We start from the raw sequence: 57,448 nt of genomic DNA, 5'->3' as shown, positions 1-57,448 counted from the left end.
TGCATGATGGTCATGCCGCGTGCCTGCACGAGGTAGACCGGAAACCACGTAAGAAAGAAATACGTGAGTACGCTGATCGAAAACTGCCCGAGGTAAATGCCGAGCAGCATGCGGTTCGACAGCAGTTGACGCGCGCATGCCCATCCACCGAGCCGCATGAGCGCATCGACGGCTTCTTCGCGCCGCTCAGCCGTTGCGCTTTGGCCGATGTAATCGAGTTCGGCCTGATTCACGTGCGGATGGTCATGCGGCTCTTTCATCGCACGCATCCAGACGAAGGCCATCGTCACGCCGAGCACGCCCATCGTCACATAGACGTATTGCCAGCCGAACGTGTGCGTAATCCACGCCATCAGCGGCGTGAAGACAACAGCAGAGAAGTACTGCGCGGAATTGAATACCGCCGACGCCATGCCGCGCTCCGTGGCCGGGAACCAGGTCGAAACAATTTTCGCGTTGGCGGGAAACGCGGGCGCTTCGGCGATACCCATAAAAAAGCGCAAAGCGAACAGGACGACGAGAATCGAAGCCGTCGCCAGCTCCAGACTCGCCACGCCTTGCAGCAGCGTGAAGCACGACCAGAAAAGAATACTGCCGCCATAAACACGTCGCGCGCCGAAGCGGTCGAGCAACCAGCCGCTCGGCAATTGCGAAAGCGTATAGGCCCAGCTGAATGCGGAAAACAGATAACCCATCTGCACTGCATTCAAACCGAGTTCGCCTTTCATCGCGGACGCCGTGATCGAAAGCGTCGCGCGGTCTCCGTAATTCAAGGCCGTGATCATGAAGATCATCGCGAGCACGACGTAGCGCACCTTGCTGCGCGACGCCTCTCTCGCGATGCACGCTATCGAATCGCGTTGCATGCCTGCTCCTGTTCCTGTTCCGGTAGTGCCCGGATGTCTCCGTTATTCATCGCCTGGCGTTTCATCCGCCCATCAACTGCACACGCTTTACGCGCGCTGCGGCACGCCGTCCACCCTGCGCCACAACGCCAGCGGATTGCTGTTTTTTAGCGCGTCGTGTTGCAGCGTGTCGGGCAGATCCTGGTAACAGACTGGCCGCAGAAAACGATCGATCGCCGATGCGCCGACCGAGGTGTACATCGCATTCGACGTCGACGGGAATGGACCGCCGTGCACCATCGCGTGACTCACTTCGACGCCCGTGGGAAAACCGTTGACGAGAATACGGCCGGCCTTGCGTTCGAGCACCGTGAGGAGCGTGCGTGCGTCGACGTGATCGGCATCATCGAGTTGCAGTGTTGCAGTCAACTGCCCTTCGAAGCGCTCAGCGATTTCCAGCAGTTCGTTCAGGTCTTTCGCACGCACAAGCACGGAAGCGGGGCCGAACACTTCGTCCTGAAGCGCTGCATCGGCCAGGAAGCGCTTTGCATCCGTCACATAGAGCGCGGCTTGTGCCGCATTGCATTGCGCTTCGACGGCCGCGCCTTGAGCGATCTTTTGCACGCCGTCCAGCGCATCGAGCGCACGCGTGCCGTCCTGCCAGGCCGCGTGAATGCCCTGTGTGAGCATCGTCTGCGGCTGCTTTGCGGAAAGCGCCAGTGACGCCGCAATCAGGAAGCGTTGCAGGTCGGGCCCGTCAATGGCGAGCACGAGACCGGGATTGGTGCAGAACTGTCCCGCGCCAAGCGTGAGCGAATCGGCAAAATCGCGGCCAATCGTTTCAGCGCGATGACGCAATGCGTCGGGCAACAGGAATACCGGATTGATACTGCTCATTTCCGCGTAGACGGGAATCGGCTCAGGACGCGCGTTGGCGATACGCAGCAGCGCAAGGCCGCCCTGACGCGAACCCGTGAAGCCCACCGCCTTGATGGCGGGATGCGCGACCAGCGCCTCGCCGATCTTGCGTCCCGCGCCGAACAGCAGCGAGAAGGTGCCATCCGGCATGCCGGTTTCCTTCGCAGCCGCCTGAATCGCGCGACCCGCGAGTTCCGAAGTACCCAGATGTGCGCCGTGCGCCTTCACGATCACCGGCGCACCCGCCGCGAGCGCCGATGCCGTATCGCCGCCCGCCACCGAAAACGCGAGCGGAAAATTGCTCGCGCCGAATACGGCCACGGGGCCGAGCGGCAGCTTCATCAAGCGCAGATCGGCGCGCGGCAGCGGCGTGCGTTCCGGCAGCGCTGAATCGATCGTGGCACGCAAAAAATGGCCTTCGCGCACTTCATTGGCGAAGAGGCGCAACTGCCCCACTGTGCGCCCGAGTTCGCCTTGCAGGCGCGCACGCGGCAGACCCGTTTCCGCGTGAGCACGCGCGATCAACGCGTCGCCGCTCTCCAGCAGATGGCTGGCAATCGCTTCCAAAAATGCCGCGCGACGCGCGAGCGGCAGCGTGCGATAGGCGTCAAAGGCGCGCGCCGCGAGCGTCGCCGCGCGTTCCACTTCTGCTTCGTCGCCGAGGCCGAAGACGGGTTCGGCGATCTCCGCGTTCGCTGCGGGATCGAATGCGCGCTGCTCGCCCGCCTGCCCGCGCACCGCCGAGAAACCGATGAGCATTTCGCCCGTCAATGCAGTCATGTGTTTGCTCCTGAAAATATCGTCGTCACCATCGGATTGCGCGGACCGGTTTCAGCGGCCATTACGTGCGCGCCACACGGCGAACTTCTCGCGCGTCTCTTCGCGCGTCGCCGGATACAGGCCGATGATGGTGTTGCCTTCGCGCACTTCTTCCATCACGAAGTCTTCGAAGGCCGTCATTTCCGTGGCCTCGGCGGTGATTTCTTCGACCAGATGCGCCGGAATGACGATCACACCGTCGTTGTCGCCGACCACCACGTCGCCCGGAAACACGGCAGCCTGGCCGCAACCGACCGGCACGTTGATATCGAGCGCTTCATGCAACGTGAGGTTGGTCGGCGCGGAAGGACGCGTGTGGAATGCGGGCATGTCGATCTGCGCGATGTCGTCGGCGTCGCGGAAACCGCCGTCGGTCACGACGCCTGCCACGCCGCGTTTCATCAGGCGCGTGACGAGAATGCCGCCCGCCGATGCCGCACGCGGGTCGTTGCGGCTATCCATCACGAGCACGGCGCCCGGCGGGCAGATTTCCACGGCCTTGCGCTGCAGATGATCGGGATTCCGAAATACCTCAAGACCGTTCCGGTCTTCGCGCGCCGGAATGTAGCGCAGCGTGAACGCTTCGCCCACCATGCTTTTCGTGAGCCGCTTGAGCGGCGTGACACCCTGAATCACCTGCTGACGCAGGCCGCGCTTATAAAGCGCGGTGGCTAGCGTGGCGGTGCTGATCTTTTCCAGTTGAGCGCGCAATTCGGCGGTAAGGACGGTCATACGAGTAGCCTTCTAAAATGAGAGATCGATAACGGGATTCAATGCGCGGGGATTCAATGCGATTCACGCACGACGGCATCGGCGCGCAGCTTCACTTCCGGCCGCAGCGCCGTGCCGAGTCCCGGCACAACGGGCGCCTGTACCATGCCGCGCTCGATAACGGGCAGTTCGGTCACGAGATCGCGATACCAGGTCGAAAGCGTGGCGCGCACGACTTCCTGATAGATCGCCGTGGACGCATGCAAGGCAAGATGAAGCCCGGCCATCAAGGTGATCGGTCCCGTGCAGTCGTGTGGCGCGAGCGCGCGGCGATGCGACTCGGCGATGGCGGCGATCTTGCGTGCCTCCGTGAGGCCGCCGCACCAGGCGATGTCGACCATCACGACGTCCACCGCGTCGGCGGCCATCAACTCGCGGAACTGCGTGCTGCCCGAGAGCGTTTCGCTGCCGCAGATCGGCACACGCACCCGCGAGCGCAGATTGGCGAGCGCTTCGATGTCGTGCATCTTGTTGATGGGGTCTTCGGCCCAGAACACGCCGTAGTCTTCGAGTGCGCGGCAGATACGCTCGGCAGGCAATGCGCCCCACAAGCTGTGCATTTCGCACATCACTTCGATGTCGTCACCCACGGCCGCGCGAATCTTCCTGAACGGCTCCAGCCCCTTCTTGAGATCGGCGAGAGAAATCGTCTGGCCGCCGGTCGCCGCCGCGAAGACGTCGAACGGCCAGATCTTCATTGCGCGATAACCTTCTTCGAGCAGACTTTGCGCGAGACGGCCCGCATCCTGATTGAACGCGACCTGATCGTCATAGGGGCCTTGCGCGGCATCGTTTTGCGAAATCACGCGGCGCGCCGTCTGATTGCTGTTATAGGCATAACCCGCGCACGTGTTGTACGCCTGGATCGTCAGGCGGTTTGCACCGCCCAGTGCTTCATGCACCGGAATGCCGTGACGTTTTCCAGCGATGTCCCACAACGCGATATCGACCGCGCTGGCCGCACGGATTTCCGCACTTGCGCCTTGAAAGCCCACATACGGCGTATGCAACTGGCGCGAGATTGCGTCGATGCGGCGCGAGTCCTGCCCGATCAACAGCGGCGCGACCTGTTCGTGCAGCACGGCCTCGACGGCCTGCGCGCCACGAAACGTTTCACCCAGCCCGAGGAGCCCATCGTCGGTTTCGAGTTCGACCCAGATGAGATTGGGCCGCTCGGCGATACGGATAGTGCGAAGCTTCGTAATACTGGACATGGTTGCGTGCAAGTGAAGTTGAACGATGTGCTCATGCTCACAACCGGCCACGCGACCGTCAACAAATGGACGAGGCTGTATTACAGGTTTAAGATGCGCCCCACGATTACTTCGAGTCGCGTTCATGTCCATTTCTCCGCTGACCGACCTTGCGTATCAAGGCATCCTCGCCTTCATCGATCGCCATCGACTGGGCGGCGACGACAAACTGCCTGGGGAAAACACCATGGCCGAATTACTCGGCGTTTCACGCCCTGTCGTGCGTCAGGCGCTCGCGCAATTACGTTCGGAAGGCTGGATCGTGTCGCGCAAAGGTTCGGGCAATTACGTGGGCCGTCCGCAATTGCGCAGCATGCCGTTCGGGCCCATCGAAAACGTCGAAGAGGTGCGTGCATTTCTGGAGTTTCGCTGCGTAATCGAAGGAGAATGTGCGGCATGGGCCGCCACGCATGCGCAGCCCGATTTACTGCGTGAAATCAGCGCGCGCCGACGCCTGCTCGAAGTAGCCATTCATCGCGGCACCGAAAGCATCGAAGAAGACATCGCTTTTCACGAAGCGATCGCGCAGGCAAGCGGCAACAAGTTCTATGGCATGACGATGGCGGCCATTCGCGACCATCGCCGCATTGCCACGCGCATGATCCGCGAACTCTCGAATCAGCCGCGTCTGCGCCGCGTGCGCGATATCCGCGACGAACATCTACGTATCGACGAAGCGATTGCACGCGGCGATAGCGACGGCGCACGTCAGGCCATGGTCGAGCACATCCGCAGCGGCATTGCTCGCCTCTTTGGCTGAACGCCTCCCGCAAGCGTACAAAGCTTCGCCCCGACTGACACGCGCTCATTTGAATCGATCGATTCAAAATGTCGATTGCCTCGCGGTCGGGCTGAAACTATCCTTCGGCATCTCTCCCGTGTGACCAATTGGCGCAGGCCGGCAACTTGATTGCCCGACCCGCCACGCACTGGAAATCACAACCAGAACGGAAAGCGTGCCGACCGCGAGTCGATTGCACGCTGCATTGTTTCGCCCCAAAAGAATTCGATGAAAAGACAGAGCCCTCTAATCTTGACCGCCGCCGCGTTGACATTTGCAGCGTGTCAGGCCAAAGCCCAAAGCAGCGTGACGCTTTATGGACGGCTCGATATGGGTTTCGATTACCTCTCGAATACGCGAGGCGGCGGCGCCGATTACCGCATGCAAAGCGCAAACTGGGGCGCCAGCTATTTTGGCTTTCGCGGCAAGGAAGATCTGGGCGGGCATACGCACGCGATCTTCAACCTCGAAGCCGGCATCGATATGGCGAGCGGCGAACAGGCTGATTCCGCGCGCTATTTCAACCGTATCGCAACCGTCGGCATCAGCGACGACGATTGGGGCACGCTGACGCTCGGGCGCACGCTCGGGCTCTCGAATTATCAGTGGGATTTCGATCCGTTCCAGCAGGAGCTGACCTCCTCGCAATCGCTCTCGCGCGGGAGGCTGGGGCCGGTCACGAGCAACACCGTGTCGTACATCTCGCCCAGTTATCGCGGTTTGTCGATGCAGGCGCAATACGCCTTCGGCAACGCATCGAGCGGATTCAATAACGGGCTAAGCGGCGACTACGGCCGCAGCGGCGGCGTGCAGATCAATTACGCGAGCGGGCCGTTCCGCGCAATGGGCATGTATGAAGAATTGCGCGATTCGAACGGTCGTTTCTCGAATGTGTTCGTGTCGTCGCGCGAGTGGTTCGGCGGTCTCTCGCTGCGCACGGGAAAGATGCTCTGGCAAGGCGCCGCGCTCCATCTGAGCGCGCCCGATACGCCAGCCGGGCTCGCGAGTTCGGCGAATGAATACTGGTTCGGCGGCAAATACACGCTCTCGCCCGCGCTCGAAATCGATGCGGCCGTGTTTCATGTCGACGTCGGTTCCGGCGCGGGCGACGCGACTCACGATGCAGTCGGCCACGCGACGATGTTCACGCTCGGCACGCTCTACCAACTCTCCAAACGCACCGTGCTTTACACCACGCTCGCGCACGTTCGCAACGGCGCGCACAGCAATTTCAGCGTGAACGCGAATAACCCCGGCAGCGACAACAGCAACAGCACCAATCCCGCGTTCGGTGCGTCGCAAACGGGCGCGTATTGCGGCGTGATTCATTACTTCTGATTGGCCGATTGACGATGAAGAATTCCCCCGAATACGGGCCGCGCGATCGCGTGACGGCGACCACATCCTGCGGCGCGCCCGATGGCGCGCGCCGCGTTTTCCTTGCGCAAGGGGGCGTGATGTTGAGCGCGCTCGCCATGTTTCCCGCACTCGCGATTGCACCAGCACACGCTGAGCCCGGCGCGCCGGTTGCCGCGATTTCGCAGCAGGACTTTCACCAGCTTGCGCAATTCCTCACGGGTAAAACGCTCGACGGCGCATTGGCGGTTCGCGCGCTCGACGCGCTCCTGAAAGTCGATGCGCAATTCGGCGCAAAGGCGGCCGCCATTTCGCGTTACATCGCAACGCATTCCCTTGCGGATGTCGACGCATTCAGTCAATACGCCGCGCTGCCCGCGACGATCAAGGCCGACGCGCTCGCCATCATTTCGAGTTTCTATCTCGGCTACGCAGGCACCGCAAAGAGCGGCGCGGCACACGACAACACGCAATTCGTCACCTATACGCAGGCGCTGATGTACCGGCTGACCGAGCGCTATACGCCGATTCCCTCGTATTCGCGTTGGGGCACCGGCTATTGGACGACCGTGCCGACGTAACAAGGCGCATTAGTCCGTCCGCTTCAGTCAGGGACATTCAGCAACTCATATCGCAGGGCAATACAGGCATGGCAACAGAATTCGATGCTGACGTGATCGTCGTCGGCTCAGGCGCGGTCGGCAGCAATATGGCCAACGAACTCGCAAAGCACGGCAAGTCCGTCATCATGCTCGAAGCCGGACGCAAGGTGCCGCGCTGGAAGCTGGTCGAGAACTTCCGCAATTCGCCGCGCAAATACGACTTCAACGAACCGTTTCCGAACTCGCCGTGGGCACATACGTCCTACGCTGAAGGCTACATCGAAAACACGGGTTCGTTTCGCATGCTGCCCGGCATGCTCAAGCTCGTAGGCGGCACGACATGGCATTGGGGCGGCGCAACGTGGCGCTATCTGCCCAACGACATGAAGCTCAAGACGCTCTATGGCGTGGGGCGCGACTGGCCGATCGAATATAGCGACCTGGAGCCGTACTATCACCGCGCCGAAGTCGAACTCGGCGTTTCGGGCAGCGATACCGACGACCAGAGCGGCCAGGGCGGCTCGGCTTTTCCGCCGCGCTCCGCACCCTATCCCGTCACACCCGAGCCGGAACTGTATCTGTATTCGCACTTCCGCAAAAAGCTCGAACCGCACGGCTATCGTTTCGCGCACGAACCGAACGTGCGTACGCACGTGCCTTACGACGAGCGTCCGGCTTGCCAGGGCAATAACAACTGCGCCCCCGTGTGCCCGATCGGCGCGCTCTATAACGGCAGCATTCACGCGGAGCGAGCGGAACGCCGCGGAGTCAAGCTGATCACCGACGCCACCGCGTACAAGATCGAAAAAGGCGAGAAGAACCGCATCGTCGCCGTTCACTATCGTTCGTCGACGGGCGAAGACGTGCGGCTTACCGCACGCTATTTCGTCATTGCCGCGCATTCGTTCGAAACGTCGAAGCTGCTGCTGCTTTCCGACGTGGCGAATTCATCGGATCAGGTGGGCCGCAATCTGATGGATCACATTGGCGTGAATATGCATTTTCTCGCCGAAGAACCCGTGTGGATGGGGCGAGGTCCTGTGCAGCAAGGCGGTATTTTCAACTGGCGTGACGGTGATTTCCGCAAGCAGCATTCCGCACTCAAGCACACGATCACCAATCTGAATCCGCAATTGAGCCTCACGCAGCGCTTTCTTGGTGAAGGCATGATGGGCAAGCAGCTCGACGCGAACATCATGAAATACAGTGCGCGCTGGCTGGAGATCTCGACGTTCTTCGAGTCGCTGCCCTCGCCCACCAATCGCGTGCAGCCCAGCCGCACGCGCAAGGACGCGCTCGGCATTCCGATGATCGACGTGCATTTCGATGTCGACGATTACGTCAAAGCAGGTTATCGCGCGGCACAGGATCATTACAAGGACATCGTCGCGAAGATGAACGGCACCTATATCGACACCACCGGCTTCCAGAATCACGATCACCTGATGGGCACGATGATCATGGGCGCGAACCCGAAAGATTCGGTGGTGGATGGCGATTGCCGAACGCACGATCACGAGAATCTGTTTATCGCCTCGGTGGGTGTGATTCCGGCCGCTGGCGTGGTCAATCCAACGCTCACTGCGATCGCACTGTCGATCCGTTCGGCGGACATCATTGCGCGCGAGGTCTGATGTGAAGGTAATAACCACGACTTCCGCAACATTGCTTTCACGCTTCATCGGCACGCTCGTTTTTTCGGCGGCTTGCAGCATCGCCGCACACGCCGCATCGGCACAGACCGATGCCGATGCCGCTTCGATCCAGCACGGACAATACCTCGCTATCGCGAGCGACTGTATTGCGTGTCACACAGCCAAGGATCACGGCAAGCCCTTCGCGGGCGGTTATCGTTTCGATACGCCGATGGGCACCATCGTGTCGAGCAATATCACGCCTTCTAAAACGGCGGGTATCGGCAATTACAGCGAAGCGGATTTCGCGCGTGCCGTGCGCGAAGGCAAGCGCCCGGACGGCTCGAATCTGTATCCCGCGATGCCCTACACCGAATATGCGCTGATGACCGACGACGACGTCAAGTCGCTCTACGCGTATTTCATGCAAGGCGTCGCGCCTGTGGACGAGGCACCCGCAGAAAAGACGGCGCTCAAGTTTCCATTCGGTCTGCCCGGCGTGATGTCGATCTGGAACGCGCTCTATCTGAACCACGACCGCTTCAAGCCGGATGCGAATGTTTCGCTGCTCGTCAATCGCGGGCACTATCTGGTCGATGGACTCGCACATTGCACGACCTGCCACACGGGCCGCAATACGATGATGGCGCTCGACCAGAGCGCGTACCTGGGCGGCGCGGTGGTGGGCGGCTGGTACGCACCGAACATCACGTCGGACAAGGTTAGCGGCATTGGTGGATGGTCCGACGCGCAATTGACCGCGTATCTGCGCACGGGTCATGTTCGCGGCCTCGCGCAAGCAGGCGGCGGCATGGCTGAAGCGATCGAAAACAGCTTCCGCAAGCTCGACGACCACGACATCGACGCCATCGTCGCTTATCTGCGTACCGTCGCGCCGATCCGCACGCCGGGCCAGACGACGCCGTCTTATGCGGCCGATCCGAAGCGCGATGTCGCGTGGACCGACTTCGAGAAGCCGATTCCCGGCAACGATTCGGCGGAACGCTTCGCGACCACGGAATCGAACGGCGCGGCGCTCTATAGTGCTGCGTGCGCGGCCTGCCATGGCGTGCACGGTCACGGCACCGAGGACAGCACGTTCCCGCCGCTCACTCACAACAGCGCCGTGGGCGCGCTGGAGCCGAACAATGTCGTGATGGCGATTGCGCAAGGCGTCCATCGCAAGGGCGCAGACGGCGAAGTGTCGATGCCCGCCTTCTCCGCTGAAGACGAGCGCATCACGGATTCGTTGAGCGACGATCAGATCGCCGCCGTGACGAACTACGTGACGGAGCAGTTCGGGCGCGGCAACGCGCAACTCACGGGCGCAGACGTCAAGCTGATTCGCGAAGGCGGCCGTCCGTCGTTCCTGATTCGCAATGCGTCGACGCTTGCATTTGGCGGCATAATTGCAGGCGCGTTCGTTATCGTGCTCGCGGCGTGCGTCTTGCGTCGACGACGCAGCAAGACCCGCGTGTAACGGGGCAGCCGCGCGCGCTGCAAGGCGCGCGGCTTCCACCGTGCTCGCGTGCGGGGCACCTGCCCATTCACGATAAGATGGGCGCAAACTCCCGGTTCGTTTCTGTGCCATGACTGGCAGACGATCGCCACGCGAGGAATTCCGATGAAGTCTCCTGCCCGTCCGCGTCGTGTCCGTTTCGAAGATATCGCCGCATTGGCGGGCGTGAGCGTATCGACGGTCAACCGCGCAATCAATGAAATCGGCAGCGTTTCCGATCGCGCGAAAAAGAAAGTGCTCGACGCCGCACGCCAGCTGGAAATCAACCGGATTCTGCCCGACGAACGCACACCGATACTCCATTTCGATGTGCTATTGCCCGTACACGCCAGCCCTCTGTTGCGCGGCATGGAACAGGCATTCGACTTCCTCAACCGCTCGCTAGGCACGAGCGTTCATATTCATCGCAAGTTCTTTTCCTGGGATGACGAGCGCTCATTTGCATCGGCAACGCGCAATCCGCGTTATCGGCGCTCGGGGCTCATCGTATTCGCGCCGGACCGCCCGCTGGTGCGGGAAGCGCTGCATGCCGTCATCGGTGCAGGTGAGCCCGTTGCGATGCTCATCTGCGATTTCGACAATCTGCCGCCGCACTACTATTGCGGCATCGATCATGTCACTGCGGGTCGGACGGCCGGATACTGGATGAGCCGGCTTGGCCCGCAAACGGGGCGTGTCCTCGTCGCGCTCGGGCTGACCCATAACTCTTGCCACGACCTGCGTGCAGAAGGGTTCGAAGCGGCGCTCAAGGAGTTCGCACCGAACCTTGTTGCCGAGCGTCTTCCGCGCCACACCCAGGACAAGAACGACCTCGCGCGTCGCATGGTCAACGACGCGCTCAAGAAGGGACCCATCGCCGGCATCTACGACACCGGTTATTCGACAGACGGCATCGCGACCGCCCTCGCGAAAGCAGGCGAGCAACACGTGGTGTGGATCGCGCACGAAATGCTCGATGAGCATAAGCAACTGCTCGAAAGCGGCCGCATCGACCTCGTCATCGATCAAGACCCTTCGGCGCAGGTGCTGACGGCACTGCGGCAACTGCTGCGCTTCAATGGGCGCGAAACACAGCTCACGCCCATTCCGCCGATTGAGTTTCGTTTGTATTCCGCGCCGAATGCGCCACGTTCAGCCTATCTTGAGCGATATCTGAAGTTTCCTGGCGAACTGATGGAGACGCAGTTGAAACGACGGCGTCTAGCTCCTTAATCGAGTCCAAGGTTCCGGTGACATCCGGTACCTGATACTTCGAGTCTGAACCTCTGGGTCGCCCCCGCTGCGGCCAGTCCGATCCAGGCAGGAAAGAGTTCGAATCCACTGCTGAAACCGTTCTTTCTCCCCGACCGGAAAGACTCGGGCATGCACGCCGCAAGCTAAGCGTCAGCTAAGCTTCGAAGCGTAGGCTTTATGTAAACGAAGCAGCCCGATTCTCTTTCCCCTTCGTCGTGGAGACGGATATGACATCCGCGTATTCAACGCTTTCCGTGAATAACCCGAACAAGGTGCCGGAAATCACACTCTCGTTCTGGGTCATCAAAATACTGTCGACGACCGTCGGCGAAACCGGCGCGGATTATCTGGCGGTCAATGCCGGATGGGGACAAGGCGTGACGCGCGCGGTCATGTGCACACTGCTCTGCGCGATTCTCGCGCTTCAAATGGGATCGCGCCGTTTCCGGCCGTGGCTTTATTGGCTTGCGGTCGTCCTGGTCAGCATTGTCGGCACGCAGATCACCGATCTCCTGACCGACAAATTAGATGTCAGCCTTTATCTCAGCACGGCGATCTTTTTCGCCGCGCTCGTCGCAATCTTCGCGATCTGGTACGCGAGCGAACGCACGCTTTCGATTCACACGATCGTAACGCGCCGACGCGAAGGATTTTATTGGGCCGCCATTCTCTGCACCTTCGCATTGGGAACGGCGGCAGGCGATCTCGCGACGGAAGCCACGGGACTCGGCTTTGCGCGCGGCGTGCTGATTTTCGGCGCGTTGATTGCCGCGATCTGGCTGCACTTTCGCGCAGGCGCCAATGCCGTCGCGACCTTCTGGATCGCGTATGTGCTCACACGGCCATTCGGCGCCGCGCTCGGCGACCTGCTGACACAAGCACGCACTTACGGCGGCCTTGGCTTCGGCGCGCAATGGACGAGCGCCCTCTTTCTGGCCGCGATTATCGGTCTGGTTGCGATGGTGGAATTCAACGCGCGCTCGCGTCGTGCGGAATCGCCGACGCATTGACGCGCATTGACACGCATTGACATACACGCACATCTTTCCCTGAGGAGCCGTCATGATCATTCGTTCTGCTACGCGGGTATCCGCCTGCGCCGCGCTCACGTTCGCGCTCATACTCGCGACGAGCGCTTGTTCGCGATCCGCCGATTCGACCGCCGCTAACTCGGCCAGTGACACCGCCGTTCAGGCCGCTGCGCCAACGCCTGCCAGCGCATCGTCGGCGCTCGGCGATCTGGCGGCGTTTCGCGCCATCGCTACCGACGTCGCCGCGAAAGTCGAAAGCGGCGATCTACCCGCCGCCAAAGCGCGTATCAAGGATCTGGAAATTGCGTGGGATGAAGCCGAGGCCGGCATCAAGCCGCGTGCGCCGGCCGACTGGCATCGTCTCGACAAGGCCATCGACCGCGCACTGGACGCGCTGCGCGCGGCCACGCCTCAGCCGGCGGACTGCAAGGATGCGATGCACGCGCTGCTGAACACATTCGATAGTTTGCAGCACAGCGCGTAATACGGCCGACGTGAATGCGCGACGGCGCGATGTCGTCGCGCGCGGTTTCGCCTTTAGTGCCGCTTGATGGCGAATTCGCGTATCGCTTCGCAAAGGGCCGCGACCGCTTCCCCGGTGACTGCGTTATAAAGCGACGCGCGAATGCCGCCGAGCGAACGATGGCCTTCCAGCCCCGTCATGTGCCGCTCACCCGCAAACTCGACGAAAGCGCGATCGAGCCGCTCGTCACCGAACGAAAACGCCACGTTCATGTGCGAGCGCCACGGCGCTTTTGCGTGAATACGCACGGCGTCGCCCAACGATTCGAACGTGCCGTAAATCATGGCCGATTTCTGCTCGTTGATGGCGCGCATGGCGTGCAAGCCGCCGATTTCGTCGCGTAACCAACGCGAAACGAGCGTCAGCACATAAATGGCGAATACCGGCGGCGTATTGTAATTCGAGCGATGCGTGATATGCGTTCGATAATCGAGTATCGCAGGAAGACCGTCGGGAATGCGTTCGAGCAACGCACGCTTCACCAGCGCAACCGTCACGCCCGAAGGGCCGAGGTTTTTCTGCGCGTGCGCGTAGATCATCGAATAGCGTTCGGTGTCGACGGGAGCCGAGAGAAAGTCCGACGACATATCGGCAATCAGCGCCACATTCGACGGGGCTTCCTGCGCGCCGAATTGCAGCCCTTCCACGGTTTCGTTCGAGACGTAATGCAAATAGGCCGCGCGCGGGTCGATATCGAGTTTCGCGAGATCGGGCAATTCGCTATAGCGCGTACGCTCGCCGTCCCACGCCACGCCGCATCGATAAACCCGTTGCGCTTCCGCGGTCGCGCGGCGGCTCCAGTAGCCGGAACTGATGTATTGCGGCGGCGCCCAGCGCGCGCCCGCGAAATTCATCGGAATGGTCGCGAACTGCAGACTGCTGCCGCCCTGCATAAAGGCGATTTCGTAATCGTCGGAGAGGCCCAGCAAAGCCCGCAAATTCTGTGACGCTTCCTCGACCAGCGACAAAAACCATTCCGAACGATGGCTCATTCCAAGTACCGATAGCCCCGTCTCAGGCAGTGCCTCGATCGCATGCTGAGTTTGCAGGAGCACCGATGCGGGCAGCGCTCCGGGACCGCCCGAAAAATTAAGCTCGTTGCAGCGTGTGGTCATCGTGTTCTCGTTTCGTTGTTGCCTTGCGTACGACCATTGCGCAGAACGCGTCGAAAAAGCGCTGCATACGGGCCGGTTTATACGGAAACGCCTGTGGGTCGTCCATGTCGTGCACCACCATCGCGGTGGCGATTTCGAAAATCACGAGGCGTCCGTCCGCCGTTTCCGCGCAATCGAGCCCGACATAATCGAGCCCGGTGAGCTTCGCGACCGTCGCTAGTGCGTCTCGATGGCGCTGCGCGAAATCCGCATCGAATGTCGCCATGAAACGCGCCTCTTCGTCGCGACGCTCCGGGTGCGCGAGCATTTCCTCATACGGGTAATGCACCATCCAGTGGGCCGAAATCCCCATATGCGAGATATACGGCACGCCGTCGATTAGCGCGATCCGGTATTTTCTGAACAGCCCATCGGCACTGCGGTAATCGATATAGGACGCAATATAGAATTCATTGCGATCCGACTGGTTCACGTAATTCGTCAGTTCGTCCATCGTCAGGACGCGCGCGAGACCTTGCCCGGCGTGCGATCCCACCGGGCGAATAATCATCGGAAACGCCACGCCAAGGACATCGTCGCTGCGCTCTGTGGCGTTGATTCGCGCCACCAGCGCCGCGCGCCCGACGCGCACCGTGCGCGCCATGCAAATACCCGCTTCGCCACCGAGCAGATTCCACGCGCCATCGCGCGTCGTGCACGGAATGCGGTCCGGCCGATTGATAATGGGCGCAGGCGTGTGTTCGAGCAATGCCGCGATGCGCGCCAGGGCCAGACGGTTTCCATCCAGCGCACAAGGGCCGACGAGAATGACATCGTGCTCGGGCAGACGAAAATCCGCTTCGAGTGCCTCATTCACATACAGCACGTCGATCTGGAAATCCGCATGCGCGACGAGACATTCGAACGGCGTATTCGTCATGAGATCGCCCGCCGCCTTGAAAACCAGCAGTTTTACGGGCTCGCGCGAAGCGGCATGGCGAATGCGGTAAAGGCGCTGCATGCCGATCGCGAGTTGCTGGACCGACAGCGCCGAATCGCGCTCGAACTTCAATTCAAGCACCCATGCAAGATCCAGCAACGCCTGCGGGTCGTCGTGCGTCTGGTTATATTCGAGCAGTGTCGCGCCCAGTTGCGCAATATCGCCTCCCGTTGCCGCCAAACGTAGCAATGCGGAAAGACCTCGCGCTTGATAAGGCGCTTCCGATTGCGATTGCGATTGCGAATTCGCCATGTCAGTGGACCTCATCTTTCAACGCTCTATGGAGTGCGGGCGATTCGCCGATATAACCGACTTCATCCTCGAATACCGGCACCTGGACGGCGGATTTCGATTCCCGGTTGTGCTCTTGCGCGACCGATTCCTGCCTGGTGGCAGTGCAGTCGATCAGCACGAACGGATTTGCCTTGCGTGGCAGCTTGTTCACAGTGCGTCCTTCGGATTTCGGTGCGATTTCGCACCGGTTCATCTGAAATGAACCGAACGGAACACAAGGCCGAACGGAACGGCACGGAGCCTAAGACAAGCCTGCTTATGAAATCCTTAACGCCGGGAAATACCCGGAAAGAACTGGATAGCCATCATTTTTTATTTAACCGGATTGTCACAATCGGTTGCATAGCCAACGAATCGATCGTCTATCTCATTCCAGCCAATTGCACGAACGAATTTGCGGAAGATGATTTCCCATCTAACCTTCTCTTAAGGAGCGTCGGTGCAAAATCGCGTGCGCGGGGTGAATTCCTTCGTGATCTGTCGAGATCGAACTCACGCCCTTTCCACCGTTCATCTTTCATCTCTCCGCTCATGACCATTATTCAGCGCAGCGTTGTCGCAGCAATCAGTTTGCTCATCGGTGTTTCCGTTTGCGCGAAAACGCCGCAGCCCGAGGAAACGCTCGCCATTCCCGGTGCGCCGCTCGCAAGCTTCGATATCGGCTATGCAAGCCACGGTCTCTATGCGCTCGCGGACCGATCGAATGCGTCCATCGATCTGTTCGACACCCATACGCTTCGCTACACAGGCCGGCTGACCGGATTCTCCGGCGCGAAAGCGACCGACATGGGCGGGCCGAATGGCATCGTGATCGTCGGCAAGCAAATTTGGGCAGGCGACGGCAATAGCGACGTCAAGGTCATCGATATCGCGTCGAAGAAGACGCTCGCGACGGTCTCGACCGGCGGCAGCAAGCGGGTCGACGAGTTGGCCTATGATCCGCAAGACCAGTTGATCGCCGCCGCCAATAACGCCGACGACCCGCCTTTTGTTTCGCTGATTTCCACGCACGCGCCCTACGAAGTGAAGGCAAAACTCGTGCTGCCCCAGGCGACAGACGGCATCGAGCAGCCGGTTTGGGAGCCGACAACGAAGAAGCTGTTTCTTGCCGTACCCGTACTCGACGGACACAAGGAAGATGGCGGCATCGCGGTGATCGACCCGCGCAGCGCGAAACTGGAGCGCATGATTCACGTCTCGCGTTGCATGCCCGCGGGGCTCGCCGCTGGCCCCGATGGACAGATCCTGGTCGGTTGCAGCAACGATGCCGTCGAAGCCGGATTTGCCGCGAAGTCGTTGTTGATCGATTCGCGCACCGGCGCGGAAACCGCTTCGTTCGACCAGGTGGGCGGTTCGGATGAAGTCTGGTACGACGCCGCTTCCGGGCGCTATGGTCTTGCCGCAGTCGCCAATCCCGGTGGCCCGGTGATCGGATTCATCGACGCGCACAGCAAGCGCTGGCTGCGCAATGTGCCGACGGGTAAAGCGGCGCACTCGATTGCGGCCGATGGCAATGCGTTTTTTGCACCGATTGCAGCAGGCGATGCGCATTGCGCCAATGGGTGCGTGAAGGTGCTGCGCTGAGGGGTGGATGACTTGAGTTCACGGTCCGCGCGTGACGAGTTGCTCACCTCGATCCGCGCGGCCGTCACTTACGCTACGAGATGACTGATAACTAACCTGATTCCGCACAATCTGTTCGATCGGATGCACGCCTAATTGGACCCGAAAAAGAATAGCGGAGGCGTAATCCTCCGGGTTTCATTATTTCTATTTAATGCGCATGGAAAATATAAACCGGAATTGTTCGACGCTTGAATTGATCAGGCAAATCGCCTATCAATAAGACAGCATTTCGTCCGCTCCCGCAGCAGACGCGCTTTCCCAGCCGTTCGAAACCGGATGTTTTGATACGTGCAGACCGTATCCGTCATGCGACGCGCCGTTGCGCGCGCCGCGTTGCTTCCGCATGCCTGGAACTCACCGGAATGCCCGCGCGAAATGGCTACATTCGATTGCAACGCGATCCACCGCCAGTTAATCGCGCCCTTTAGCGACGTGTTATCAAACGGCGCACTCGATTTCGTATGGGCACTCCATGATTCATTCGGCGCACGGCGCAATGCGCTGCTGGCCGAACGCGAGACGTTATCGCAATCCACCAGCCGCGAATCATTCGACTTTCTCGCCGACACGGCAGGCATCCGCAACGACAACAGCTGGCGCGTTCCGCCCCCGCCCCCGGATCTCGTCGATCGCCGGGTGGAAATCGCGAGTCCCGCCGAGAACCGCAAGGTCGTCATCAACGCGCTCAACGCGGGCGCCCAGGTATGGATCGCGGACCTCGAAGACGCCATGTCGCCGACCTGGCACAACGCGATGATCAGCCAGCGCAATCTGCGCGAGGCCGTGGAAGGCACGATCGAATATCACGACGTGTCGGGGCGCGATTATCGAATCGGCGCGGCGAAAACGGCCATCGTCGTGCGGCCGCGCGGCTGGCATCTTCCCGAGTGCCATTTGCGCATCGCGAATGCGCCGGCCTGCGCCAGCCTCGTCGACTTCGGCCTGTATTTTTATCACTGCGCGCAGACACTGATCGCGCGCGGCAGCGGACCCTATTTCTATCTCCCCAAAATCGAGCGTGCCGCCGAAGCCAGGCTCTGGCACGACGTCTTCGAATTCGCGGAGAAGGCGCTGCCTGTACCACGCGGCAGCATTCGCGCGACCGCGATCATCGAGCATATTGGCGCGGCCTGGCAGATGGATGAAATCCTGCATGCGCTCGGTCCCTATGCAAGCGGACTCTCCGCAGGTCGCTGGGACTATTTATTTAGCATTGCCAAGGTGTTCAAGGAACGCGAGGCATGCGTCTTTCCCGATCGCTCGCAACTGAGCGCGTCGCAGCGCTTCTTGCGCGCTTATGCGGAGCGTCTGGTGCAGACCTGCCATCGGCGAAAGGCACATGCACTGGGCGGCGTGTCCACGCAGATTCCCGACCGCCACGACCCCGTCGCGCGCGCGCGTGCGATCGATGCCGTGCGGCGCGACAAGGAGAGCGAGGCCGACGAGGGCTTCGACGGCACGTGGGTCGTTCATCCTGATCTCGTGCCGGTTTGTCATGTCGCGTTCGGGCGCGTACTCGAAGGGCGGCCGAATCAGATCGACCGGCCGTTGGGCGAAGCCACGATGCCGGCACAAACGCTCGTCGCCGTGGAGCGGCTGGGCACGGGCGTCACCGAGGCGGGTCTGCGGGCGAATATCGCGGTCGCGATCCGTTATCTGGACGCGTGGCTGCGCGGACGCGGCTCCGTGCGGCTGTTCGGTTTGATGGAGGGCGCGGCGACGGTCGAAATTGCGCGCATGCAGGTCTGGCAGTGGCTGCATCACGGCACCCCGCTTGTCGATGGACGCACGATCACTCACGCCCTCGTCGCGGCATTGCTCGACGATGAAATCGCGCAATACCGCGCGCAATCTTGCGCATCATCGAACACAGCAACGGGCACGCCGCTCGACCCGCGCAACCTCGCACGCGCGCGCGTGCTATTCGAGGATGTCACGATGCGCGCGTCGTGCCCGGCATTCATGACCTTGCGCGGTTACGCGATGCTGACCGAGCCCACCAATCCTGCGCCGTCGGGCACCTCGGCTGCAAGCGGCGCGCAACACCTAATGCAACCCGTTACGCAGCACACCGCGCCGCGCCGCCTCACGACATTACGGCTCACCAGCAGCAGCGGCATGTTCACGCATCTGCAACTCAAGCCGCGCGCGGCATTCTCGTTCGCCTTCATGGGTTGGTCGGCGTGGCTGATCGAACACGCCGTCGCGCATGCCGCGATGATCCGCGACCATGCAACCGGCTTCGTGCCGATCGCGCTCGACATCGACTACCTCGAACCCGCCACGTTTTTCGATTGCGAACAACTCGATGTCGTCACCGAGGTGCGGACGTGGAATCCGCGGCGCTTTCACACGCTTCAGGACGTCGACGTCGAGATCGCGTCGAGCCGGGGCCAGCGCATCGCGCGCATCCGGCTTCAGGAAGTGTGCGTGCGCATCGAATCGCCCGACACGCTGGCTGCGGAACCGGGGCGCATTCCCGAGAGCCTCGCGAGCCTGCTCGATACGCACGACGACATCGACGAGCGCCCCGTCTTGCGCAATCGCGATCTCTCGCAAAGCGATAACGATCACGCCGAAGAAGCCCTCGCGCAAGCCCGCCATCCGTTCACCGTTCATCGGCACGCTTGCGAGCTGGCCGATCAGTGGTATTCGGAGCACGTCTGCGATTTCGTCGGCGACAGTCGCGAAGCGCTGGTCTTCGCGCGCCTCGCCGAACATCCGGCGCTGCTCGCGGGCCTCGCGCAGCGCGTCGAGCGGATTCACATCGGCCTGCGCCGTCCCTACATGCTGTTCGATCGCGGCGAAGTGCTCACGCGCGCGCGCCGGCAAGGCGACGCGCTTCAGTTCGTGCACCGTCTGCTCACGGCATCCGGCGAAAACGCGGGCGACGCCATCGAAACGTTCTACCCGGAAGGCGGTCGCGCAAGCGCGTCGCCGCCCGGCTGGAGGCCGCAATGAATTTCGTGTTTTCGGGCACGCTGCTGCGCTATGTTCAATACCGCCGCGATATCGGCTACGACGGCGGCACGCTCGCGCAGGCGCTGCGTTTCCTGTTCGACGACTACCCGGAACTGGAGCCTCTGTTGATGGACACGCCCGGGGCGCTGCGGCGCACCGTGCGGATCGCGGTCAATAACGAAGTCGTTCGCAGCGATCTGTCGCGGCCGCTCGCTTCGGGCGACGCCGTCCAGATCATGACAGCCATTTCGGGCGGCTAGCCCGGCGCGCCGCCTCATCACGCTGGAGCCTGACATGTCACTCGAAGCCCGTCTGCGGCCCGTGTTCAACACCGTGCTCGAACTCGACGCATCGCAGCCCGACGAGACGTTGCGCTACCAGGAAACGCCGGGCTGGGATTCGCTCGGCGCGGTGCTGCTGGTCACCGCGATCGAAGACGAATTCAGTGTGGAGATCGACTCCTCGCGCGCGCTGAAGATGGACAGCTTCGCGGCGGCCGTGTCCACGCTGCGCGAACTCGGCGTCGCGGGATGAATCGCGCCCGCTCCACCGCCTCTGCCTCACTGCCGACGCGCTGATGCATTCGCCCATGAATCCGCCAGCCAACGTGCAACGCGAAGCCGCGTTGCTCGCGCAGTTGATCGAGCTGATCGCGCATCATCGCGGCGCGTGCGCGGGCTACGCGCGCGTGCTCGATGCGATCGGTCACACGGCGTCGCGGCGCTACGAGCGGCTGGCCGACCTGCCGTGGCTGCCGGTGCGCCTCTTCAAGACGCACCGGCTGAGCGCCAGCGGCGCGCAAACGGTCGCCACGCTCACGTCGTCGGGGACGACGGGCACGGGCGCGAGCCAGATCGCGCTCGATCGCGCCGCGATGGAACGTCAGCGGCACTTGCTCGCGCAGACGCTCGAAAACCTGATCGGTCCACGGCGGCTGCCGATGCTGATCGTCGATACGCCCGCCTCGGTGCGCAGCGAACGCGCGTCGATTCGCGGCGCCACCGTGCTCGGCGTGATGCAGGCCGGGCGCGATCACGTGTTCGCGCTCGATGCCGACCAGAACGTCGACGCCGACGCGCTCGACCGCTTCCTCGCCCGGCACGCTCACGCGCCGTTCCTGATCTTCGGCTTCACAGGGCCGGTCTGGACGCGGCTCTACGCGCACGCTGCGCGCCGCGCGCTCGATCTGTCGAACGGCGTGCTGCTGCACACGGGCGGATGGAAAAAGCTCGCCAGCCAGGCGGTCTCGCCCGAGCGGTTTCGCGCGGATTTTCGCGCGGCATGCGGGCTCGCGCGCTGCCACAACTTCTACGGCATGGTCGAGCAAGGCGGCACCATTCACGTCGAATCGGCCTCGGGCGACGGCCTCTATTCGCCGCCGTTCGCCGACGTCATCGTGCGCGATCCGCAGACCTGGCGCGAGGCCGCGATCGGCGTACCCGGCGTACTCGAAGTCCTGAGCACCGCGCCGCGCACGCATCCCGGCCACATCCTGCTCACCGAGGATCTCGGCGTGATTCACGGCATCGACGACGGCGAATGGCCCGGCAAGCGCTTTTCGGTGCTCGGTCGGCTGCCGAAAGCCGAAGCGCGCGGCTGCTCCGACACGGCGCCGGACGCGCCCGCCAGCGCGGCGCGCGCGCCATGAGCGGGCTGCTCGACGGCAAGTGCGTGCTGATCACCGGCGTGATCAACCATGCCTCGATCGCGTTCGGCGTCGCGCAGCGCGCCCAGCACGAGGGCGCGCGGATCGTGCTCACCGGACACGGACGGCTGCACATGGTCGAACACGTTGCGCAGCGTCTGCCGAACCCGCCGCCCGTCATCGAACTCGACGTGACCGACGCCGCGCAACTCGCCTCGCTCGCCGAGCGCACGCGCGAGTTCGTGCCGCGCGTGGACGGCATCGTCCATTCGATCGCGTGGGCGCCGCCGGGCGCGATCGGCGCGGACTTCGTCGCGGCGAACTGGGACGACGCGGCGCGCACCCTGCAGGTGTCGACATGGTCGCTGCCGGCGCTCGCGCATGCGCTCTCGCCGCTGATGCCGCCCGGCAGCGCCATCGTCGGGATCGATTTCGACGCCTCCGTGGCCTGGCCGGGCTACGACTGGATGGGCGTGGCGAAGGCCGGCCTCGAAGGCGCGGCGCGCTATCTCGCCTGCGCACTCGGACCACGCGGCATCCGCGTGAACCTCGTGGCGTCGGGGCCGCTGCGGACCGCCGCCGCGCGCGGCGAGCCGCGCTTCGACGAGATCGCCGCCGCGTGGCAGGCGCGCGCGCCGCTGGGCTGGGACACCGCCGATACCGGCAAGGTGGCGCGCACCTGCGTCGCGCTGCTGTCCGACTGGCTGCCCGCCACCACCGGCGAAATCGTGCATGCGGACGGCGGATTTCATGTGACCGGCCTCTGACTTCGGCCCCCACGCTGTGAGCGCCGCGCGCCAACCTCGGGAGCACCCCGCACCATGACCGGATCGAACGACTCATCGCCGCAACCGCAACCGCAGCCCCAACCTTCAAGCCGCGCCGAACGCGTCGCGCTGGTGATCGGCGGCACGCGCGGCATCGGCCTTGCGACCGCGCGCGAACTGGCCGCGGGCGGCGCGACCGTCGTGCTGACGGGCACGCGGCAGCAAGCCGCCGAGACCCAGGCGCGACGCATCGCCGACGATTATGGCGTGCTAGCCGAAGGCATCGAACTCGACCTGCGCGACCTCGCCTCGGTGGGACCGGCCGTGCGCGCGGTGGCGACGCGGCACGGCGGCCTCGACGCACTCGTGATCAGCGCGGGCGTCATGAAAAGCACGCCGCTCGGCTTGATCGACGCGCCGGTTGCGCGCGAGATCGTCGATATCAATCTGCTCGGCGCTGTCGAAGCGCTTCAGGCGGCCGCGAAGGTCATGATGCGCCGCCGCCGTGGCGCGATGGTCCTGCTCGCCTCGCTCGTCGGCGAATGCGGCGCGGCCGGGCAAAGCGTCTACGCGGCCACCAAGGCGGCAATGGGCGCGCTCGCGCGCAGCGCCGCACGCGAACTGGGCCCGCTGGGCATCCGCGTGAACGCGGTCGCGCCCGGGCTGATCGACACCGACCTGATCGCCGACCTGCCGCCCGCGCTGATCGAGGCTCGCTGCGCGCAGACGGCCTTGCGGCGCGTCGGCAGCGCCGCCGAAGTCGCGGCCGTGATCGCCTTCCTGCTCGGCGATCAGGCGTCGTTCGTCACGGGCCAGGTGCTCGGCATCGATGGAGGACTCGTCCTATGAACCCGTTCGGCGCCCAAGCCTGCCTGATCGACACCGCGAGCGGCGCGACCCTGCGCGGCGGCGACCTCGATGCGCGCATCGAGGCCATGAGCCGCGAGCTGCGCGGCTTTTCAGCGGGGCTGCTGCTGTTGCCCGTGGGATGGGACATCGACAGCGTCTGCCGCTACCTCGCCGCGCTGCACGCGCATCGGCCCGTCGCCTTGCTCGCCCCCGACGCGGATTCGGACACGCTTGCCGAGTTGTGCGAGCGCTTCCAGCCCGCCGGCGTCTGGCAAGACCATGCGCCGCCCGATCGCCTGCCCATCGGCTACGAACGCACGCAGCACGGCCTGCGCCGCATCGAACGCGCCGCGCCGACACACCCCGAGCTGGCCTTGCTGATGACCACCTCGGGCTCGACCGGCGCCGCGCGCATGGTGCGCCTCTCGCGTGCGGGCGTGCTCGCCAACGCCCATGCGATCGTCGCCGCGCTCGACATCGGCGCGCACGACGTGGCGCCGACGAGCCTGCCGTTTCATCTCGGCTACGGGCTCTCGGTGCTGAACAGCCATCTCGCCGCTGGCGCCACGGTGCTGGTGACGGCGGAGCCTGTCATCAGCCCGGGATTCTGGAGCGCCGTCGACCGCCATCGAGCCACCTCTTTCGCCGCCGTGCCGCACACCTACGAGCTGCTGGCCCGCCTTCACTGGCGCCCCGGCGCGCACCCGTCGCTGCGCGTGCTCACGCAGTCGGGCAGCCGCATGCGCGCGGAACTCGCCGAACTCGTGGCGGGCGACATGGAGCGCGTCGGCGGCCGATTCCATCTGATGTACGGGCAGACCGAGGCGACCGCGCGCATGGCGGTGCTGCCCGCCGACCAGTTGCACGCGCGCAGCGCGTCGGTGGGACTGGCCGTGCCGGGCGCGCGTCTGACGATCCGCACCGAGGACGGCGTCGATACGCAAGCGCCCGACATCAGCGGCGAAGTGATTTTTCACGGGCCCAGCGTGATGATGGGCTACGCGGACGACGCCGCCGCACTCTCGCTCGGCGACGAGCACCACGGCGTGCTGCAGACCGGCGACATTGGCCATTTCGACACGCATGGCTATCTGTTTCTCGAAGGCCGCCTCAAGCGGATGGCCAAGATCTTCGGCCTGCGCATCAATCTCGACGCGGTCGAGCGCTTCGCCTCGGAAGCGGGCGCGCCGGGCGCGAGCGCGGCGGTGTCGCGCGACGACGACGCCATCGTGCTGTGGTGCGAAGGCGAGCCGGACCCGGCGCGGCTCGATCGCCTCGCGCGCAGCGTGGCCGAGCGGCTGCGTCTGAATCGCCGTGGCGTGGAAGCGCGCGCGATCGAGCATCTGCCGGTGCTGAGCAACGGCAAGGTCGATTACCGGATGCTCGCGGCGGCCGCGCATGCCGCGTTGGACACCGCTGTGCACCCCGCTGTTGCCCCACGCAGCATCGACGGGACGGCCGCATGATCTCCGTGCTGTTCCCCTTCTCGCACGCGTGCGACGCCGACGCATTGCTCGCGCCGCTGCTGCGCGAGCGCGCCGCGCCGCCGCTCGCGACCGGCGACGCGCGCGTGCTCGATTTCCTCGATGAAGTCGGCCAGCGCCTGCGCCAGCCCGCGCTCGCGCGCGCGTTTCCCGAACTCGCGCCGCTGGGCGCGTTCCTGCGGCGCAAGCGCCTTGAAACGGAACTGGCGCGGCTCGAATCGGGACCACGCCAGTTGCGTTTTCCGCGCGGCCTGCTGTTTCATGTCGCGCCCGGGAACGCCGACACCGTCTTCATGTACTCGTGGGCGCTGGCCGCGCTCGCGGGCAACTGCAACGTCGTGCGGATCTCCACGCGCGGCGGCGCGGTGCTCCAGCCCGTGCTCGACATCTTGAACGATGCCGCGCGCGACGCCGCGCCCGTCATCGCCGCGACACAGCGCATCGCCAGCTACGATCGCACCGACGAGGCGACGACCGCCGCGCTGTCGTCGGCCTGCGATCTGCGCGTGCTCTGGGGCGGCGACGCGGCGATCCAGCAGATCCGCCGTGCACCGATCGCACCTCACGCGCGCGATCTGACGTTCCCCAACCGCAGCTCCTTCGCCGTGATCGACGCAGCCGCCTATCTCGCCGACGACGCGCCCGCCCAACGCCGCGCCGCCGAATTTTTTCATACGGATGCCTATCTATTTGGCCAGGCGGCCTGTGCATCGCCGGGCACGATCTTCTGGATCGGCGCCGCGCCCGAGGTCGCGCGTGCGCAACACGCGTTTTTCGCCGCGCTCACCGAAGTCATCGAGGCGCGCGGCCCGCAACTCGACGCCGCCATGGCCATCGAAAAGCAGGTCGCGACCTACGGCCTGGCCGTCGACGCGCAAGTGGATGCGATCCGTTTCTGCGGCAACGCCATTGCGCAAGTCGATCTCGCGCCCGGCGCCGCGCCGCCGCGCCGCTGGCTCGGCACAGGCAGCTTCGCGCAGCGCCGGCTTGACTCGCTCGACGAACTGGCCGCGCTGCTGCTGCGCCAGGACCAGACCTTGAGCTACTACGGCTTCACGGCGGCACGCATGAGCGACTTCGCGAAGCGGCTGGGCGGACGCGCGCTCGACCGCATCGTGCCGCTCGGCGGCGCGCTCGCCTTCGATCCGGTCTGGGACGGCTACGATCTGCTGCGCGAATTCACCCGACTCGTGAGCGTTGCCTGACCCCGACACAGGCGGCGCACGGAGGCACACCATGCAGACCCCGATCGACGAATTGCTTCCCCAGGAAGCGCACGCGCGCCAGCAAACCGGCGCGATCCTGATCGACGTGCGCGAGAGCGGCGAGCGCGCGGCGGGCATGGCCGAGGGCGCCATCGGCGTCAGCCGCGCCGAACTCGAAGCCGCGCCCGCGCAATGGCTCGCCGATCTCCACGCGCCCGTCATGCTGATTTGCGCGAGCGGCGTGCGCTCGCGTCAATGCACCGAGGCGCTGCAACGATGCGGCTACACGCGGCTCGCATCGGTACGGGGCGGCACGCAGGCCTGGCAGGCGGCGCAACTGCCGATGAGCGCCGCGGCGGCCGACCCCGAATTTCTGGAGCGCTATGCGCGGCACCTGCGCTTGCCGGAAATCGGACTCGAAGGCCAGCGCGCGCTCGGCGCGGCGCGAGTCGCCCTGATTGGCGCGGGCGGACTCGGATCGCCCGCGGCGCTCTACCTCGCCGCCGCCGGTGTCGGCCACATCACGCTGATCGACGACGACGTGGTCGAGCGCAGCAACCTCCAGCGCCAGATCCTGCATCGGGACGCCGACATCGGCGTGCCGAAAGTCGATTCGGCGACGCGCGCGCTCCTCGCGATCAATCCGCGCATTGCGATCTCGGCGCGACGCACGCGGCTCGATACGGACCATGCCAACGCGATGCTGCGCGACCACGACGTCGTCGTCGACGGTTCGGATAATTTCGCCACGCGCTATCTCGTCAACGATGCCTGCGCGGCACTGCAGATTCCGCTCGTGTACGGCGCGGTGCAGTCATTCGACGGGCAGGTCGCGGTGTTCTGGCCGGCGCGCGCGCGAGGCGGCTGTTATCGCTGCCTGTTTCCCCTGCCGCCCGCCGCCGCGCTCGCGCCCAATTGCTCGCAGGCGGGCGTGCTGGGCGTGCTGCCCGGTGTGATCGGCGTCTTGCAGGCGACGGAGGCCATCAAGCTGATTCTCGGAATCGGCGAGCCGCTAACGGGCACGCTTCTGGAACTCGACTTGCTCGGCATGCGCTTCAATCGCATCGCGCTTCAGCCGGATCCCGATTGCCCTTGTTGCGGCGAGCGCCTGAGTGACGCGGATGGTGGACAGTCGGATCGGCGTTGCGAGGCGGGGTCGGGATTCATTGGCCGTGGGACTGATGGCGTGGCGCGCTAAAAACGGCTAGGGCACGCATACCGAGCCGCAACACCATGCGAGACGAATAATGTTAGGAAGCGCTCAAAGTCTCAGGATAATCCCCGACAGACTCCACTCACGCAGCGCCCTAGTCTGTGACTGCGCAATGACCTCGCATCGGTCAGGCGGAGCACGATCGCGCCGAATCAAGATGCGATCAGCACACACGGACCGAATGGCAATGCTTGCACTTAACTATTAGTGAGAGACAGCCCGTCACGCAGCGTTTCGCCCCGGACGATCGCTGCCGCGGCCAGTCTCTTCATAGAAAAGAAAACAATCGGGGGAGTACCACATGTCCATCAAACACCATTGGCTGGATCGGGAGCGCTTCACGAATTACCCTCGCATCTTGCTGGGTATGTTCATACTCGCAGCCATTTGCTGGATCGTGATGTCGAAAGACATGGTGGACATGAAAGGCAAGCCACTCGGCTACGACTTCATCACGTTTTGGGCCGCATCGCATCTCGCACTTGCGGGACACGCCGCGGACGCCTACCAGATCCCGCTATTGTTCGCGGCTGAAAAGATCGGCGTACCGGCATCGCAATCGGTTTTCGTGTGGTATTACCCGCCGACTTTTTATTTACTCGTTTTGCCTTTGGCATTGCTGCCTTATATCGTTGCGTATTGGGCCTTCATCTTGCCGACGTTATGCCTGTATTTGCTGGCATTGCGCCGCGTCGTCTGGAATACGCATGCAAAGTGGTGCATAGCGGCCTTCCCTGGACTATGGATGAATATCTTTCATGGCCAGAATGCGTTTCTGACTGCGACCCTGGCGGCAGCGGCCGTGCTCTGCCTGAAGCGGCGCCCCGTTCTGGCCGGTGTGTTCATCGGACTCCTCGCCATCAAGCCCCATCTCGCGCTGCTGTTTCCTGTCGCCTTGCTGGCGATTGGTGCGTGGCGCGCGATCATCGCGGCGGCGACGACGGCGGTGATTTTTCTGGCGCTCGGCTCGCTGACGCTAGGGACGCCCACGCTGACTGCCTGCCTCGGAAGTCTTCGTTATGCACGCGTATTTCTCGAGGGCGGCTTTCTGCCCTGGCCGAAGATGCCGACCGCTTTCGCCTTGATGCGCCTGCTCGGTGCGCCTGTCGGTAGCGCATACCTCGTCCATGCGATCGGCGCGGGATGCGCTGTTCTCGCTGTCTGGTTCGTGTGGCGGCGTTCCCAGGATTGGGGATTGCGCGGAGCGGCGTTGATGACGGCCACCTTCCTCGTGAGTCCGTATGTGTTCGACTACGACCTTGCGTGGCTGGCCTTTCCGATTGCCTGGTTGGCGCTGATCGGGTTGCGGGATGGCTGGTTGCGCGGCGAACGGGAGGTGCTCGTCGCCGCCTGGCTATTGCCGGTGGTCATGAGTCCGCTCGCCAGCGCCTTGCATCTTCAGGTCGCGCCGTTCGTCCTCGCATGCCTGCTCGGGATGAATGTGCGTCGGGTTGCACTCGTAGCGAAACGCAGTCAGGACCGCAGTTGCTCCGGGCGCGACCTGCGCGGGAGCGCAATTTAAGAGGACGAATTCGATCGCCTGGTGGCACTCAGGGATATGAGCGAGCGTCCGGCAACACGTCTTCACACGCGCTAATCAATCAACATCGCCACGTCACGGATCTTCCACCCGGCGAGCATCGCACTGCGATCTCAGCCTCAAGGCCCGCCGCCAACGGGCCTTGTCCGCATAGCTTGGGCTCGCAGCGTTGGACGCGATCTCGCTCACCCCGCCAGAGCCGAAACCGCGTTCGCTGTCGAAGCACTGAAGACCTGGTGCACCAAAAAAATACCTGCCTCGCATTATCGCCATTGCAATGTCTGCATTCGTTGAAAACGGAGCGCAAAACGCTATGCTTCAGGCTGATGTTGTCGAGACAGCGACATAAAGCGAATTCCCTGCCATCCCCCTCACCGATACGGCTTCGACATGATCAAGCGCCTCACGCTGATTTCGGCTTCGATTGCCCTCGGCTGTCTCGCGACGATCGGCCCGGTGCTCATCAGCGTCTATGTCGCCAGCAAGGACGCCGAGAGCCGCGACCGCGAGGAACTGCGTGAGTTTGCAAACAAGGCGGTCATGCGCGCGGAGCTCGTGACGTATCAGGCCTTCGCCGCGCTCTCCGATCTCGACCGCATTCCCGGTCCGGTCTGCTCGCCGGATCGGCTGCATCAGGCGGCGCGCGTGGTCTACAACTATCGCTACGTCCAGGACGCGGGCGCGTATGGCGACGGCCACTATCTCTGCTCGCCGCTGCTCGGCGACATCAGCACGAAAAATATCGCGTTGCCGCCGCCCGACTATCGCAGCGCCGATGGCTATCTCGTCTGGTTCCGCCAGAAGAGTCCGCTCAGCGACGTGCGCAAGGACATTCAGATCGGCCGCAATGGCAATTACGTGTCGGTCGATTCCGGTTCCTATGTCGATCTCATCGATCCGGCGCGGCGTCCGATCGCCGCAATCCAGATCACGACCGGCACGCTGATGGCGATTTCGCCCGGCGTCGATCCCGCCGAAATGCTCGATGCGTGGAAGTACGGCGGCGACGTGAAAAGTGATCAGTGGTACTACGCGGTGGCGCAATCGGCGACGCGTCCGCTCGGCGTCGTCGTCCGGTCGCCGCGCGGCAGCGTGCTCGGCGACTGGCCCAAGGTGCTCGCGACCTGGCTCGCCGTCGGCGTCGTCGTGGCGGCCGCATTCGGCTGGCTGGTCTATCGGCGCATCACGCGGCAACTGTCGTTTCCCGCCACGCTCGAATGGGCCATCGCGCGCCGCAAGATCGACGTGGTGTATCAGCCCGTCGTGCGGCTCGCCGACGGCGAATGCGTCGGCGTCGAAGCGCTGGTGCGCTGGACGCTCAATGGCCGCGCCATCTCGCCCGACGTCTTCGTGCGCGTCGCCGAAGACAACCGTCTGATTCAGCCGCTGACCGATCTCGTGCTGGAAAAGACCCTCGCGCAACTGGTTTCGCTGCTGGTCGCCAATCCGGCCTTCTATGTCACGATCAACGTGAGCGCCGAGGACCTGTCGAGCCTGCGCTTTCTGAACCGGCTCGATGCGTCGCTGGCCGGAACAGGCATCGCGCCGCAACAGATCCGCATCGAGGCCACCGAGCGCAGCTTCATGAATCACGACACCACGCGCGGCGTGATCGCCGCCTTCCGGGCAGCGGGCCATCCCGTCTATATCGACGATTTCGGCACCGGTTATTCGAGCCTCGCCTACCTGCAGACCTTCGAAGTCGATGTCCTGAAGATCGACAAATCGTTCGTCGATACGGTCGTCCAGGAGAGCGCGTCGAGCGTCGTGGCGCCGCATATCATCGCGATGGCGCACGAGCTGAATGTCGAGATCGTGGCCGAGGGCGTCGAGTCGGCGGCGCAGGCCGCGTGGCTGCGCGAACGAGGCGTGCAGTACGGGCAAGGCTGGTACTACGCGAAGGCGATGGCGGCGCAGGAGCTCGTGCGCTGGATCGGCCAGAATCGCGCGCAGGCGCACACACGCGCATCGGCGGATTCGCAGCCGACGCTCTAGCCTGGTCGGGATATCGCCCGCTTCTCAGCGCCGACGAAAGACTTCACAATCCGTCTTTCGACCTCCAACAATCGGCCTGCCATGCATCACGAGCGCCCGCTGTATTCCCGATCGACCGGCATCGTCACCGCGCGCGAGGACGCCCGCCGATGAAACTGCATCAGTTGCGCGTCCTGCTCGCGCTCGCGCAGCACGGCAGCATGCACAACGCGTCGCGCAGCCTGCACGTTTCGCAGCCCGCGCTCTCGAAAGCCATCGCCGAACTCGAACGCGAACTCGGCGTGACGCTGATCTCGCGCTCCGTGCGCGGCGTGAGCCTCACGCCCTACGGCCGCGCGCTGGTCAAGCGCGCGAGCGTGGTCGAGCATGAATTGCGGCACGCGCTCGAAGACATCGAGTCGATGCGCGGCCACGCCGAAGCGCAACTGAACATCGGCTTTTCTGCCGTCGCGTCGAGCGGCCCCTTGCCCGAGGCGATCGCCGCGTTTCGCGCGCGTTATCCGGGCGTGGCGATTCACGCCTATGAAATGCGCCCGCAGCAGATTCTCGAAGGTCTGCGCGAAGGCCATCTCGACATCGCGCTGATCTCCACCAACAGCGGCCCGGGCACGAACGCCTTCCAGTGGGAGCCGCTCTTTTCGGTGGGCATGCTGGTGGCCGCGCGGCCCGGCCATCCGCTCGGGCGCACCACGCGCATCCGCTCGCTGATGGACGCCGAATGGCTCTCACTCGATCCGCTCGACGATCCCGGCAGCCCGCTCGCGAGTTTGATGCGCCTGCATCGGCTGGAGATGCCGCGCAACGTCGTGCTCAGCAGTTCGAATCTGCTCGGCTTGCAGCTCGCGACCTGCACCGACGTCATCAGCGTCTGGTCCGATTTCGTGTTTTACGGGCGCACCGGCCCGCTCGTGCTCAATCCCGACGCGCTCAAGCCGCTGCCGATCCGCGACGAATTGCCGGATTACGACGTCTATATGGTCTATCGCTCGACCGATCTGATGACGCAGACCTGCCTCGAATTCAGTAAGGAAGTCCGCCATCGCGGTAAGCAAATGGTGTCGCCGCGTCTGGCCGCCACGGGCGCGGGCGCTGCCGCCGGCACGCCGCGCGCGCGTAAATCGGCCAGCACGCAAAAATAAACGCGCAATTAGAGCCTTGTTTCGATTCGCTATTCCCGCGCGGCTCAATCCGTTTAAAGCCTTTTCATGGCGCGGCTTTCGCCCTTTATCGCCGCCTTTCCGACTTTCAGATAGTGAACGGATTAACACTTACGAAATATTTCTGTAATTCGCGAGTAATGGGGCATGACCATAATCCGCCGCCGTTAACCACGACGACGGAGTTCCCTGATGTCCGCTTCACACCGCCGCGCTTCGCGCCGCCTTCTTCCCCTGCGCCTCGCGGTGCTGTCGAGCTTCGCCGCGCTGGCCGCCTGCGGCGGCAGTCACGACGCCGCGACGACCACGAGCGCGATTCCCGCCGCGCCCGCCGACCCCGGTTTCGTCGATAACGCGCCGATTCCCGACGTGCCCGCTTTCGTCGACAACATCGCGACGAACCAGCGCGGCGACGCGCGCTACGCGACGCTCGCGACCAACGCGGGCGTGCGCGTGGGCGCGCGCTTCCTCGACATCTGGCAGCCGCTGACGCTGCTCGTCGACGCGGGCGTGAGCGCCGCCGCGAACGGCTCGTTCCCCGCCGTCACGCAATCGACGTGGACCGGCCTGCCCAACGACGGCACGCCCGGCGGCGCCGTGCTCAACAACACCGTGCACACGGCGAACGTGCAGTACGTGGTCAACGCCACCACGCAGCGCACCCAGGCGCAGGCCGACGCGGCCTACTACGACGACCGTCGCGGCAAGGGCTACAGCGTGACCGACGGCATGGGCCCGCTCACGAGCGCCTGGCGCACGGCGGCGCAGCAGACCACCAGCATCACGTCGATCCCGTCCGACGCCACCACGACGCTCTACAACGACTCGGGCAACAACGTCGGCGTCGGCAGCACGACCAACGCCACCTTCGGCAAGGTCGTCGATCTGCTCACCACGATGGGCAACAACGCCTCGACGGAACCGGCCAAGCGCTTCTACAAGTACGCGCGCCCGTTCCGCTGGAGCACCGCCGTGGTGGTCGATCCGACGCTCGTGCCCGCGATCAGCACCACGCCGTCGACCGACGGCGGCTTCATCAGCGGCCACGAAGCCGAAGCGATGCGCGACGCGATGACGATGGCCTACGTCGTGCCCGAACGCTTCCAGGAAATGGCGAGCCGCGGTCTCGAACTCGGCGAGAACCGCATTCTCGCGGGCATGCACTCGCCGCTCGACGTGATCGGCGGCCGCATGTTCGCGCTCGCCGCCACGGCCGCGAATCTCTACGATCCGGCCAACGCCACGCTCAAGAGCGCGGCCTACACGCAGGCGCACAGCGCGCTGATGCAGGCCACGGGCACCACCGCGACGAGCTTCTCCGCCTACGCGCATTCGGGCACGGCCACGACCGACCGTTTCGCCGACTACGCGACCAACAAGACCGAGTTCGCGCGCCGCATGACCTTCGGTTTCTCGCCGATCGAGTCGACCGAAGCGCCGCCCGTCGTGCCCAAGGGCGCCGAAGTGCTGCTCGAAACGCGCTTCCCGTACCTGAGCGCCGACCAGCGCCGCGTCGTGCTCAAGACGACGGAACTCGCCTCGGGCTATCCGGTGATGGACGACGCCGAAGGCTGGGGCCGCCTGAACATGTTCGCGGCCGGCGACGGCTACGGCCAGTTCAACGGCAACGTGGTCGTGTCGATGGACGCCACCCAGGGCGGCTTCAACGCCGCCGACACTTGGCGCAACGACATCGCCGGCACGGGCAAGCTCACGCTGCAAGGCAGCGGCACGCTCACGCTCGCGGGCAACAACAGCTATAGCGGTGGCACGCAGATCAGCGGCGGCGTGCTCGCGGCAGGCTCGGCGAACGCATTCGGCAGCGGCGACGTCTACGTGGGCGCCGGCGGCGTGGCCGTGAGCGCCAGCGCGCCGGTCGCGGTGACGGGCAAGTACACGCAGCTCGCCAACACCACGCTCGAACTCGATATCGACGGCAACGGCGGCGGACGTCTGCGCGTGGGCGGCCAGCTCACGATCGCGGGCGGCGCGCTGCACGTGAAGTTCGTCAACGGCTACACGCCGAAGGCCGGCGACACGCTCGACCTGATCGAAGGCGGCGGCGCGACGAAGTCCTTCACGAGCGTGACCGTCGACGGCTTCAAGGCCACGCCGGTGTATACGTCGACGGGCGTGTCGGTGAAGCTGTCGTCGTGATGCGGCGCTGATTTATCGGCCGGTTTATCGGCCGGGTTATCTGTCGATGCATCTGTCGCTTCATCGGCCGATTCAGCCTCGATGAACAAAAGCCCCGGCTTGCCGGGGCTTTTTGCATGGCGCGAGGCAAACCGCGGCGCGATCCATTACTATCGGACGATTCCCTTGCGAACCTGCCGGCCGCGCGCCGGCTTTCTGCTTTCTGAATTGCGCCGATGAATGAGCCGTTGAATCCGCTGCTGAATCCGTTATCGACCCTGCTGGACGCGTCCTCGCACGACGCCGCGCCGCGCTGGACGCCGCTGTGCGCGAGCGCCGACGTGGCGGACAACAGCGCGCGCGCCGCCACGCTCGACGGCGCGAAGCTCGTGGTCTGGCGCGACGGCGAAGGCGGCATCCACGTCTGGGACGACCGCTGCCCGCATCGCGGCGAGACCTTGTCGGACGGCCAGGTGACGGGCGGCCTGATCGCCTGCGCCTCGCACGGCTGGCGCTTCGACGTGAACGGCCAGCAGATCCGCCTCATCAGCAGCACGACCTCGGCGCGCTGCGATGCGGCGATTCACGCCGCCGTCCACGAGGCGCACGAACGCGACGGCATCGTCTGGGTGCGCGTGCCGCTCGCGGGCGGCACACGCCGCGCCACACATCAGGAGTGCGCGTAGATCGGGCCGAGACCGGGCACGTCCTGCTGCGCAGCAGGCGACACCGAAACGCCCTTCGCCCCGCTCGCCGATCCATTCGCCGCGCCGCCATACGCCGCGTCCGCCGCGCCGCTCTGCGCGCTTTCACGCGCCAGCGCGGCCTGGATATTCTGCGGATACTGCGTGTAATCGGCGGCCGGGTTGTAGCCCGCCTGTTGCAGCTGCACGAGTTCCGCGCGCACTTGCGCCCGCGTGATGGGCGCATTCGACTGCGCGAACGCAGCGGCCGGAAGCGCAGCGGGAACGGCAACGACAGCGGCGACGATCAGGGATTGGATCAGCTTCATGGTATTCACCTCCAGGTTCGGTTGAATGAACCGCGCGTCGGGCGCGGCGTCCAGTCCGCTTCGTTTCGCCGTGTTCGGCGTCGCTGACTGGCATGGAGGTATTTGACGCCCCGCACGTATCTGGCATGTTTGCGCAGTGCGGCACTTTTGCAAGGCGCTGTGTCTGCGCGCGGCGTGGACACATGCCGATACAAACGCGCCCCGAAACACGCCTGAACGCGCTGCAGCGCGCCATGCCCCAAATTGCACGATCGGAGCGCGCGGCGCATGATCGACCTCCATGCGGCCGCTCGGGGCCGCCCGGAGGAAGCGCCTCATGAAATGCCTACGCATCTATGCCGACGCTCAGGGCGAGTCCCATTTCGAGGACATCGACATTGCGCTCACGCCGCTCGAACTCTTTCCCGGCATTCCGCCGATCTATCTTTCGACGTGGGAGCCCGCGAAAGCCGTGCGCTTCGGCTGGGTGCCCGCCGGGCTCAAGGAAGCCGACTGGCACACCACGCCCGTGCGGCAATTCGTGATCTGGATGACGGGTTGGGTCGAATTCGAAACCAGCGACGGCGACAAGCGCCACTGCGAACCCGGTACGGTCGTGCTCTGCGAGGACACGACGGGCAAGGGTCATCGCTCGCGTCACCCCGACGAAGGCCAGTTCAACGTGTTCATCCCGCTGGCGTCGTGAATGGCGTCGTGAGCGATTTCGCGAATGCTGTCCTGAAGCGCTTAGCCCGACTATCGGCGACTCACTCGCTGCGTTCGCGCTTCCTGCGCGAGCGCACGATCGACAGCAGCTTGCGGCCCACGCGCTTCGCGACGCGCGCCAGCAAGAGCCCTTCGATCAGGCGTCCGCGCGCCCGCAGCACCACGAGCCGCGATTCGTGGCGCGAGTGCCGGTCCGCCCAGCGCAGCTTGTAATCGCCGTGCAGCGGACGGAAATCGAAATCGCGCCTGTGCGCGTGCGCCCATTGCGCGATGAATTCGACCAGCAGATTGCCGACCGAATACGTCCCGAACGCTTCGTCGTAGGTCGTGATGAAATACTCGACCGACTGCGCGCCGACGAGATTCACCGACGCCGCCACGGGCCGCCCCTCCACCTTCACGCAGGCGACCAGCGGCGTGCGTGACAGGTCGATGCGCTGCGCCAGTTCGATAAAGAAATCGCGCACGCTGTCGTCCATCAGATACGGCGAATCGATGCCGCGCGCCAGCGCCCAGCGGCGCTTGTTCGCGAACAGCCAGGTGAGCACGTCATGCGCTTCCTCCGCGTTCGCGCACCAGTCGAAACTCACGTGACCGAGCTTGCCGAGCCGCTTGAGGCTCGCGCGCAGGGCCGCGCGCAAGGACGAATGACGCGTCGCGAGATAGTCGTCCCAGTCGGCGTAGGCGCGCAAACCGATCGCAAAGCCCGGCATCTCGCGCCAGCGCGCGGGCAGCCGGCGGCGCACCCACGATTGCGGCGCGGCGGCGAGCGCGAGCTGCAACGCGCTGCCCTCTTCGAGCATCGGCACGCTCAGCAGGTCGGCATGAAGACGCCGGACCGCGCGCACGGCCGCTTCGTAGAACTCGGCGCGCCGCGTATCGGCGATCAGCGGGCCGCCGTATTCCTCGCCGCAACCGCTGCCGAGCGGCTGCGCGCAGCGCAGCACGCCCCGGCGCTCGATCGCGACCGGCCAGAGCACGCAGACGTCGAGTTCCTCGTAGACCGCCGCGACTTCGACGACCGCGCCGTTCGCAAGCGCTCGTTCGGCGGCCAGCTCGGCATAGGCGAAATCGACGAACGGCGACACGGCCTCGCTTTTCGCCAGCAGCGCGCGCCATTGCGGCTGCAAGGCGCGAAACGCCTCGATCGTCGCGCAGGTCAGGACTTCGAAGCGAAACGGCGTCGTGGTGGCGGACGCGGCGGGCAGCGGGATCGTGGTGGTCGTCACGGGACTCCTCGTTGAGCGTTACCAGACGCTTGGAAGACGCGAAAACGGCAGCGAAAACGGCAGAGAAAACAGCGGCAAAAACCGACGTAAAAAGCACGCGCTAATCGAGCGACGCGCTCATGCGGTCGCGGGACGTGATGCGGCGATGGCGGTCCGCGAACGCATCGGGCCGCGCGCCGCGCACGCTTTGCCAGATCACCACGCCCTCGCGTTCCTCGGGCCCGAAACCCAGCTCGCCGCGGTCGTAGGCGAACATGCGCGCGAACCAGCGCCGCAGATGCGGCGAGCCGTCGAACACCTCGCCGCACACGGGGTTGTCGTAGACCACGAACAGATGCCCGATCGTGCCGCTCGCGAGCGCCGCTTCCAGCTTGGCGAGCAGCGTCGCCATCAGTTCGGGGCCGAACGGATTGAACATGAACACGACCGCGTCGCCGGGCGGCAGCACGAGGTCGGCGACGTTGGCCGTCACCGCGCGAATCGGCGGCCGATGCGCGAAGCGGCCCGCGATCGCGAGCGCGTTGTCGTTGGCCGTTTTCACGAGGTCGGCGCTGATGTCGTAGCCGAGCACCCGCGCGAACGGATACTCGGACGCGACCACCAGCGGACGCCCCTTGCCGCAGCCGATATCGATGAAGGTGTAACCCGCGATATCGCCGAGCGTGTCGATCGCGCGACGAATGATGGTGGGCTGCGAGCCCATGTACGGATTGAGTTGCGCGACGAGGCCGGGATCGCGCTGGAGCGCCTGCGCATCGACGAGCCCGCTCGTGTCGATGCCGTATTGCAGATCGAACGGATGGCGGCGCAGACAGCCCGAATAGACCGCTCGCAGCAGCGGCACACGGATGCAGATGCGGCGCATGCGCGGCGCGAACATGGCGCGCTGCACGCCATCCGGCAGACGAGCGACGGCATTGAGCAACGGTTGCTTGAGCGCGCGGCGCAGCGTGTTGCGCGGTCCGCCGTGGGTCGTCGTGTGCATGAGGTCGTGGCCGGTTGCGTGCGCGCCGAGGCGGACAATGCTCACATCAATACCTCACGCGCACGCGCGCGAGCCGCCATAGTTCTGGTGGATTACGACACGCGGCGGCGCGGGCAGGCGTGGTGATCCACACCGTGATCTCGCAGCGATTCGCAAAAGCAAACGGCGCCGGGTCGCGGCGCCGTTTTTCAGCATGCACTTGCAGAACGCGGGCACGGCCCGCTCAAGTGTTCAAGCGTTCCCATCCTTCTTCAACACCAGCCGCGCCTCCAGCCCTCCGCCGACGCGGTTATGCAGCGTGAGCCGCGCGCCCATCGCCGAGGCCAGTTGACGCGCGATCGCGAGCCCGAGACCCGTGCCGCCCGTGCCGCGATTGCGCGACGTCTCCAGCCGGTAAAACGGCTCGAACACCTTCTCCAGCGACTCCTCCGGGATGCCCGGCCCGCGGTCGAGCACCGCGATGGTCACTTCGTTGCCGCCCGGCCCGGCGGTCAGTTCGATCTCGGCCGCGCCCGCGAACTTCAGCGCGTTATCGACGAAGTTGCCGACGATGCGCTTGAGCGCCTTGGCGCGTGTCACCACGGCCACGGCCGTGCGCGTGTCGTAGGCCACATCGCTGCCCGCATCGACGTAATCGCACACGAGGCTGTCGAGCAGCGCATCGAGATCGAGACGCACCGGCACTTCCGACGCGCCGTGCAGCGTGCGCGCGTAAGCCACGCCCTCCTTCACGAGCTGCTCCATCTCCTGCAGATCCTGACGCAGCTTCGCGCCCTGCTCGTCGTCGTCCATGGTGTCGACGCGCAGACGCATGCGCGTGATCGGCGTCTGCAGGTCGTGCGAGATCGAGGCGAGAATCTGCATGCGCTCGGCCATATAACCCGCGATACGCGCCTGCATCGCGTTGAACGCCCGCGCCGCGCGCGCCACTTCCGATGGACCGTGCTCGTCGAGATGTTCGGCCTTGAGATCGGGACCGAGACCGTCGGCCGCGCGCGCGAGCGCGTCGAGCGGACGCGTCGCCACCCGCACCGCCAGCCAGCAGCACAGCGCCAGCACCACGAGCTGCCCGACCAGCACGAGCGGCAGCCAGCGCGACAGCGGCAGCGAGCTCATCGGATGCACGTCGATCGTCAGCGGCGAGCCGTCCGAGAGACGCAGATGCACCTGCAAATGCTCGTCGTCGCCGGGAATCGCATTGACCGTCAGCGCGTAATGCTTGCCGATGCCGCGCTCGATCGCCGTCTCGTAGCGCCGCGACAGTGCCGCATCGGGCGCGACGCCGGGCACGCCCGGATCGAGCAGGAACTGATAGCTGCGGCGCGCGAGACGCGGCAGCCAGGCCGCGCGCTCGGGCGGCGGCAGATTGTCGAGCAGCGCCACCGAACTGGCGACTTCGCGCTCGACGTAATCCATCATCATGTTCGCGGTGGTCTCGTCGCGTTCGGTGAGCGTGAGCCAGACCGAGAGCGTCTGCGCGAGCGCGAGGCCCACGCAGAGAATCAGCGCGAGACGCGCGAACAGCGAGCGCGGCCAGTGCAGCGGACCGCCGCCGCGCGTGCCGGACGGCACCGCGCCAGCCGCATCGTGCGTGGCCGTGCTCATGCCGAACCTTCGATCACGTCGACGGACGACGAGAACACATAGCCCTCGTTGCGCAGCGTCTTGATGTAGCGCGGCTCGCGCGCGCCGTCGCGCAGACGCTGGCGCAGGCGGCTCACGAGCAGGTCGATCGAGCGGTCGAACGCATCGGCCTGACGGCCCTGGGTGAGATTGAGCAGCTGATCGCGCGTGAGCACGCGCTGCGGATGATCGAGGAACACGCGCAGCAGCCGGTATTCCGCGCCGCTCAATGCGACCAGCGTGCCTTCCTCGTCGAGCAGATGGCGCGCCGTGGTGTCGAGACGCCATTCGCCGAAGCCGAGCATCGGCGCGGTTTCGGTCACCTGCATGCCGGGCGGCAGCATGCGCGTGCGGCGCAGCACCGAACGGATGCGCGCGAGCAGTTCGCGCACGGCGAAGGGCTTCGGCACGTAGTCGTCGGCGCCCATTTCGAGCCCGACGATGCGATCGGTTTCCTCGCTGCGCGCCGTGAGCATGACGACGGGCACGGTGCGAAAACGGCTCGCGCGCAGATCGCGGCAGAGCACGAGGCCGTCCTCGCCCGGCATCATCAGGTCGAGCACGATCAGATCGGGCGCGCCGTTCTCGAGCGCGGCGCGCATCTCGCGTCCGTTGGCCGCGACGCTCACGCGCATGCCGTTCTTTTCGAGGTAGCCCGCGATCAGTTCGCGGATGCCGCGATCGTCGTCGACGATCAGGATATGGTCGATTTTTTCCATGCGCCGATCATACTCCGGGCTGGGTTTGCCGACGCGCGCCGCGCCGGTCGGGATGGGCGATGCCGCCGCTGCGGCCCTCGCGTTTTTCGCGCCGCGCGGGCGACATCAGCGTGCATGAGAGCGGATGCGCGACTTCGGTCGCGAGACCGCCCGCGAGCAGGGCGAACAGAGCGAGCAGGCGTTTCATGCGTCCTCCACGACGGACAGGCTCGCGCCGTTGTTCAGACCGGCTTCGAGCGCGTTGGCGTCGACGCCGTCGAGGCAGCCGAGATTGACGCGCCAGCGCTTCGGGTCCAGACGCGTCTGATGAAACGGATAGATGCCGCAGTGCTTGCAGAAGTAATGCTTCGCGACGCGCGTGTTGAACTGATAGAGCGTGAGCGCATCCTCGCCCGCGACGATGGTGAGATCGGCGGCGTCGAGCGGCGGCGACATCAGCGCGCCCTTGCGGCGGCACAGGCTGCAATTGCAGCGGGCGGCGGGCGCGAGCGCGGTGCGGACCTCGAAGCGCACGGCGCCGCAGTGACACGAGCCGGTGTGGCGGCTGGCTTCCATGATGCGGGCTCCTCGTTGCGTGTAATGGCGATGGATGCTTTATAGCGCAGCGGGAGACGGCGTTTGTATCGCAATGTATCTGTGTTTGGGGGCGACACAAAACATTGCACGGCGGGATGAATTTGGGGGGATTGGGGGTCAGGCCGCCCGGATTTCGTCGAGCAGATCCGGGTGACGGTCGAGCAGCCGGAGCAGTTGCACCAGCGCCAGCGACGGCTTGGTCTTGCCGTTTTCGTAACGGGAAAACGCGTTGATGCCGCCGCCGAAAATCTCGGCGGCCTCGCGCTGATCGAGATTGAGCTTGCGGCGCACCGATGAGATGAAGCCGGGATCGACATAAGCGGCGTTCACTTCGCGCTGAAACGCGGCGATGCGCCCGGCGTAACGGTCACCTTCGGCGCGTTCGAATACCGCCTCGCCGCACGCCGGACAATAGTCGCCCGTCACCGATGCAATGACGGTCGCCTCGCCCTTATAGGTGTAAGGCAGGTCGCGCGTCTCACGGACCAGATTCGCGCCGCCACAGGCCGGACATTTCACGATCACCACTCCTTGAACGAGACGACCAGCACGTCGTCGACGACGGTCAACTTGAGATACACGCCCCGCCCTTGCTCGACGGTCGTGCGATACACGTCTTGCCACACGCGATGATCGGCATGGGTCGTCATGCTCTTGTGGAAATCGCCGGGTACGAGGCGCAGCACGACCGCACACATGCCAGAGAGATCGTGAATGCCCAATTCGAGCGCGCCTTCGTAAGCGCTGCGTGTGGCGCGGACATGCCCTGCCCGCACCATTTCGTGAATCCGCGAAAGTTTGCAATGCGGGGTGCGCTTTTCCATCGGAATTTTAACCTACTCGGTTAATTTGGCAAGTAGGTTAATTCCGCGCCATCGCTAGAACACACGCACAACGAAAGCAGGCCAATAACGTTTTTGCCGGATCGAGCAGCATGCCCGCCGGCGCGTCCTGGAATCGCTTTCGCGCATGCCGAATCTTGATGTCGATCCTGTCTGGACATTCGGCCTATAGTCCAGAACGCGGGCGCGGCGCGCGCCGGGCAGAGACGGCCTCGCTAAGCCTCGCGCCCGGTCTCGCCCGAATCGCCCGAATCGCCCGAATCGCCCGCCTTCTCCCGCCACATCACCCGCGCCGCCACCGCCGCGGCCGCGATCCCCGACGCCGCGCCCACGGCGAGCGCCCAGCGCGGCCCCAGATGATCGGCCACCCAGCCGACGATCGGCGCGCCGATCGGCGTGCCGCCCAGCGCCACCGCGAGCCGGATCGCCAGCACGCGTCCGCGCATCGACGGCTCGGTCGACAGCTGCATCAGGCTGTTGGTCTCGGTCGTGACCGTGAGCGCCGCCACGCCGATCAGCACGAGCGCCGCGCCGAACCACCCGTAGCTCGGCGCAATCGCCGCGAGCCCGCAGCCGACGCCGAACACCGCGGACGCGATCAGCAGCGACTCGAAGCGCGGGCGGCTGCGATGCGCGCCGAACAGCGCGCCCGACACCGTGCCCACCGCCATCAGCGACGACAGCAGGCCGTAGCCGCCCGCATCGGCGTGAAAGACGCGCACGGCCATCGTCGAGATGAAGATCGGGAAGTTCAGGCCGAACGTGCCGATCAGGAACAGCATCACCACGATCGCCTTCAGGTCGGGGCGCGACCACACGTAGCGAAAGCCCGCCACGAGGCTGCCCTTCCTGGGCTTCGCGCGCGCGCGTTGACGCAGCTCCGAGGTGCGCAGCCGCGTGAGTGACACCAGCACGGCAATGAACGAGAGCCCGTTGAGCACGAACGCCCAGCCCACACCCACCGAGGCGATCACCACGCCCGCCACGGCCGGCCCGATCATGCGCGCGGCGTTGAAGGAGGTGGAGTTGAGCGCGACCGCGTTGGCGAGATCGCCGTCGCGGACCAGTTCGGAGACGAAGGTCTGGCGCACCGGCGAATCGAACGCGGTGGTGCTGCCGAACAGAAACGCGAACACGTAGACGTGCCAGAGCTGCACCGTGCCCGTGATCGTGAGCAGGCCGAGCAGCAGCGCAAGCACGCCGAGCGCGGCCTGCGTGAACATCAGCAGACGGCGCTGATCGAAGTGATCGGCGGCATAGCCCGACCACGGCAGAAACAGCAATTGCGGCCCGAATTGCAGGCCCATGACGACACCCACGGCCGCCGCGCTGTGATGCGTGAGGCCGGTGAGCACGAGCCAGTCCTGCGCGGTGCGCTGCATCCACGTGCCGACGTTCGAGACCAGCGCGCCCGCCGACCACACGCGGTAATTGAAGCTGCGCAGCGAACGGAACATGCCGGTCGAGGCTTCGGAGGAATCGGAGGAATCGTCTGGCTGGCTCATGCGGCGCGCCTCACTCGTCGACGAGGCGCTTGAGCAGCACGACCGCGCGCGCGAGCTGCGTCTGCTCGGTGCCCGACAGGCGCGCGTCGATCACGTGCGCGAGCCAGTCCTCGCGCGCCGCACGGCTCGCGCGCACCGAGCGCCGGAAGGTCTCGGTGAGCGACCAGAGCGTCTGGCGGCCGTCGGCGGGATCCGGCGCGCCTTCGATCTGCCCCAGCGCCTCCAGCCCGGCCACGATCGTGCCCATCGACTGCGGACGCATGCCTTCGGCGCGCGCGAGACTGGACACGGTGGCGGCGCCGTCGCGTTCGAGCCGCAGCAGCACGGCAATCTGCGACGGCGTGAAATCGCCCGCGCTGCCCTGCTCGCGCATACGCCGGCGCAGCTTGCCGACCAGCGCGCGCAGGTCGCCCGCGAGCGCGCCGGCCAGTTCGGAAACGGGTTCGTCGTGTGAGGAAGTCATGCGCGCATTCTAGAAGATATGAAGCCAAACTGCAAAGCTAAACTTCATATCTCGGCGTGTATGGACGGCGCGATGCCGCCGTGTAATGCATTCGTAAAATGCGCGAACAGAATCGGCGCCCCAATGAAAAATGGCTTTCCTCGACCACGGAAAGCCATTTCGTCGGCGACAGCCGAAACGCTTACATCACGTATCGGATTTCAGCTTGCCGCCCACCGCCCACGCGTCTTTTTCGATTTCGCTGAAGACGATTTCGACGACCTCCGGCGGACACGCCAGCGTTTCCACGAACACCCGCGTGATGCCGCTCGCGAGTTCGCGCTTTTGTTCGAGCGTCTTGCCCGGATGCATTTCAATTCGAAGGATAGGCATAATGACTCCGTTTTTTACCGCGTTCCAGCGACGCGGATGCAGCCATTATCAGGAAGCGCAAAGCATGGATAAACAGGCTCTGAGTTGTGATACCCGGAACCGTGGGGTTTCGAGTGGAGTATTGAATGGCGGATAAACTGGCGGGGATGCAGATGTTCGTCCGCGTCGTCGAATCGGGAAGTTTTGCGGCGGCGGCCGCGTTGAGCAACGTCACCGCGACGATGGCCGCCAAGCACGTGCGCGAGATCGAGGAAAGGCTCGGCGCGCGGCTGCTGCATCGAACCACGCGTCAACACAAGCTCACCGAAATCGGGGCGCTGTATTACGAGCGATGCAAACGCGCGCTGCACGAATTCGACCAGGCCGAAGCCAGCGCCGCCGAATTGCGCAGCAGTCCACGCGGCCGATTGAAAATCGTCGCGCCGGTCAGCTTCGGCAGCGAGAAACTCGCGCCGGTGCTCGCCGATTATCTCGAACAGCATCCTGAAGTCAGCGTCGATCTCACGCTCGATAATGCGCCCGTCGATCTGATGCGCGAGGGCTATCACCTCGCCATTCATATCGGCGAACTCGACAGCGCGGATCTCGTCGCGCATCCGCTGCATGCGTATCGGCGCGTGCTCGCCGCCGCGCCGTCCTATCTCGAACGCCACGGCCAGCCCGAAACGCCGGAGCAATTGCGCGATCACGCCTGCCTTGGCCTCGCGTACTGGAAAAAGAAGGAATTCTTCTGGGCGCTGATCGGCCCGGAACAGCAGATCTGCCACGTGCCCGTCGACGGCCGCTTTACCGCGAACGATGGCCGCGCGTTGCGCGCGGCGGCGCTGCGCGGCACGGGCATCGTGCTGCAACCGGAACTGCTGCTGGAAAACGATATCGCCGAGGGGCGTCTCGTTGCGGTGCTGCCTGCGTGGAGCCACGTGCATACGCCGATGCATCTCGTCCACTCGCGCGAGCTGCGTCCCACGGCCATGCTACGGAGTGCGATCGATTTTCTCGTCAAGCGATTCGCCGCGGACTGATCACGACTGGGCGCGAGTGAGCACGACTGACCGAGCCCGGCGTTCACGATGCGCATCGTGAACGCCGGGCGCCAACGCCTGGGCCTTAGCGCTGCGGAACGCCGTCGCGCCACTCGCCCCAATGCTTGACGATATCCTGCACGAGCGGATTGCCAGCGAGATACAGATTCGCGATGGCAATCGTAAAGCCGCCTTGCGCCGCGTAGTTGAGGAGATTGTCGGCGCTCGTTTGACCCGCATACGGCCGGTCGAAATCCGATCCGGCGCGCAGCACCGCAACACGATTCAGATCGACACGATGCGTGGCCGCCGCGCGCTTCAGCGCCTCATACGTCGCGTTGTCTTCCTGCTGCGTCGTGCAGTACGTGCCCTTGCCATCGGTCAGGATCCTGGTCCATTGCCGCGCGCGCTCGCCGAGGTCGGTGCCCGACCACCAGGTATCGCCCGCGAGCGTATCGCACTGGATCACGGTCGGCGGACGATTCGCGGGCGCATAGCTGTATTTGGCGCGCGCCGCCTGCGCCTGCGCGTTATCGCTGAGCGTCACGGTACGCGACAGCGCGAAGGCCGCCTTCGTGAGCGCCGGATTCAGCTGAAACACCTCGGTGCGGTAATCGAGCGGCGGCTTTTGCGTCGGGTCCGTCGTGTTGATGCCGAGATAACCGGTGTTCCAGTTCGCGGGAATTTCGCGTCCGTCGATTTCCCATTGAATGCCGAAATCGACGAGCCAGTTCGCCCACGCGGCGGAACCGACGGTGCCCTGCTGCGGATCGATACCGGCGATCCCGGCCACCATGAAATACGTGCGGCGCAAATCGAAACGCGGCGAGAACGTCAGCGCCATGATCGACGCGGCGGCATTCGTGTGGCCCATGCCGGTGGTCATCACGCAGACGTCCTGACGATTGCAGTGCACGGCCGGATAATCGGGCGACAGACCCGCAACCGTGATGTCCTGCCACGGGCCGAGATTATCGAGCCATACCTGGCCTTCGGGGCCGAACATGGAAATGATCATGACCTTGACCGGACGGCCGTGCGAACCGCCGTCGTCCTGCGCGAAGCTGTCGTCGGCGCGCGCGATGGCCGGGGCAACGGCCGCGCCCGCCACGAGCAACGATGAAATCACGGCATAAAAAGCACGATTTAGCATAGAAGGCCCCCACCTGTCGGTGAATAACTGCGGTTGCGAAACGGGAATCGCGTGCCGTTTTGTCGATTGAAGTCCTGTTATTTTTTGGCTTGCAGCGTGGGGCCCGAGGCGTGAGCCTTTCAGGCGACGCTCAGTATAAGCGGAGAAAATATTCCGCAGGCGACCAGGTTCACAACCGGCCCGCCGCCATTATTCAACGCGCACCAACAATGTCCCGAACTAGTCCCGGTTCGCGCCTCAATCGCCGTTCCACAGCGCGAACACAGCTTCCCATTCCCCGCCCGCCATGTTCGAGCGCCGATTCTGGTAATGTCACGCACATGCAAACGATCCTCTCCATCGAGAATCTCTCGAAAGTCTATGCATCGGGATTCCGCGCGCTCTCGCGCATCAACCTGGACATTCATCGCGGCGAAATCTTCGCGCTGCTCGGGCCGAACGGCGCGGGCAAGACGACGCTCATCAGCATCGTCTGCGGCATCGTCAATGCGAGTGAAGGTCAGGTGCGGGTCGCCGGTCACGATATCGTCACGGATTACCGCGCCGCGCGCTCGCTGATCGGCCTCGTGCCGCAAGAGCTCACGACCGACGCGTTCGAAACCGTCTGGGCCACCGTGTCGTTCAGCCGCGGCCTGTTCGGCAAGCCGGCCAATCCGGCCTATGTCGAGCGCGTGCTGCGCGACCTCTCGCTCTGGGAAAAGCGCAACAACAAGATCCTCACGCTCTCGGGCGGCATGAAGCGCCGCGTGCTGATCGCAAAGGCGCTCGCGCACGAGCCGCAGATTCTGTTTCTCGACGAGCCCACGGCGGGCGTGGACGTCGAACTGCGCCGCGACATGTGGGAACTCGTGCGCGGCCTCAAGGCCAACGGCGTGACCATCATCCTCACGACCCATTACATCGACGAAGCCGAGGAAATGGCCGACCGCATCGGCGTGATCAATGCGGGCGAAATCATGCTCGTCGAGCGCAAGGACGCGCTGATGCGCAAGCTGGGCCGCAAGCAACTGACCTTGCAGCTCGACACACCGCTGAGCGCCATTCCGCCCGCGCTCGCCGCGTGGCGTCTGGAACTCGGCAATGGCGGCGCCGAACTCATCTACACCTACGACGCCGAAAACGAGCGCAACGACATTCTCGCGCTGCTCAAGAGCCTGAGCGAATCGGGCATCGGCTTCACGGATCTGCAAACGAGCCAGAGTTCGCTGGAGGATATCTTCGTGAGTCTCGTCGGCAAGGACGCGGCGGCGGCCGCCGCGCGCACGGCGGAAAACGACCCTCGAAAGGAGACCTCACGATGAACATCTACGCGATCCGCGCGATCTACCGCTTCGAGATGGCCCGCACGCGGCGCACGCTGATGCAGAGCATCGTCGCGCCGGTTATTTCGACTTCACTCTATTTCATCGTATTCGGCTCGGCGATCGGCTCGCGCATCAAGGAAGTGAACGGCGTGAGTTATGGCGCGTTCATCGTGCCGGGTCTGATCATGCTTTCGCTGCTGTCGCAGAGCATTTCGAATGCGTCGTTCGGCATTTATTTCCCGCGCTTCACGGGCACGATTTACGAATTGCTCTCCGCGCCCGTGTCGTATTTCGAAATCGTCATTGCCTATGTCGGCGCGGCGGCGACCAAATCGATTCTGCTCGGCGTCATCATTCTCGCGACCGCCGCGCTGTTCGTGCCGATCCAGATTCAGCATCCGTTCTGGATGCTGCTGTTTCTGCTGCTCACGGCGGTCACCTTCAGTTTGCTCGGCTTCATCATCGGCATCTGGGCGGACAACTTCGAGAAACTGCAAATCGTGCCGCTGCTGATCATCACGCCATTGACGTTTCTCGGCGGCAGTTTTTATTCGGTCGATATGCTGCCGCCCGCGTGGCGCGTGATCACGCTGTTCAATCCGATCGTCTATCTGATCAGCGGTTTTCGCTGGAGTTTCTACGGGCTCGCCGATGTGGCGGTCGGCGTGAGTCTCGGCATGACCGCCGCGTTTCTCGGGCTGTTTCTCGCGATCACCGCGTGGATCTTCAAGACCGGTTATCGCCTGAAAAGCTAGGCCCGCGATCTCCGTGAAAAACGCCAGCCGCTCGCGCGCTGGCGTTTTTTTATGCCTGTGTCCTGAACGTCTCGACCGCGTCGCAGAGCTTGCGCGCTTCGTCGCGCAGGCAGGCCGCCGCCGCAGCCGCCTCTTCAACGAGCGCGGCGTTCTGCTGCGTGCCCTGATCCATTTGCGTGACGGCCTGATTGATCTGATCGATGCCGCGGCTTTGCTCGTGCGAAGCCGAAGCGATTTCGCCGATCAGCGTCGCGACGCGTTCGATCGACGTATGCGCGCGCTCCATTGCATCGCCCGCAACGGCCACCGACGCGTTACCTTGCTGCACGTTCGCCGCCGATAACTCGATCACGCCGCGCACGTCCTTCGCCGCCGCCGACGAGCGCTGCGCGAGCGAGCGCACTTCCGCCGCCACGACCGCGAATCCGCGTCCCTCCTCGCCCGCGCGCGCTGCCTCGACGGCCGCGTTGAGCGCGAGAATATTGGTCTGAAACGCGATGGCTTCGATCATGCCGATGATCTCGCCGATCCGCAGCCCGCTGTCGTCGATGCGCGTCATGGCCTCGACCACGCTCGACACCGCCGCGCTGCATTCCCGCGCGATCTGCTGCGCCTGCGAAGCGACTTCGCTGGCGGTTTCGGCGTTGCCCGAATTCTGCCGCACGGCCGAGGTCAGTTCTTCCATGCTCGCCGCCGTTTGTTCGAGCGCGGCCGCCTGGGCTTCGGTGCGCGCGGAAAGATCGGCATTGCCGGTGGCGATTTCGTTGGTGGCGCCGGCAATCGAGCCCGCCGACTGCTTGACCGCGTCGATGGCGAGCCGCAAGCGCTGCTGCATCGCGCGCACGGACGCCATCAAGCTATGCGCCTGATCGGGCCGCACGTCGAGGCGCACGGTGAGATCGCCTTGCGCAATGCGCTCGCATACGCCCGCCACGAATTGCGGATCGCCGCCGAGTTGACCATTCACGCGGCGAATGATCAGACCGAACACCAGCGTGACCATGAGACCGACCGCGCAGACGATCGCCGCGCCATACGACAGGTGCCAATAAAACTCGCGGTCGATATCGTCGACGTAAGCGCCCGTGTAGACGTGCCAGTCCCACGCCTGCACATATTCGCCATACGCGATCTTGGGCTGCGTGCGCGTCTCGCCCGGTTTGGGAAATCGATAAGTCGTCGTATGCGTGCCGTCGCGATCGTGTTGAATGATTTCGGCGGTGAAATGCTTGCCCGTTTCGTCGACGAGATCGTTGATTTTATTTTCGAACTCGGGCTTGACCGGATTCAGCAATTGCAGCATCGACGAATCCACCACGAGCAAATAACCGCTCGTGCCATATCGGATGAAACGCAATTGCGCGAGCGCGCGGCTTTGCGCCTCGGCCACCGGCATCTTGCCTTCGCGCGCGGCTTTTTCGTAACCCTCGACAATGCTCACCGCCGATTGCACCTGCTCGCGCAGCGAGGTCACGCGGTCGTCCATCATCAGATTGCGGGTCGCGATCGAATTGATGACCGAAAGCGTGAGCAGGCTGAACCACACCACGGCAACGGTGCTCCACAACGTCGCCTTGAAGCTGAGATTACGCATGTCTCTCGATGTCTCCCTGTATTTATCGTGCGGAGCCGATCTGATTTCGCTCCATGCCGGGGATATCGACCGCGGCGGCAGGCGCTGAAGGGAATGAAAACGACGCCGCGCCCGCTGCCGCGCGGTCCTATGCGTGCGTCATCGCGCGAAATCCTTGATGGGCCGACAGGCCAGCGAACCGGCGACGCGGCAACCCGATAAACAACTCGCATTGCCGCGCGAGCCGATCAGATGGACCGCTCCCCGCCACTTGCGCACGGCCGTTCTTTTCATAAGTTCATACTTATCAATATTGACGGTCCATGTATATCGATCTTTGGTATCGCAAACTGCATACTTTTCTCCACGGAAGGACGCAGCAGTCCACGTGTCCAGCACAACCCGCCATTCTGGAGAAACGATCATGAGCGAACCGACTCTCACCGCCGCCAACGTCACCGACCTGCGCTCCGCCATCGACCTGCTCAAGCAGCACGAAGGCGAATACGTCGAAACGAACGAACCTGTCGATCCCGAAGCCGAACTCTCGGGCGTCTATCGCTACGTCGGCGCGGGCGGCACGACCGCGCGCCCGACCAAACGCGGCGGCCCCGCGATGATGTTCAACAACGTGAAGGGCTTTCCGGCGTTTCGCGTCGCCATCGGCATGCTGGGTTCGCGCAAGCGGGTTGCGCGACTGCTCGGCGCCGAACCCGAAAAGCTCGGCTTTTTGCTGAAGGATTCGGTCCAGCATCCGATCGAGCCGGTGCTCGCCGAGCCGGGCCGCGCGCTCTGCCAGGAAATCGTGCATCGCGCCGACGAACCCGGCTTCGATCTGCGCACGCTGCTGCCCGCGCCGACCAACACGCCCGAAGACGCCGGTCCTTATCTGACGATGGGCCTGTGCTACGCGGCCGATCCCGAAACCGGCGAGCACGACGTGACGATTCACCGTCTGTGTGTGCAGAGCAAGGACGAACTGACGATGTGGCTCACGCCCGGCCGCCATATCGACGCCTTCCGCATGAAGGCCGAAGCGGCGGGCAAGCCGCTGCCGATTTCGGTGAGCATCGGCGTCGATCCGGCGATTTATGTGGCCGCGTGTTTCGAGCCGCCGACCACGCCGCTCGGCTACGACGAACTCAAGATCGCGGGCGCGCTGCGCGGCCGTCCGGTCGAGCTCTCGCAGTGCCTGACGATCAATGCGCGCGCCATCGCGCACGCCGAAATCGTCATCGAAGGCGAGCTGCTGCCGAACGTGCGCCAGCGCGAGGACCAGAACACCGACACCGGCAAGGCGATGCCCGAATTCCCCGGCTACACGGGCGAATCGAAGGACGAGCTGCCGGTCATCAAGGTCAAGGCCGTCACACACCGCCTCAACCCGATTCTGCAGACCACCATGGGCCCCGGCGAGGAGCACGTGAACATGGCGGGCATTCCGACCGAGGCGAGCATTCTGCAGATGGTCGAGCGCGCGATGCCGGGCAAGCTGCTCAACGTCTACGCGCACAACTCGGGCGGCGGCAAGCTGCTCGCGGTGATGCAGTTCAAGAAGTCGTCGGCCGTCGACGAGGGCCGCCAGCGCCAGGCCGCGATTCTCGCGTTCGCGGCGTTCCCGGAACTCAAGCACGTGATGCTCGTCGACGAAGACGTCGACATCTTCGACACCGACGACGTACTGTGGGCCATGCAGACGCGCTTCCAGGGCGATATCGACACCATCACCATTCCGGGCGTGCGCTGCCATCCGCTCGATCCGTCGCAGACGCCCGCGTTCAGCCCGAGCATCCCGGAAGTGGGCACGAGCTGCAAGACGATCTTCGACTGCACGGTGCCGTTCAAGCTCAAGCACGAATTCGAGCGCTCGAAGTTCCTCGAAGTCGATGTGAACCGCTTCCTGCCGGGCTTCGACGGACGCTAACCCGCACCTTCAGGCGCGCGCTGAAACGCGCGCCCAACCCCTCTTGTCGTATCCTGACCGGGCGCTGTCCGGCCGGGACCGACGATCCTCCGATCGAACGACGCATCGAACGGCGGCTGCGCACGCGCAGCCGCCCTCATCGTGACCGGCGCACGACTGAACAAGGTCGATCTCATGCAGACTCCCTCACCCTCAGGCATCGCCGCCCTGCTACGCCAGCCCTTCGTCGCGCTGCGCGCGTTGCTTGCCCTGCTCGCTTCGCCCGCAGCGAAGCGGCGTTTCCCTTTCGCCGTGCGCGCCGGACTGTGCTGCGGCATCCCCGTGATGGCCGGCTGGTTCGCCGGCGACATCCACGCCGGGCTGCTCGCCACCATCGGCTCCTTCACCGCGCTCTACGGCAGCGACCGTCCTTATCGCAACCGCGCCGTGCATCTGGCCTTGATCGCCTTCGCACTGGCCGCCGTGGTCGCGCTCGGCATCTACATCGCACCGCATGCCGTCCTGGCGGTCGTGTTCGTTGCGCTGATCGCCGCGCTCGCCACCTTCGCCTGCAATTCGCTGCACGTGGGGCCGCCCGGCGCCTATATGTTCGCGCTGGCCTGCGCGAGCGGCACGGGCATGGCGGCCAGCGGCGCCGATCCGCTGCGCAGCGGCCTCTATGTGCTGTGCGGCGGCATCGTCTCCTGGCTCGCCCACATGGCCGGTGCGCTGATCGACCGGCGCGGGCCGGAACGCGCGGCCATCGCCACGGCGGCCGAAGCGGTCGCCGCCTTCGCCGAAAGCAGCGGTTCGGCGAAAGGCGTCGTGGCCCGTCACCGCGCCGCCCACGCGCTCGACGAAGCATGGACCACGCTGATTACCTGGCAATCCTTTTCATCCTCGCGCGCGGCAAGCGATCCCGTGCTCGACGCCTTGCGCCGTCAAGGCCACCGCTTGCACCGGATTTTTTCGGAGCTGCTGACCGAGACCGGCCCACAAGACGCCCACCGCGCCGAATTCGCGCAGCTGGCGCGCGAAGCACGCCGTCTCGGCGACGAAGCGCGGCATGCGTCCGTGCCCGCCGCGCCGGAAGACGCCGTGTCGTTTCCGCTGAGCCGCCGCACGGCTTTCGCGGCGCTGCGCGAGAGCGTCGTGCCGTGGTCGAATCCGCTGCTGCTCGCGGCGCGCGTGGGCGTGGCCACGCTGATCGCGGGCGGCATCGGCGTGGCGCTCGGGCTCGATCGCGCGTACTGGGGCATGGCGGCTGTCGTCGTCGTGCTCAATCAGGCCTATGGCTGGCCGGGCACGTTCCGGCGCGCCTGCTATCGCGTGCTCGGCACGCTCGCGGGCCTGATCCTCGCGTGGGCCGTGCTCGCCGCGCATCCGCAAGGTCTCTGGATCGCGGCGGCCGTCGGCCTGCTGCAATTCGCCATCGAGATCTGGGTCGTGTTGCAGTACGCGGTCGCCGCGATCTTCATCACCTCGAACGCGCTGACCATCGCGGCGGGCGGTCAGGGCTTCCCGGCCATCACGCATCTGTTCACCGCGCGCGCGCTCGATACCGCCATCGGCTGCGCCGTCGCGCTCGCGGTGTTTCATTTCACGGTGCGGCGCTCCGCGCATCATCAGTTGCGTAGCGAAATGGCGCGCACGCTCGCCGCCGCGCAGCGCGTGCTGCGTTGTCTTTCGCATGGCGCGGCCACCGCGCCCGAGGCGCTCGAAGCGCGGCGCGATCTGCAACATCAGACCATTACGCTCCAGCAGGTTTTCGAAGCCGATGCGCCCGCGCTGAAAGGCGACGCGCCGCTCTCGCGCACCTTGAGTCGCGCCGCCGCGAGCACGCAGCGGCTTGCCTACCGGCTGTTGAATGCGTGCTGGGAGCAGGAAGCGGCGTGCGAACGAGACGCGGCTGAAGCGGCCCGCTGCACGACGCGTTTCGAAGACTACGTGCTCGCGCAGGAATGGCTCGACGTGCTCCGGCACCACGTGGGCGGCCACGCGGCGGAGCGCTGGCCGCAGCATCCGCCCGTGTTCATGCGCGAGGAAATCGACGCGCTGAGCCGCGCGATTCGCGAGCCGCAATGATCTGACCCGGGCGCGGCACACAAGACACGGCGGCACGGCGTGACCCACACGCCGTGCCGCCGTTGCACATTTCAGGGCGATCCCGCACGCCCAATTCATACGTTTTAACTTATTAAATTCGCGTGTTCGAGTGTATCGATCTTCTGCTTGAGAACTCGCATACTTGATTCATCGACGGATGCAATCCAGCCGCCACGCGGCGAGACCGGATTCCGCACTCACATCACGCACACTGGAGAATCACATCATGCAAAAGCCACGAGTCGTAGTCGGAATCAGCGGCGCCACCGGATTCATGTATGGCGTCAAGGTCTTGCAGCTTCTGCGCGAACTGGGCGCGGAATCGCACCTCGTCATGTCGAAGGCGGCCGGACTCACGCGCGAACACGAAACCACGCTCTCGCGTCAGGACGTGATCGACATGGCCGATGTGTTCTATCCGACCGGCGCGGTCGGCGCGGCGATTTCGAGCGGCTCGTTCCGCACGGCCGGCATGATCGTCGCGCCCTGCTCGATGAACACGCTCGCCTGCATCGCGAACGGCGTGACCGAGAACCTCGTCACGCGCGCCGCCGACGTCACGCTCAAGGAACGCCGCCGTCTCGTGCTGATGGTGCGCGAAACGCCGCTGCATCTGGGGCAGATCCGCAATATGGCGGCGGTGACGGAATACGGCGCGATCGTGTTTCCGCCCGTGCCCGCGTTCTATGCCGGTCCGCAGACGGTCGACGCAATCATCACGCACAGCGCCGCGCGCGCGGTCGGCCTGCTCGGCTTCGAACCGAAGGCGCAGCCGCGCTGGGGCGAAACCGTCGCGGCGCTCGACGCCGAACAGGAACTGGCGTGGTAAGCCGCGCCGAGCCATCGGAGCCCGCCCGCATGAACGCCTTGCCGCCCGCCATCGCCGACGTCCTGAACGCGCATCACGTGCTGTCGCTGGCCGTGTGCAGCCACGACGTGCCGTGGGCCGCGAACGCCTTCTTCGCCTTCGACGAAGCGTCCGCGAGCCTCGCCGTGCTCGGCCATCTCGACACCCAGCACGCGCGCATGCTGCTCGCCAATTGCCACGTCGCGGGCACGGTCGCGGGCCAGCCCGCCGCCGTGGACGAGATCGTCGGCGTGCAGTTCTACGGCCTCGCGCGCGTGGTCGAGGACGAAGCCGAACGACGCGCGGGGCTCGCGCTCTATCACGCGCGCTTTCCGTTTGCGCAGGGCATGGCCGCGCCGTTGTGGCGCATTCATCTGCTGCGCCTGAAGCTCACCGACAACCGCACCGCGTTCGGCAGCAAGACGACGTGGGAGCGCCATAGCGGCGACGCCAGCGCTCCCTCAGGCCCAGGCCCAAGCCCTAGCCCAGGCTCAGCTTCAAGCTGACGCGCCCGAAATCCGCCGCGCCAGCGAGCGCGCGCTTTCGAGCAGCGCCTGGGCGATGGCCTCGCGCTCGGCCGCAAAACGCCCCGTCGGCAGCGTGACGGTGATCGAGTACGGCTTGCCGCCCATTTCGAGCGCGATGGCGAGCGCGGAAATGCCTTCGAACGGCACGTCCTCCTCGATCGCGTAGCCGTCGCGGCGCGCCTGCGCGAGTTCCGCGTCGAGCGCCGCGCGATCGACGGCGTTCGGCGCGGCGGCGATCTGCGCCTCGCGCGGGCCGTTGGCGAGGATCGCGAGCATGGCCTTGCCCGGCGCGCTCGTGAACATATCGACTTCGAGCACCTTGGGCAGCACCACGCGCAGCGGTCTCGGCGAACTGAACGCTTCGAGCACGAGCACGCGGCCGTTGGCGAGCGTGGTGAGCACGACCGATTCGTCGAGTTCGGCGAGCAGCCGGTTCATTTCGCTGCGGAACGCCTCGACCGGATCGGCGTCGAGCCCGCGCGCCAGCACGCTCATCGTCGGGCCGAGGCAAAAGCCGCCGCCCGAGGGCGCGGGCGCGACCATGCCTTCGTCCTCGAGCGCGCCGACGATGCGCTGCACCGTCGAGCGCGGCAGCTCCACGCGCGTGGCGATCGCGCCGAGGCTCAGGCCGTTGTGCCCCTGCTCGGCCAGCACGCGCAGCACGCCCACGGCGCGGCGGATCACCTGAATGCCCGAGCGCGCGTCGTCGCCGCGTTCCTCCTGGGCCGCTCCTGTCACTTCGTTTTTCTTGACCATGTTCTCACTGAGGTGTCATCGCACCGAATAACCATATTGTGATACATTGCACCGCAATGCGGTTACGCAAATTATCGACGCAAGGCGTGGCAGCGCCAACGCGTGTTGTTAGAAGGAAATGATTTTGGACAAAAAACCCTTGATTGGGCTCGGCGGCGTCATCGTGGCAGCAATGTCCGCCGAATTCAACGATCAGGTGGGATCGGCGGCGATGATCGACGTGCGCGGCGCGCTCGGCATCGGCCACGATCCGGGCATCTGGATCGAGAGCCTCTATCTCTCGGGCATGGTGATCGGCATGGCGCTGTCGCCGTGCTGGTCGGCGGCGGTCACGCTCAAACGCATGGTGCTGTTCGCGATCGCGCTGAACTGCGTGGCGAGCGCGCTGCTGCCGCTCGCGCCCAACGAAGCCTGCTTCTATGCGCTGCGCGCCGTCGAAGGCTTCGCGCACGGCCTCACGATCCCGCTCCTGATGACGACGGCGCTCAAGTACCTCACGCCGAACATCCGCCTCTGGGGGCTCGCGTGCTACGCGCTCACCGCGACCTTCTTCCCGAACCTGAGCGCCGCCGTGTCCGCGCTGTGGACCGACGTGGTCGGCTGGCAGTTCGTGTTCTTCGAAGCGATCCCGCTCTGCACGATCGCCGCGCTGTGCGTCTGGTACGGCATGCCGCAAGATCCGCCGCATTACGAGCGCCTGCGCCAGTACGACTGGCCCGGCACGCTGCTCGTGGTCGTGGGCCTCGGCGCGCTGACGACGATGCTCCAGCACGGCAGCCGCCTCGACTGGTTCCAGTCGAAGTTCATCTGCACGCTGGCGCTGATCAGCGCGATCGCCTTGCCGCTGCTGGTCATCAACGAATGCAGGCAGACCATTCCGCTGTTCCGGCCGCAGCTGCTCAAGCGCCGCAACTTCGCGTACGGCGTGTTCACGCTGTTCTGCTTCGTGATCGTGGCGATGTCGAGTTCGACGGTGCCTTCCGAGTATCTCGCCGATGTGCAGGGCTTCCGGCCCATGCAGATCTGGACCGTGATGGCCGAAGTGGCCGCGCTGCAACTGATCTTTCTGCCGCTCGTCGTGAATCTGCTCGATATCGAATGGATCGACGCGCGCTGGATCAACGGACTCGGCCTGCTGTGCCTGATTAGCGCGTGCATCGGATCGAGCCAGCTCGATTCCACCTGGAGCCGCGAGCAGTTCTATCTGTGGCAGGCGGTTT

54 protein-coding genes (2 of these 54 only partly in view) are annotated in these 57,448 nt (G+C 64.6%); 32 read left to right on the top strand and 22 right to left on the bottom strand.

What is annotated here, in order from left to right:
• From U4Y88_RS02025 to U4Y88_RS02010, 4 genes are all read right to left on the bottom strand, one after another.
• Positions 1-866, bottom strand: partial view of an MFS transporter gene (locus tag U4Y88_RS02025; protein ID WP_321781867.1) — the 5' portion only. Its footprint begins 475 nt before the window's first position; 866 of the gene's 1,341 nt are visible here — the first part of the coding sequence; it begins with the start codon at positions 864-866; the stop codon falls past the left edge of the window.
• An 87-nt stretch (positions 867-953) separates the two neighbouring features.
• Positions 954-2,543: an aldehyde dehydrogenase (NADP(+)) gene (locus tag U4Y88_RS02020; RefSeq protein WP_321781865.1), complete on the bottom strand. Its 1,590-nt coding sequence runs from the start codon at positions 2,541-2,543 to the stop codon at positions 954-956.
• A gap of 51 nt (positions 2,544-2,594) precedes the next feature.
• A complete protein-coding gene (locus tag U4Y88_RS02015; protein ID WP_321781863.1) occupies positions 2,595-3,314 on the bottom strand; it encodes a ribonuclease activity regulator RraA in 720 nt (239 codons plus the stop codon).
• Positions 3,315-3,367: 53 nt separating this feature from the next.
• On the bottom strand, positions 3,368-4,693 hold the full coding sequence (locus U4Y88_RS02010; RefSeq protein WP_321781860.1) for a mandelate racemase/muconate lactonizing enzyme family protein: 1,326 nt from the start codon (positions 4,691-4,693) through the stop codon (positions 3,368-3,370).
• On the opposite strand from U4Y88_RS02010, the gene U4Y88_RS02005 reads away from it, so the two are divergent.
• From U4Y88_RS02005 to U4Y88_RS01970, 8 genes are all read left to right on the top strand, one after another.
• On the top strand, positions 4,692-5,366 hold the full coding sequence (locus tag U4Y88_RS02005) for a FadR/GntR family transcriptional regulator (RefSeq protein WP_224005971.1): 675 nt from the start codon (positions 4,692-4,694) through the stop codon (positions 5,364-5,366). The two genes, U4Y88_RS02010 and U4Y88_RS02005, sit on opposite strands and share 2 nt — an antisense overlap.
• 249 nt (positions 5,367-5,615) lie before the next feature.
• Positions 5,616-6,725, top strand: a complete 1,110-nt coding sequence (locus tag U4Y88_RS02000) for a porin (protein ID WP_321781858.1) — start codon at positions 5,616-5,618, stop codon at positions 6,723-6,725.
• Positions 6,726-6,739: 14 nt separating this feature from the next.
• A complete protein-coding gene (locus tag U4Y88_RS01995) occupies positions 6,740-7,324 on the top strand; it encodes a sugar dehydrogenase complex small subunit (RefSeq protein ID WP_321781856.1) in 585 nt (194 codons plus the stop codon).
• Between the two features lie 68 nt (positions 7,325-7,392).
• Positions 7,393-8,979 carry a GMC family oxidoreductase gene (locus U4Y88_RS01990; protein ID WP_321781854.1) on the top strand — a complete coding sequence of 529 codons (1,587 nt, stop codon included), beginning with the start codon at positions 7,393-7,395 and terminating at the stop codon, positions 8,977-8,979.
• A 31-nt stretch (positions 8,980-9,010) separates the two neighbouring features.
• Positions 9,011-10,459 (top strand): c-type cytochrome, encoded by a 1,449-nt coding sequence (locus U4Y88_RS01985; RefSeq protein ID WP_321781852.1) that lies wholly within the window; start codon positions 9,011-9,013, stop codon positions 10,457-10,459.
• Between the two features lie 144 nt (positions 10,460-10,603).
• On the top strand, positions 10,604-11,710 hold the full coding sequence (locus U4Y88_RS01980; RefSeq protein ID WP_224005958.1) for a LacI family DNA-binding transcriptional regulator: 1,107 nt from the start codon (positions 10,604-10,606) through the stop codon (positions 11,708-11,710).
• Positions 11,711-11,958: 248 nt separating this feature from the next.
• Positions 11,959-12,741, top strand: a complete 783-nt coding sequence (locus U4Y88_RS01975; RefSeq protein WP_321781850.1) for a hypothetical protein — start codon at positions 11,959-11,961, stop codon at positions 12,739-12,741.
• Between the two features lie 52 nt (positions 12,742-12,793).
• Positions 12,794-13,246, top strand: coding sequence for a hypothetical protein (locus tag U4Y88_RS01970; protein WP_321781848.1), 453 nt, complete (start codon positions 12,794-12,796; stop codon positions 13,244-13,246).
• A 53-nt stretch (positions 13,247-13,299) separates the two neighbouring features.
• Here U4Y88_RS01970 and serC read toward each other — a convergent pair whose 3' ends face one another.
• The 3 genes from serC to U4Y88_RS01955 all read right to left on the bottom strand — a co-directional run bounded on the left by serC (position 13,300) and on the right by U4Y88_RS01955 (position 15,824).
• On the bottom strand, positions 13,300-14,400 hold the full coding sequence (serC, locus tag U4Y88_RS01965) for a 3-phosphoserine/phosphohydroxythreonine transaminase (RefSeq protein WP_321781846.1): 1,101 nt from the start codon (positions 14,398-14,400) through the stop codon (positions 13,300-13,302).
• Positions 14,375-15,559 (bottom strand): RimK family alpha-L-glutamate ligase, encoded by a 1,185-nt coding sequence (locus U4Y88_RS01960; protein ID WP_321781844.1) that lies wholly within the window; start codon positions 15,557-15,559, stop codon positions 14,375-14,377. The genes serC and U4Y88_RS01960 overlap by 26 nt, the downstream gene beginning before the upstream one ends.
• 73 nt (positions 15,560-15,632) lie before the next feature.
• Positions 15,633-15,824, bottom strand: a complete 192-nt coding sequence (locus U4Y88_RS01955) for a hypothetical protein (RefSeq protein WP_321781842.1) — start codon at positions 15,822-15,824, stop codon at positions 15,633-15,635.
• A 47-nt stretch (positions 15,825-15,871) separates the two neighbouring features.
• Here U4Y88_RS01955 and U4Y88_RS01950 point away from each other — a divergent pair, with 47 nt between their 5' ends.
• The 15 genes from U4Y88_RS01950 (at position 15,872) to U4Y88_RS01880 (ending at position 34,937) form a co-directional block, all read left to right on the top strand.
• Positions 15,872-17,257, top strand: coding sequence for a cytochrome C nitrite reductase (locus tag U4Y88_RS01950; RefSeq protein ID WP_321781840.1), 1,386 nt, complete (start codon positions 15,872-15,874; stop codon positions 17,255-17,257).
• Positions 17,258-17,674: 417 nt separating this feature from the next.
• Positions 17,675-20,260, top strand: a complete 2,586-nt coding sequence (gene aceB, locus U4Y88_RS01945; protein ID WP_321781838.1) for a malate synthase A — start codon at positions 17,675-17,677, stop codon at positions 20,258-20,260.
• On the top strand, positions 20,257-20,520 hold the full coding sequence (locus tag U4Y88_RS01940) for a MoaD/ThiS family protein (protein ID WP_224005918.1): 264 nt from the start codon (positions 20,257-20,259) through the stop codon (positions 20,518-20,520). Before aceB ends, U4Y88_RS01940 begins: the two co-directional genes overlap by 4 nt.
• Before the next feature lie 34 nt (positions 20,521-20,554).
• Positions 20,555-20,794 carry an acyl carrier protein gene (locus U4Y88_RS01935; protein WP_321781836.1) on the top strand — a complete coding sequence of 80 codons (240 nt, stop codon included), beginning with the start codon at positions 20,555-20,557 and terminating at the stop codon, positions 20,792-20,794.
• 55 nt (positions 20,795-20,849) lie between these two features.
• Positions 20,850-21,908: an acyl-protein synthetase gene (locus U4Y88_RS01930; RefSeq protein ID WP_321781834.1), complete on the top strand. Its 1,059-nt coding sequence runs from the start codon at positions 20,850-20,852 to the stop codon at positions 21,906-21,908.
• Positions 21,905-22,672 carry an enoyl-ACP reductase FabI gene (gene fabI / locus U4Y88_RS01925; protein ID WP_321781832.1) on the top strand — a complete coding sequence of 256 codons (768 nt, stop codon included), beginning with the start codon at positions 21,905-21,907 and terminating at the stop codon, positions 22,670-22,672. The genes U4Y88_RS01930 and fabI overlap by 4 nt, the downstream gene beginning before the upstream one ends.
• A gap of 54 nt (positions 22,673-22,726) precedes the next feature.
• Positions 22,727-23,521: an SDR family NAD(P)-dependent oxidoreductase gene (locus tag U4Y88_RS01920; protein ID WP_321781830.1), complete on the top strand. Its 795-nt coding sequence runs from the start codon at positions 22,727-22,729 to the stop codon at positions 23,519-23,521.
• Entirely contained in the window at positions 23,518-24,987 is a 1,470-nt protein-coding gene (locus U4Y88_RS01915; RefSeq protein WP_321781828.1) for an AMP-binding protein, read from the top strand. The genes U4Y88_RS01920 and U4Y88_RS01915 overlap by 4 nt, the downstream gene beginning before the upstream one ends.
• Positions 24,984-26,210 (top strand): acyl-CoA reductase, encoded by a 1,227-nt coding sequence (locus U4Y88_RS01910; RefSeq protein ID WP_321781826.1) that lies wholly within the window; start codon positions 24,984-24,986, stop codon positions 26,208-26,210. Before U4Y88_RS01915 ends, U4Y88_RS01910 begins: the two co-directional genes overlap by 4 nt.
• Positions 26,211-26,241: 31 nt before the next feature.
• Positions 26,242-27,408, top strand: a complete 1,167-nt coding sequence (moeB, locus tag U4Y88_RS01905) for a molybdopterin-synthase adenylyltransferase MoeB (protein ID WP_321781824.1) — start codon at positions 26,242-26,244, stop codon at positions 27,406-27,408.
• 316 nt (positions 27,409-27,724) lie between these two features.
• Positions 27,725-28,945: a glycosyltransferase family 87 protein gene (locus tag U4Y88_RS01900; RefSeq protein ID WP_321781822.1), complete on the top strand. Its 1,221-nt coding sequence runs from the start codon at positions 27,725-27,727 to the stop codon at positions 28,943-28,945.
• A gap of 408 nt (positions 28,946-29,353) precedes the next feature.
• Complete coding sequence (locus U4Y88_RS01895) at positions 29,354-30,958, top strand: EAL domain-containing protein (protein ID WP_321781820.1); 1,605 nt, start codon at positions 29,354-29,356, stop codon at positions 30,956-30,958.
• A gap of 149 nt (positions 30,959-31,107) precedes the next feature.
• Positions 31,108-32,097 carry a LysR family transcriptional regulator gene (locus tag U4Y88_RS01890; RefSeq protein WP_321781818.1) on the top strand — a complete coding sequence of 330 codons (990 nt, stop codon included), beginning with the start codon at positions 31,108-31,110 and terminating at the stop codon, positions 32,095-32,097.
• 210 nt (positions 32,098-32,307) lie between these two features.
• The gene (locus U4Y88_RS01885; protein ID WP_321781816.1) at positions 32,308-34,272 is read left to right on the top strand and encodes an acid phosphatase; all 1,965 of its coding nucleotides are present in this window, start codon (positions 32,308-32,310) and stop codon (positions 34,270-34,272) included.
• 215 nt (positions 34,273-34,487) lie between these two features.
• Entirely contained in the window at positions 34,488-34,937 is a 450-nt protein-coding gene (locus tag U4Y88_RS01880) for a Rieske 2Fe-2S domain-containing protein (protein ID WP_321781814.1), read from the top strand.
• Here U4Y88_RS01880 and U4Y88_RS01875 read toward each other — a convergent pair.
• Positions 34,922-35,263 (bottom strand): DUF4148 domain-containing protein, encoded by a 342-nt coding sequence (locus tag U4Y88_RS01875; RefSeq protein ID WP_321781812.1) that lies wholly within the window; start codon positions 35,261-35,263, stop codon positions 34,922-34,924. The two genes, U4Y88_RS01880 and U4Y88_RS01875, sit on opposite strands and share 16 nt — an antisense overlap.
• A 316-nt stretch (positions 35,264-35,579) precedes the next feature.
• On the opposite strand from U4Y88_RS01875, the gene U4Y88_RS01870 reads away from it, so the two are divergent.
• A complete protein-coding gene (locus tag U4Y88_RS01870) occupies positions 35,580-35,948 on the top strand; it encodes a cupin domain-containing protein (RefSeq protein WP_224005862.1) in 369 nt (122 codons plus the stop codon).
• A gap of 61 nt (positions 35,949-36,009) precedes the next feature.
• Here the strand turns inward: U4Y88_RS01870 and U4Y88_RS01865 are convergent, their stop codons facing one another.
• From U4Y88_RS01865 to U4Y88_RS01815, 11 genes are all read right to left on the bottom strand, one after another.
• Positions 36,010-37,197 carry a GNAT family N-acetyltransferase gene (locus tag U4Y88_RS01865; RefSeq protein ID WP_321781810.1) on the bottom strand — a complete coding sequence of 396 codons (1,188 nt, stop codon included), beginning with the start codon at positions 37,195-37,197 and terminating at the stop codon, positions 36,010-36,012.
• Between the two features lie 100 nt (positions 37,198-37,297).
• Complete coding sequence (locus U4Y88_RS01860; RefSeq protein ID WP_224005856.1) at positions 37,298-38,227, bottom strand: methyltransferase domain-containing protein; 930 nt, start codon at positions 38,225-38,227, stop codon at positions 37,298-37,300.
• Between the two features lie 186 nt (positions 38,228-38,413).
• Positions 38,414-39,787, bottom strand: a complete 1,374-nt coding sequence (locus U4Y88_RS01855; protein WP_310631584.1) for a HAMP domain-containing sensor histidine kinase — start codon at positions 39,785-39,787, stop codon at positions 38,414-38,416.
• Positions 39,784-40,524: a response regulator gene (locus tag U4Y88_RS01850; RefSeq protein WP_224005850.1), complete on the bottom strand. Its 741-nt coding sequence runs from the start codon at positions 40,522-40,524 to the stop codon at positions 39,784-39,786. Before U4Y88_RS01850 ends, U4Y88_RS01855 begins: the two co-directional genes overlap by 4 nt.
• 7 nt (positions 40,525-40,531) lie before the next feature.
• Positions 40,532-40,711 carry a hypothetical protein gene (locus tag U4Y88_RS01845; RefSeq protein ID WP_224005847.1) on the bottom strand — a complete coding sequence of 60 codons (180 nt, stop codon included), beginning with the start codon at positions 40,709-40,711 and terminating at the stop codon, positions 40,532-40,534.
• Positions 40,708-41,079: a GFA family protein gene (locus U4Y88_RS01840; RefSeq protein WP_310631583.1), complete on the bottom strand. Its 372-nt coding sequence runs from the start codon at positions 41,077-41,079 to the stop codon at positions 40,708-40,710. Before U4Y88_RS01840 ends, U4Y88_RS01845 begins: the two co-directional genes overlap by 4 nt.
• 138 nt (positions 41,080-41,217) lie before the next feature.
• A complete protein-coding gene (locus U4Y88_RS01835; protein WP_224005841.1) occupies positions 41,218-41,619 on the bottom strand; it encodes a type II toxin-antitoxin system MqsA family antitoxin in 402 nt (133 codons plus the stop codon).
• A gap of 2 nt (positions 41,620-41,621) precedes the next feature.
• Positions 41,622-41,924 carry a type II toxin-antitoxin system MqsR family toxin gene (locus tag U4Y88_RS01830; protein WP_224005838.1) on the bottom strand — a complete coding sequence of 101 codons (303 nt, stop codon included), beginning with the start codon at positions 41,922-41,924 and terminating at the stop codon, positions 41,622-41,624.
• A 233-nt stretch (positions 41,925-42,157) separates the two neighbouring features.
• Positions 42,158-43,447, bottom strand: a complete 1,290-nt coding sequence (locus U4Y88_RS01825; RefSeq protein ID WP_321781808.1) for an MFS transporter — start codon at positions 43,445-43,447, stop codon at positions 42,158-42,160.
• A gap of 10 nt (positions 43,448-43,457) precedes the next feature.
• Complete coding sequence (locus tag U4Y88_RS01820; RefSeq protein WP_224005832.1) at positions 43,458-43,910, bottom strand: MarR family winged helix-turn-helix transcriptional regulator; 453 nt, start codon at positions 43,908-43,910, stop codon at positions 43,458-43,460.
• 186 nt (positions 43,911-44,096) lie between these two features.
• Positions 44,097-44,282, bottom strand: coding sequence for a 4-oxalocrotonate tautomerase (locus U4Y88_RS01815; protein WP_224005828.1), 186 nt, complete (start codon positions 44,280-44,282; stop codon positions 44,097-44,099).
• A 125-nt stretch (positions 44,283-44,407) separates the two neighbouring features.
• Between U4Y88_RS01815 and U4Y88_RS01810 the strand changes: the two genes are divergently transcribed.
• Positions 44,408-45,304 (top strand): LysR family transcriptional regulator, encoded by an 897-nt coding sequence (locus tag U4Y88_RS01810; RefSeq protein WP_321781806.1) that lies wholly within the window; start codon positions 44,408-44,410, stop codon positions 45,302-45,304.
• An 85-nt stretch (positions 45,305-45,389) separates the two neighbouring features.
• Here the strand turns inward: U4Y88_RS01810 and U4Y88_RS01805 are convergent, their stop codons facing one another.
• A complete protein-coding gene (locus U4Y88_RS01805) occupies positions 45,390-46,457 on the bottom strand; it encodes a purine-nucleoside phosphorylase (RefSeq protein ID WP_224005821.1) in 1,068 nt (355 codons plus the stop codon).
• A gap of 320 nt (positions 46,458-46,777) precedes the next feature.
• Between U4Y88_RS01805 and U4Y88_RS01800 the strand changes: the two genes are divergently transcribed.
• Together U4Y88_RS01800 and U4Y88_RS01795 are read left to right on the top strand one after the other, a co-directional pair.
• Positions 46,778-47,758, top strand: coding sequence for an ABC transporter ATP-binding protein (locus U4Y88_RS01800; protein WP_321781804.1), 981 nt, complete (start codon positions 46,778-46,780; stop codon positions 47,756-47,758).
• Positions 47,755-48,516, top strand: coding sequence for an ABC transporter permease (locus tag U4Y88_RS01795; protein ID WP_310630683.1), 762 nt, complete (start codon positions 47,755-47,757; stop codon positions 48,514-48,516). The genes U4Y88_RS01800 and U4Y88_RS01795 overlap by 4 nt, the downstream gene beginning before the upstream one ends.
• Before the next feature lie 49 nt (positions 48,517-48,565).
• Here the strand turns inward: U4Y88_RS01795 and U4Y88_RS01790 are convergent, their stop codons facing one another.
• Positions 48,566-50,110, bottom strand: coding sequence for a methyl-accepting chemotaxis protein (locus U4Y88_RS01790; protein WP_224005812.1), 1,545 nt, complete (start codon positions 50,108-50,110; stop codon positions 48,566-48,568).
• A 403-nt stretch (positions 50,111-50,513) separates the two neighbouring features.
• Here U4Y88_RS01790 and U4Y88_RS01785 point away from each other — a divergent pair, with 403 nt between their 5' ends.
• The 4 genes from U4Y88_RS01785 (at position 50,514) to U4Y88_RS01770 (ending at position 55,451) form a co-directional block, all read left to right on the top strand.
• Positions 50,514-52,013 (top strand): UbiD family decarboxylase, encoded by a 1,500-nt coding sequence (locus tag U4Y88_RS01785; RefSeq protein ID WP_224005805.1) that lies wholly within the window; start codon positions 50,514-50,516, stop codon positions 52,011-52,013.
• Between the two features lie 174 nt (positions 52,014-52,187).
• A complete protein-coding gene (locus U4Y88_RS01780) occupies positions 52,188-54,077 on the top strand; it encodes an FUSC family protein (RefSeq protein WP_321781802.1) in 1,890 nt (629 codons plus the stop codon).
• Positions 54,078-54,324: 247 nt separating this feature from the next.
• Entirely contained in the window at positions 54,325-54,927 is a 603-nt protein-coding gene (locus tag U4Y88_RS01775; RefSeq protein WP_321781800.1) for a UbiX family flavin prenyltransferase, read from the top strand.
• A 29-nt stretch (positions 54,928-54,956) separates the two neighbouring features.
• A complete protein-coding gene (locus U4Y88_RS01770) occupies positions 54,957-55,451 on the top strand; it encodes a pyridoxamine 5'-phosphate oxidase family protein (protein WP_321781799.1) in 495 nt (164 codons plus the stop codon).
• Here U4Y88_RS01770 and U4Y88_RS01765 read toward each other — a convergent pair.
• Entirely contained in the window at positions 55,443-56,228 is a 786-nt protein-coding gene (locus tag U4Y88_RS01765) for an IclR family transcriptional regulator (RefSeq protein ID WP_224005794.1), read from the bottom strand. The two genes, U4Y88_RS01770 and U4Y88_RS01765, sit on opposite strands and share 9 nt — an antisense overlap.
• 172 nt (positions 56,229-56,400) lie before the next feature.
• On the opposite strand from U4Y88_RS01765, the gene U4Y88_RS01760 reads away from it, so the two are divergent.
• Positions 56,401-57,448 carry the 5' portion of an MFS transporter gene (locus tag U4Y88_RS01760; RefSeq protein WP_321781797.1) on the top strand. The gene runs 455 nt beyond the window's last position, so the window shows 1,048 of its 1,503 coding nt (coding positions 1-1,048); it begins with the start codon at positions 56,401-56,403; its stop codon lies off the right edge, out of view.

Source organism: Paraburkholderia sp. J94, assembly GCF_905220285.1.
GTDB classification, from domain to species: domain Bacteria; phylum Pseudomonadota; class Gammaproteobacteria; order Burkholderiales; family Burkholderiaceae; genus Paraburkholderia; species Paraburkholderia tropica_A.
This window is presented reverse-complemented; position numbering and strand designations above follow the sequence as displayed.

Coding starts and splice junctions, on each gene's coding strand:
- U4Y88_RS02020 (WP_321781865.1), bottom strand. CDS start 2,543: ATGACTGCATTGACGGGCGAAATGCTCATCGGTTTCTCGGCGGTGCGC.
- U4Y88_RS02015 (WP_321781863.1), bottom strand. CDS start 3,314: ATGACCGTCCTTACCGCCGAATTGCGCGCTCAACTGGAAAAGATCAGC.
- U4Y88_RS02005 (WP_224005971.1), top strand. CDS start 4,692: ATGTCCATTTCTCCGCTGACCGACCTTGCGTATCAAGGCATCCTCGCC.
- U4Y88_RS02010 (WP_321781860.1), bottom strand. CDS start 4,693: ATGAACGCGACTCGAAGTAATCGTGGGGCGCATCTTAAACCTGTAATA.
- U4Y88_RS02000 (WP_321781858.1), top strand. CDS start 5,616: ATGAAAAGACAGAGCCCTCTAATCTTGACCGCCGCCGCGTTGACATTT.
- U4Y88_RS01995 (WP_321781856.1), top strand. CDS start 6,740: ATGAAGAATTCCCCCGAATACGGGCCGCGCGATCGCGTGACGGCGACC.
- U4Y88_RS01990 (WP_321781854.1), top strand. CDS start 7,393: ATGGCAACAGAATTCGATGCTGACGTGATCGTCGTCGGCTCAGGCGCG.
- U4Y88_RS01980 (WP_224005958.1), top strand. CDS start 10,604: ATGAAGTCTCCTGCCCGTCCGCGTCGTGTCCGTTTCGAAGATATCGCC.
- U4Y88_RS01975 (WP_321781850.1), top strand. CDS start 11,959: ATGACATCCGCGTATTCAACGCTTTCCGTGAATAACCCGAACAAGGTG.
- U4Y88_RS01970 (WP_321781848.1), top strand. CDS start 12,794: ATGATCATTCGTTCTGCTACGCGGGTATCCGCCTGCGCCGCGCTCACG.
- serC (WP_321781846.1), bottom strand. CDS start 14,400: ATGACCACACGCTGCAACGAGCTTAATTTTTCGGGCGGTCCCGGAGCG.
- U4Y88_RS01950 (WP_321781840.1), top strand. CDS start 15,872: ATGAACCGAACGGAACACAAGGCCGAACGGAACGGCACGGAGCCTAAG.
- aceB (WP_321781838.1), top strand. CDS start 17,675: ATGGCTACATTCGATTGCAACGCGATCCACCGCCAGTTAATCGCGCCC.
- U4Y88_RS01940 (WP_224005918.1), top strand. CDS start 20,257: ATGAATTTCGTGTTTTCGGGCACGCTGCTGCGCTATGTTCAATACCGC.
- U4Y88_RS01935 (WP_321781836.1), top strand. CDS start 20,555: ATGTCACTCGAAGCCCGTCTGCGGCCCGTGTTCAACACCGTGCTCGAA.
- U4Y88_RS01930 (WP_321781834.1), top strand. CDS start 20,850: ATGAATCCGCCAGCCAACGTGCAACGCGAAGCCGCGTTGCTCGCGCAG.
- fabI (WP_321781832.1), top strand. CDS start 21,905: ATGAGCGGGCTGCTCGACGGCAAGTGCGTGCTGATCACCGGCGTGATC.
- U4Y88_RS01920 (WP_321781830.1), top strand. CDS start 22,727: ATGACCGGATCGAACGACTCATCGCCGCAACCGCAACCGCAGCCCCAA.
- U4Y88_RS01915 (WP_321781828.1), top strand. CDS start 23,518: ATGAACCCGTTCGGCGCCCAAGCCTGCCTGATCGACACCGCGAGCGGC.
- U4Y88_RS01910 (WP_321781826.1), top strand. CDS start 24,984: ATGATCTCCGTGCTGTTCCCCTTCTCGCACGCGTGCGACGCCGACGCA.
- moeB (WP_321781824.1), top strand. CDS start 26,242: ATGCAGACCCCGATCGACGAATTGCTTCCCCAGGAAGCGCACGCGCGC.
- U4Y88_RS01900 (WP_321781822.1), top strand. CDS start 27,725: ATGTCCATCAAACACCATTGGCTGGATCGGGAGCGCTTCACGAATTAC.
- U4Y88_RS01895 (WP_321781820.1), top strand. CDS start 29,354: ATGATCAAGCGCCTCACGCTGATTTCGGCTTCGATTGCCCTCGGCTGT.
- U4Y88_RS01890 (WP_321781818.1), top strand. CDS start 31,108: ATGAAACTGCATCAGTTGCGCGTCCTGCTCGCGCTCGCGCAGCACGGC.
- U4Y88_RS01885 (WP_321781816.1), top strand. CDS start 32,308: ATGTCCGCTTCACACCGCCGCGCTTCGCGCCGCCTTCTTCCCCTGCGC.
- U4Y88_RS01880 (WP_321781814.1), top strand. CDS start 34,488: ATGAATGAGCCGTTGAATCCGCTGCTGAATCCGTTATCGACCCTGCTG.
- U4Y88_RS01875 (WP_321781812.1), bottom strand. CDS start 35,263: ATGAAGCTGATCCAATCCCTGATCGTCGCCGCTGTCGTTGCCGTTCCC.
- U4Y88_RS01870 (WP_224005862.1), top strand. CDS start 35,580: ATGAAATGCCTACGCATCTATGCCGACGCTCAGGGCGAGTCCCATTTC.
- U4Y88_RS01855 (WP_310631584.1), bottom strand. CDS start 39,787: ATGAGCACGGCCACGCACGATGCGGCTGGCGCGGTGCCGTCCGGCACG.
- U4Y88_RS01850 (WP_224005850.1), bottom strand. CDS start 40,524: ATGGAAAAAATCGACCATATCCTGATCGTCGACGACGATCGCGGCATC.
- U4Y88_RS01845 (WP_224005847.1), bottom strand. CDS start 40,711: ATGAAACGCCTGCTCGCTCTGTTCGCCCTGCTCGCGGGCGGTCTCGCG.
- U4Y88_RS01840 (WP_310631583.1), bottom strand. CDS start 41,079: ATGGAAGCCAGCCGCCACACCGGCTCGTGTCACTGCGGCGCCGTGCGC.
- U4Y88_RS01830 (WP_224005838.1), bottom strand. CDS start 41,924: ATGGAAAAGCGCACCCCGCATTGCAAACTTTCGCGGATTCACGAAATG.
- U4Y88_RS01825 (WP_321781808.1), bottom strand. CDS start 43,447: ATGAGCCAGCCAGACGATTCCTCCGATTCCTCCGAAGCCTCGACCGGC.
- U4Y88_RS01820 (WP_224005832.1), bottom strand. CDS start 43,910: ATGACTTCCTCACACGACGAACCCGTTTCCGAACTGGCCGGCGCGCTC.
- U4Y88_RS01815 (WP_224005828.1), bottom strand. CDS start 44,282: ATGCCTATCCTTCGAATTGAAATGCATCCGGGCAAGACGCTCGAACAA.
- U4Y88_RS01810 (WP_321781806.1), top strand. CDS start 44,408: ATGGCGGATAAACTGGCGGGGATGCAGATGTTCGTCCGCGTCGTCGAA.
- U4Y88_RS01805 (WP_224005821.1), bottom strand. CDS start 46,457: ATGCTAAATCGTGCTTTTTATGCCGTGATTTCATCGTTGCTCGTGGCG.
- U4Y88_RS01800 (WP_321781804.1), top strand. CDS start 46,778: ATGCAAACGATCCTCTCCATCGAGAATCTCTCGAAAGTCTATGCATCG.
- U4Y88_RS01795 (WP_310630683.1), top strand. CDS start 47,755: ATGAACATCTACGCGATCCGCGCGATCTACCGCTTCGAGATGGCCCGC.
- U4Y88_RS01790 (WP_224005812.1), bottom strand. CDS start 50,110: ATGCGTAATCTCAGCTTCAAGGCGACGTTGTGGAGCACCGTTGCCGTG.
- U4Y88_RS01785 (WP_224005805.1), top strand. CDS start 50,514: ATGAGCGAACCGACTCTCACCGCCGCCAACGTCACCGACCTGCGCTCC.
- U4Y88_RS01780 (WP_321781802.1), top strand. CDS start 52,188: ATGCAGACTCCCTCACCCTCAGGCATCGCCGCCCTGCTACGCCAGCCC.
- U4Y88_RS01775 (WP_321781800.1), top strand. CDS start 54,325: ATGCAAAAGCCACGAGTCGTAGTCGGAATCAGCGGCGCCACCGGATTC.
- U4Y88_RS01770 (WP_321781799.1), top strand. CDS start 54,957: ATGAACGCCTTGCCGCCCGCCATCGCCGACGTCCTGAACGCGCATCAC.
- U4Y88_RS01765 (WP_224005794.1), bottom strand. CDS start 56,228: ATGGTCAAGAAAAACGAAGTGACAGGAGCGGCCCAGGAGGAACGCGGC.